Here is a 57,671-nt window from a genome sequence, read left to right as displayed (position 1 = left end):
TCGCGGCGATCACCTCGGACGAGTCGAACGTCGACAAGGGCGCGATGTACATCCACGTCACGACCGCCGCGCAGTACCTGCCGGCCGACCGGGTGCCGCCGAACCTGATCATGTTCGCGAAGGCGGTGGACGGCAAGGAGAAGGCGGCGTACGCCGGGCTCAAGAAGGCGCTGGACGCCTACCCGCAGTTCACGGTGCAGGACCAGACCGACTTCAAGCAGGGCCTCAAGGACGAGATCGGGCAGCTGCTCAACATCGTCTACGGCCTGCTGGCCCTCGCGATCATCGTCGCGGTGCTGGGTGTGGTGAAGACGCTCGCCCTGTCGGTCGTCGAGCGGACCAGGGAGATCGGCCTGATGCGGGCCATCGGCCTCTCGCGCCGCCAGCTGCGGCGCATGATCCGCCTGGAGTCGGTGGTGATCGCCCTCTTCGGCGCGCTGCTGGGACTCGGCCTGGACATGGGCTGTTCGCGGCCCTGGTCCCGGCCTTCCGGGCGGGGCGGATGAACGTACTGAACGCGATCGCCACGGAGTAGGGGCGGGGCGGTGGCGGTGCGGTGAGGGGCCCGGCCCCGGTGAGCATCCTCCATGCTCACCGGGGCCGGGCTGTTGCCTTGGTCAGGCGGCGAGGACCTGCACGTCGTACTTCGGGATCCACTTGTCGCGGGTGAGCAGCGTCAGTCCCTCGGCCTGGGCCTGAGCGATGAGCATGCGGTCGAAAGGGTCCCGGTGGAGCAGTGGGAGCTGCCCGGCGCGAACGCCGTGCCCGGCCGTGACGGGTAGTGGCTTGAGCTGGCAGTCCCGGGCCCGCTCCGGCAGATCCACGGGGCCTTCCAGCTTTCCGAGTGCTTGCTTGACAGCCAGTTCCCAAGGGGTGACGGCACTGACGTACGCCAGTGGTTCTGTGTTGAGCAAGTGCTTGATCTCCTCGGACAGCTGCGGGGAGTCGAGCAGCCACCACACGACGACGTGGGTGTCGGCCAATAGCTTCATGCGGATCCCTCACCGCGCAGTCCGAACGCCTCGGCGAATCCCTCGTCGTCGGAGATGTCGTCGAAGTCATCGTGGAAGATGACGGTCTGCCCCCGTAGGGAGCCGCAGTCGGTCCGGTTGACCTTGGGGCGCAGCGGCACGACCTTGGCGATGGGCTCACCGGCCCTGCTGATCACGACCTCCTCGCCGGTCTCGACCTGTTGCAGTATCCGGGAGAAGTGGGTCTTCGCCTCGTGGATGTTGTACTGCCGGGCTGATTCCATCACTGCCTCACAGGGATGCCGGGGCGAAGGTGTGGACTAGCTGACTAGTCCAGTCCCCAGCGTAGCCCGGTGCCGCTGTACGGGCCACAGCGTTCACCCGCGCGAGTGTCGGTCCGGCGTCGTAGGCTGGGAGCACCCCCGGCCCGTGAGACGTGTCGGGCCCTTCGCGTTGTCCACCTCGTCACCTCGTTACCCGGACGGAAACCCTTCATGAGCCTGCACGGTCTGCTCGATGCCGTAGTACGAGACCCGGCGCTCGCCGAAGCGGTGAAGGCCGCCACCGACGGCAACCGCATGCACATCGACCTGGTCGGCCCGCCCGCCGCGCGCCCCTTCGCGGTGGCCGCGCTGGCCCGCGAGACCGGGCGTACCGTGCTCGCCGTCACCGCGACCGGCCGCGAGGCCGAGGACCTGGCCGCCGCGCTGCGCACGCTGCTGCCGGAGGAGGGGATCGTCGACTACCCGTCGTGGGAGACGCTGCCGCACGAGCGCCTGTCGCCGCGCAGCGACACGATGGGCCGGCGCCTCGCCGTCCTGCGCCGCCTCGCGCACCCCCGCGCCGACGACCCGTCCGCGGGCCCGGTGAGCGTGATCGTGGCTCCCGTACGGTCGGTGCTCCAGCCGCAGGTCAAGGGCCTGGGCGACCTGGAGCCGGTGGCCCTGCGGACCGGGCAGAGCGCGGACCTGGGCGAGGTCACGGCGGCGCTGGCGGCAGCGGCGTACTCGCGCGTCGAACTGGTCGAGAAGCGCGGCGAGTTCGCGGTGCGCGGAGGCATCCTCGACGTCTTCCCGCCGACCGAGGAGCACCCGCTGCGCGTGGAGTTCTGGGGCGACGACGTCGAGGAGATCCGGTACTTCAAGGTCGCCGACCAGCGGTCCCTGGAGGTCGCCGAGCACGGCCTGTGGGCGCCGCCCTGCCGCGAGCTGCTGCTGACCGACAGCGTCCGGGAACGCGCCGCGGCCCTCGCCGAGGCCCACCCGGAGCTGGGCGAGCTGCTCGGCAAGCTCGCCGAGGGCATCGCCGTGGAGGGCATGGAGTCCCTCGCCCCGGTCCTTGTGGACGACATGGAGCTGCTGCTCGACGTACTGCCCAAGGGCTCCATGGCGCTGGTGTGCGACCCGGAGCGGGTGCGGACCAGGGCGGCGGACCTGGTGGCGACCTCGCAGGAGTTCCTCCAGGCGTCCTGGGCGGCCACGGCGGGCGGCGGCGACGCCCCGATCGACGTGGGCGCGGCCTCACTGCGGGGGATCGCGGACGTACGGGAACATGCCCGTGAGCTGGACATGCTGTGGTGGTCGGTGGCGCCGTTCGCGGCTGACGAGGAGCTGTCGGACGACACGCTCAAGCTGGGCATGCACGCCCCGGAGGCGTACCGCGGCGACACGCAGAGAGCGCTCGCCGACACCAAGGGCTGGCTGGCCGACGGCTGGCGCACGGTCTATGTCACGGAGGGCCACGGCCCGGCCGCCCGTACGGTCGAAGTCCTCGGCAGCGAGGGCATCCCGGCCCGCCTGGAGGCGGACCTGACCGAGATCACGCCCTCCGTCGTCCACGTCGCGTGCGGCCTGATCGACTACGGCTTCGTCGACCCGGGGCTCAAGCTCGCCGTACTGACCGAGACGGACCTGACCGGCCAGCGCACCGCCAGCAAGGAACTGGGCCGCATGCCGGCCCGCCGCCGCAAGACCATCGACCCGCTGACGCTCCAGGCCGGCGACTTCATCGTCCACGAACAGCACGGCGTCGGCCGCTACATCGAGATGGTTCAGCGCACGGTCCAGGGCGCGACCCGCGAGTACCTGCTCGTCGAGTACGCCCCCGCCAAGCGCGGCCAGCCCGGCGACCGCCTCTACATCCCCACCGACCAGCTGGAGCAGGTCACCAAGTACGTCGGCGGCGAGGCCCCGACCCTTCACCGGCTCGGCGGCGCGGACTGGACGAAGACCAAGGCGCGCGCGAAGAAGGCCGTCAAGGAGATCGCCGCCGACCTGATCAAGCTCTACTCGGCGCGCATGGCCGCCCCCGGCCACACCTTCGGCCCCGACACCCCGTGGCAGCGCGAGCTGGAGGACGCCTTCCCGTACGTCGAGACGCCCGACCAGCTGTCCACCATCGCCGAGGTGAAGGAGGACATGGAGAAGTCCGTCCCCATGGATCGCCTGGTCTGCGGCGATGTCGGCTACGGCAAGACGGAGATCGCGGTCCGCGCGGCCTTCAAGGCGGTCCAGGACGGCAAGCAGGTCGCGGTCCTCGTCCCCACCACGCTGCTGGTGCAGCAGCACTTCGGGACGTTCTCCGAGCGGTACGCCCAGTTCCCGGTCGTCGTGAAGGCGCTCAGCCGCTTCCAGTCCGACACCGAGGCGAAGGCGACCCTGGAGGGCCTCAGGGAGGGCTCGGTCGACATCGTCATCGGCACGCACCGGCTCTTCTCGTCCGAGACGAAGTTCAAGGACCTGGGCCTGGTCATCGTCGACGAGGAGCAGCGCTTCGGCGTCGAGCACAAGGAGCAGCTGAAGAAGCTCCGCGCCAACGTCGACGTACTGACGATGTCCGCCACCCCCATCCCCCGTACGCTCGAAATGGCGGTCACCGGCATCCGCGAGATGTCGACGATCACGACGCCGCCCGAGGAGCGCCACCCGGTGCTGACCTTCGTCGGCCCGTACGAGCAGAAGCAGATCGGCGCCGCGATCCGTCGCGAACTCCTGCGCGAGGGCCAGGTCTTCTACATCCACAACCGGGTCGAGTCGATCGACCGGGCGGCCGCGAAGCTCCGCGAGATCGTGCCCGAGGCGCGCATCGCCACAGCCCACGGCCAGATGGGCGAAAGCGCCCTGGAGCAGGTCGTCGTCGACTTCTGGGAAAAGAAATTCGACGTACTCGTCTCGACGACGATCGTCGAGTCGGGCATCGACATCTCCAACGCCAACACCCTGATCGTCGAACGCGGCGACAACTTCGGGTTGTCGCAGCTCCACCAGCTGCGCGGCCGGGTGGGCCGTGGCCGCGACCGTGGTTACGCCTACTTCCTCTACCCGCCGGAGAAGCCGCTGACCGAGACCGCGCACGAGCGGCTCGCGACGATCGCCCAGCACACCGAGATGGGCGCGGGCATGTACGTGGCGATGAAGGACCTGGAAATCCGCGGCGCGGGCAACCTGCTGGGCGGCGAGCAGTCCGGGCACATCGCGGGCGTCGGCTTCGACCTGTACATCCGCATGGTCGGCGAGGCGGTCGCGGACTACCGGGCGGCGGTGGACGGCCAGGTCGAGGAGGAGCCGCCGCTGGAGGTCAAGATCGAGCTCCCGGTGGACGCGCACGTTCCGCACGACTACGCGCCGGGCGAGCGGCTGCGTCTCCAGGCGTACCGGGCGATCGCCTCGGCGAACTCCGAGGACGACATCAGGGCCGTACGCGAAGAGCTCACCGACCGCTACGGCAAGCTCCCCGAGCCGGTGGAGAACCTGCTCCTGGTCGCCGGCCTGCGCATGCTGGCGCGCGCCTGCGGCGTCGCGGACATCACGCTGGCGGGCCCCAACATCCGCTTCGGACCGGTGGAACTGCGCGAGTCGCAGGAGCTGCGCCTCAAGCGCCTCTACCCCCGTACGGTGCTGAAGCCGGCCACCCACCAGATCCTGGTGCCGCGCCCGACGACGGGTCAGATCGGCGGGAAGCCGGTGGTGGGACGCGAACTCCTGGCGTGGACCGGCGAGTTCCTGACCACGATCCTGGGGTCGTAGCGGGCCCGTGACAGCCCCCGAAGCCGGTCGTGCCGCGAGTCGCGGGCACGGCCGGCTTCGTGGTCCGTCAGAGCGTGTCGAGGTCGAGCGCCTCGGCCATCACCCGGAACCCGGCGTCGTTCGGGTGCAGGGCGTCGCCCGAGTCGTAGGCGGGGAGCATGCGGTCCCGGTCGGCGGGGTCGGCGAGGGCGCGGTCGAGGTCGACCACTTCGTCGTACTCACCGGACGTACGGATCCACTGGTTGACCGCGTCCCGCTTGGCCTCGTTGACCTCGGTGTAGTACGCGGAGCCCTTGACGGGTGTCAGGGTGGCGCCGACCGCCTTGATGCCCTTGGCGTGTGCCTGGCGGATCAACGTGCGGTGGCCTTCGATCAGCTGCTTCGCCGACACCTCGGGCGTCGGCCCGCCCGGGATCCCCTGCCAGCCGCTGCCACCGATGTCGTTGATGCCTTCCAGCACGATGACCGTGCCGATGCCCGGCTCGCTGAGGACGTCCTTCTTGAAGCGGGCCACGGCCTTCTCGCCGGCCCAGACCGTGTCGTTGGTGACCTGGTTGCCGCCGATCCCGTGGTTGAGGACGCTGCGCGGCTTCCCGGTGGCGGCGAAGCGCTCGGCGAGCTCGTCGGGGTAGCGGTTGTCCGTGTTCGGGTTGGAGCCGACACCATCGGTGATGGAGTCACCGAAGGCCACCACACCGTCGCGGCGCCCGGACCTCTCCCCGCCGCTGACCTCGACACCCGAGAGGTAGTACCAGGAGTCGCTGGTCTCCTTGAACGCCGTACCTTCGCGGTCCGAACGGTGGTCGCCGTCGGCCCGGTAGCTGGTCGCGGACGAGAAATGGTGGAAGGTGGCAGGTCCGGTCGGCCCGGCCAGATACAGCGTGACGGTCACCGACTCCAGCGCCTTGACCTTGAACGGCACCCCGTCGCTGAGCACCTTGCCGCCCACCGGGATGGTCACCGACCGGCCCTTCCCGAAAGACAGCTGCCGGACGGAACCGGCTTGCACCGAAGCGCCCTTGTCCGTACGGGCGACCGTCGCGCCGGTGATCCGCAGCGGGGTGGAGCCATAGCGGTTGGACAGTTCGATACGGGCCTTGGTGCCGCCGGTGCTGACCCGGACCACCTGCCGCACCGTGTGGTTCGCGAAGCCCTGCTCGGACCAGTTCGGCCCGAACGGCGCTGTCGGAGCCTGCGGCGAAGCGGCCCAGCCGCCCTGCCACGCCGTCCCGCCGCGCTGTTCGGCCGCGACGGCGACGGCGGATCCGGTAAACCCCTGCGCGCCGACGACCGGCAGAGCCGCCAGCGCGGCCGCAGAAAGCAGAGCAACACTCGTACGCCGTACAGAACTTGAGGAACTCATCTTGTCCCGCCCCCTGGTTGTCTTCCGAGTTGTCTTCCGATGTCCATGTCGTTGATCACGTGCACGCGACACGGTCAAGCGCGGATCGGCTTCGGCTATTCCCGGGCATCGCTTTCGAACAGCGCGGCAGTCAGGGCCCGGAACACCTCGTCCGGGGTGCGGTCGCCCAGGGCGCGGTCCAGGTTGTGGGTCAGGAGCAGGGTGGCGAAGCCGTGGGCGGCCGACCAGGCGGCGATGCCGGTCAGCTCCGGGTCGGTGGTGCGGTCGCCGGGGAGGCCGGCCACTGCGGCGCGCAGTTGTTCGTACGAGCGTGCCTTCGCGGCCAGGAGGGCCGGGTCGTCAGCGCGGAGCAGGTCCGGCTGGAACATGACCTGGAAGTGCGCCGGGTGGTCGACCGCGAAGCGGACGTAGCGAACGCCCGCCTCGCTCAGGTCTGCCGCGTCGGAGAGCGCTGCCGTCAGCAGGTCGTGGCCCTCGGTGGCGATCGCGGTCAGCAGGCCCGTCCGGTCCTTGAAGTGGTGGGCGGGGGCCGCGTGGGAGACGCCGGCGCGGCGGGCGAGGTCGCGGAGCGACAGGGCTGCCGGACCCTGGGTGCGGATGACGTCGAGGGCCACGGCGAGGACCGCCCGCCGCAGGTCGCCGTGGTGATACGTGTCGCGGCTGCTCATGGCCAGCAGATTACGCCCAATCTAGGCGTTGACAAGTTTGGTGCGGACGAGGAATCTAGTCGGCGTCTAGATCGGTGGGTTGCGGTCGGAGGGGGAGTCATGGCTGAGGAAGTTGTGGAGCTGAGACGTGTGCGGCAGATGTGGCACCTGCTGGAGCCGCTGCACGCCGTCGTCTACTACGCGCCCGAGGTCTTCGGGGAAGCCGGGAAGCTGGGGTACGCGACGGACGTCCGCTGGCCGGGTTACTTCGCCTGGCGCCCCGCGCCGCTGGGGGCCGTGAGCGCCGACGTCGTCGCGGCGGCCTTCTACAGCTTCAGTCCCGCGATGGTCGCGGATTACGTCCCGGCGGGATGGGGCATTGCGGACCCGGCCGAGGTCCTGGCCGCGCGGACGCGCGGCATGGACGGGGCGTACCGCGCTCTCTTCGGCGAGCGCGTCGACGGGCCCGAGATCGCCGAGGCCGCCGCCCTCGCCCGCCGGGCCGCCGAGGCCGCGAACACCGCGGGCCGGCCGCTCGCTGCCGCCAACGCGTCGCTGCCCTGGCCCGACGCCCCGCACCTCGTCCTGTGGCAGGCGGCGACCATCCTGCGCGAGCACCGCGGCGACGGACATGTCGCGGCGCTGCTCACCGCCGGGCTCGACCCGGTCGAGGCTCTCGTCAGCTTCGCGGGCATCGGGGCGGCTTCCGCCGAGACGTTCCGCAGCCGGGGATGGAGCGACGGGGAGTGGGCCGCCGCGCGCGAACGGCTCGTCGAGCGCCGGTTGTTGGACGTGGAGGGTGTGGCCACTGAGGCGGGTCGCGCGCTGCGCGCCGAGGTGGAGCGGGTCACCGACGAACTGGCCGCCGCGCCCTGGCGGGTCCTCGGCTCGGAAGGAACCGCGCGGCTGGCCGAGTTGACCGGTCCCTTGTGGGTGGACGTGCTGGGCTCGGGACTCCTGCCGTCCGAGAACACGTTGGGCATCGGCAAGGTGTAGTGCGCGCCGTGGGACTCTGGGGGGCATGCACACCGACCCGCCAGGACGGACCGCCTTGACAGGTATACGTACGCTCAGGACCGCTCTCCCCGCAGCCGCCCTGGCCGCGGCCCTCGCCGTCACCGGCTGCACGCCGGAGGGGGCGGGCGGCGGAAGCGGCGGCAGTAGCGGAGGGCAGGCCTCGGGGCCGGCCGGGTCCGCGCTCGCCGCCGTCGAGGCACTCACCGTCAAGGGGCGTGCCCCGAGGACCGGTTACGAGCGGGAGGCTTTCGGGAGCGCCTGGGCCGACACCGACGAGAACGGGTGCGGCACCCGCGACGACATACTGAAGCGGGATCTGGCCGACATACGGCTCAGGGGCGGCGGTGGTGGGGGCGGCGGCGGTGCGGGCTGCAAGGTCGCCGCCGGGACGCTCACCGAGGACCCGTACACCGGGCGGCGCGTGGAGTTCGTGCGCGGGCGCAGCAAGGTCGACATCGACCATGTCGTCGCCCTCTCCGACGCCTGGCAGAAGGGCGCCCAAAAGTGGCAGCGCCGCAAGCGGGTGGCCTTCGCCAACGACCCGCTGAACCTGCTGGCCGTCGACTCCTCCGCCAACCGCCGCAAGAGCGACGGCGATACGGCGACCTGGCTGCCCGGGAACAAGGCGTACCGCTGTGTGTACGTGGCCCGTCAGGTGTCCGTGAAGAAGAAGTACGAGCTGTGGGTGACCGGCGCCGAGCGGGACGCGATGAGGCGTGTGCTGTCGCGGTGCCCGGACGAGCGGCTGCCGTCCGGCGGCGGTCCGACCGAGGCGCCGGCCCGTTTCGGGCGGTGAGCGCGAGAAAGGCCTGAACAAAGGCCGGAACACATGAATGTGTCCAGCCCACTCGCGGGGGGTGCGCGAGTGGGCCGGACGGTCTTCGGTGTGGCCGTGATCAGAGCTTCAGGTCCCACTGCGACGCGTCGTGGGAGAAGTCGGGGGAGATCTCGACGACCAGGTTCTCGGCGTCGGCGGGGGTGTCGAAGGCGTACACCACGGTGGCCTTCTTGCCCGGCATGACCGTGCCGGTGAAGACCTCGCCGACCTCTTCGTCGAAGATCTGCTCCGCCTTCACGCCGTCCTTGCCCGCGCGGGCCTCGGCGGTGACGAGGGCGGCGTCGAACTTCTCCTTGCCGGCGTTGTCGATGACGACCGTGACCTTGTAGGCCTTGTTGCCCTTGGTGTGGCCGATCGCGTACTCGCCGGGGGAGTAGGCCTCGGGGGCGGACATGGTGACGGTCAGCTTGTCGTCGTAGACGGCCGAGTCGCCGGCTTCCAGCGTCTCGGCGTCCTTGCTCGTGTCGCTGCCCGCGCTGCCGCCCTTGCCCTGGTTCTTGCCCTTGTCCTTGCCGCTGCCCTTTGCCGAGCCGTCGCCCGGCTCCTTGCTCGCCGACGAGCCGCTGGTCGCCTTGTCGATGTCCTTCACCGCGTCGTCCACGGCCTTGAAGAGGATCACCGCGCCGACCACCGACATGATCAGCGAGATCAGGCCGAGGATGGCGCCCGCCAGGGCGACCCCCTTGTTGGTGGCCCCGCCGCGCTTGGCACGGCCCCGGCCGGCCAGGCCCATGATCAGGGCGATGACGCCGAGGATGCCGGCGAGCCAGAAGAAGAACGGGATCAGACCCGACAGCGCGCCGATGATGCCGAGGATCAGGGCGGCAGTGCCCAGGCCGTTGCGGGCCTGTGCGGCCGGCGTCGGAGCCTGCGGGAACTGAGGCTGCTGCGTGTACTGAGACATGGATGTCCTCCGGACAAGGGTGTGCGGGACTGCCTTGCCGCCCCGTTCTGCTGCGATGGGTCAATCACAGCAGAGCCTGTGAACCGAGTCAACACGATTCACGCGGTGGCTTGGATTCACGCCGTGAAGCGAACCGTCTTGCGTGCATGGGTATGCTCGGTGCACAAGCAGGCGCAGGTGTACGAGGGGAGCCGGCCGGTGCCGGACAACGCAGCAGAAGTGACCGCCGCCGGAATCGCCCGGCTCGCCGGCGTCGGCCGCGCCGCCGTGAGCAACTGGCGCCGTCGCCACCCCGACTTCCCCAAACCCGTGGGCGGCACCGAGACGAGCCCCTCGTTCGCCCTCGCCGAGGTGGAGCAGTGGCTGCGTGACCAGGGGAAAATCGCCGAGGTGCCCCTGCGTGAGCGTGTCTGGCAGCAGCTCGCCGGCCACCCGGCGGGCGCCGTCCCGGCCCTGATCCACGCGGGCTGCGTGCTCCTGCTCGTACGCGACAGGCCGACCGCCTGGCTCCAGCTCTCCGCCGTCTCCGACGAGAAGCTCGCGTTCCTGCTGCCGGCCGCCCTGGAGGAGATCCTCGCCCCCCGCTTCGGCCCGCACCGCGCAGTTCACACCCCGGGCCAGCCCGAGCTGACCCCGTCCGTCCCCCTGCTGCGCGCGACCGCCGAGCTCGCCGGCGAGCTCGGCGCCCGCCAGACGTACGAGTTCCTGCTAGGCCGCCACCTCGACGCCAACCCGCGCCAGTACACACTCACCCCGCCGGGCCCGGCCGCCCTGATGGCCGCCCTCACGGGCAGCCCCCGCACCGTCCTCGACCCGGCCTGCGGCACCGGGACCCTGCTGCGCGCCGTCGCCAGTGCCGCCGGGACCACATCCGCCGATGACCGGTCCGCCGGCACCCAGGAAGCGCGGGCCGTCCACGGCCAGGAAACCGACCCGGACCTGGCTGCCCTCGCCGCCCTGCGCCTCGCCCTCCAGACCGAGACCGGCACCACCGAAGTGCGCGTCGCCGCCGCCGACGCCCTGCGCGCCGACGCCTTCCCGCACCTGGCCGCCGACGCCGTGCTCTGCCACCCGCCGTTCAACGAACGCAACTGGGGCCACGACGAGCTGGCGTACGACGCCCGCTGGGAGTACGGCTTCCCGGCCCGTACGGAGTCCGAACTCGCCTGGGTCCAGCACGCACTCGCCCGGCTGCGCGACGGCGGCACCGCCGTCCTCCTGATGCCCCCTGCCGCCGCATCCCGCCGCTCCGGCCGCCGCATCCGCGCCGACCTGCTGCGCCGTGGCGCCCTGCGCGCCGTCGTCTCGCTCCCCGCCGGCGCCGCACCTCCGTACGGCATCCCTCTCCACCTGTGGGTGCTGCGCAAGCCCGCGTCCGGCGGGCGGCCCTCCCACGAACTGCTGCTCGTCGACACCGCCGACCTCTCCGCCGCGGGCCGCGACAAGCTCGACTGGCAGGCCCTGCACTCCACCGTCCTCGACACCTGGCAGGCCTTCGACCGCCACGGCACCGTCGAGGAACGCCCGGGGGTCAGCCGCTCGGTGTCCGTCATCGAACTGCTCGACGACGACGTGGACCTCGCTCCCGCCCGCCACCTGCCGCCCCCGGCCGCGGGCGGAGGCGCCGCCGAACTCGCGCGCGTACGGGAGCGGCTGGCCGAGACACTGCGGCAGACCACCGAACTCACGCCCCCCGCCGGGGAGCCCGCGCAGCCCCCACGCTGGCCCACCACGACCGTCGGCGAACTCGCCAGGGCGGGCGCCCTCGTGCTGCGCGCGGGCGGTGCCGGAGCCGGCTCCGGCGAACGGGTCCTCACCGAGCAGGACGTGCTCGCCGGAACCGCGCCCTCAGGCACCCTTCCCGAAGGCCCGGCGGAAGACCCCGTTCTCGTAGAGGCGGGCGACGTGGTCGTGCCCGTGCTCGGCGGCGGCACGGTGGCCCGCGTCGTCGACGAGGCCACCGCGGGCGCCGCCCTCGGCCGCAGCCTCCAACTGCTGCGCCCCGACCCGGCGGCCCTCGACCCCTGGTTCCTCGCCGGATTCCTGCGCGGCACCGCGAACAACCGCCAGGCCAGCAGCTACGCCTCCACCTCGACCCGGCTCGATGTACGCCGCCTCCAACTGCCCCGGCTGCCGCTCGCCGACCAGCGGCAGTACGGCGAACGCTTCCGCGCGCTGGCGGAGTTCGAGGAAGCGCTGCGGCGGGCGGGACGGCTCGGCGAACAACTCGTGCAGGGCCTGTACGACGGCCTGACGGACGGAACCGTACGACCGGAGTGAGCCCGCAGTGAGCCGCGCCACATCGGATCCGTACAACCCGTGGGCTGTTGTCGGTGTCGGTGTATACGCTCAAAGCGCTTACCGCACCGAGTGTCTGTCCCCGCGTACGTCTCACCAGGTCTTCAGGAGCAGCCATGCACGGCTCCGGCACCACGCCGCCAGTCCGCAGTGACGGCGTCGTCATCACCATGCGTGTGCTGTTCCCCATCTGTGCCGTCTTCAGCTGCGGCATCCTGTCCTGCGTTCCGCTGTTCCGTATCGCGATCCTGCGCGGGCGCTGGTTCGACTGGGTGGCCGCCTGGGCGAGCATCCCGGTGGCGATCGCGGCCTTCGCGGTCGTCGGTTCGCTGCCCGAAGGCGACGTGCGGACCGACATAGCCCTGTCGTGCATCCTGCTCCTCGGGGCCGTGACCGCCGGTTACTTCCTGACCTTCGACATCCGGCACTACGCGCGGCTCGCGGCCACCGGCGGCCCGCACACCGCCACCACCCCACGCGTGCCCTACGGCCCGTACGTCCCGCAGCCGCAGCAGGCGCCGCGGCCCCCGTACGTTCAGCCGGCCCCCCAGCCGCAGTACGGCTACCCGAACCCGTACGCGAGCACTCCGGCGGCCAACCCGGCCCCGTTCCCACAGCAACAACAGCAACAGCAACAGCCGCAGCAGCAACCACAACAACCGCCCCAGCAGCAGCCGCACCCCCACGAGCACCCGCACCAACAACACCCCCACCGCATGGACCAGGTCCGTGCCGAGCTCGACGAGCTCAGCGATCTCCTGCGCAAGGACCAGCGGGATCAGCGGGACCAGCGGGGTGACCGGGACCGGTGAACGGACGGATCATCGCGGGCCGTTACGAGCTGTCCACCGTCATCGGCCAGGGCGGCATGGGCCAGGTCTGGACGGCGTACGACCAGCGCCTCGACCGCCGCGTCGCCGTGAAGCTGCTGCGCCCCGACCGGATGGCCGCCGCCACCGCCGCCGACGAGATGCGCCGCCGCTTCGTACGCGAGTGCCGCGTCACCGCCCAGGTCGACCACCCGGGTCTCGTCACCGTCCACGACGCGGGCAGCGAGGACGACGACCTCTACCTCGTCATGCAGTACGTCAAGGGCGCCGACCTCGCCGACCACCTCGCCGAGCACGACCCGTACCCCTGGCCGTGGGCCGTCGCGGTCGCCGCCCAGCTCTGCGCCGTGCTGTCCGCCGTGCACGCCGTGCCGATCGTCCACCGCGACCTCAAGCCGCGCAACGTCATGATCAAGCCCGAAGGCACGGTCACCGTCCTCGACCTCGGCGTCGCCTCCGTACTCGACACCGACACCACCCGCCTCACCCACACCGGCTCACCCATCGGCAGCCCCGCCTACATGGCGCCCGAGCAGGCGATGGGCGGCGCGGTCGGCCCGTACACCGACCTCTACGCACTCGGTGTCCTCCTGCACGAACTGCTCAGCGGCAACGTCCCGTTCGTCGGATCGACCGTCCTCGGCGTCCTCCACCGTCACCTGTACGAGCCGCCGCTCCCCGTCCGCCAGCTCCGCCAGGACATCCCCGAGCCGCTCGAAGCGCTGGTCCTGCGGCTGCTCGCCAAGGACCCGCAGCACCGCCCGTCGTCCGCCCAGGAGGTCTACGAGGCCCTGGTCCCGCTGCTGCCGGCGCACGGCGGCGTACCGTCGGGCCCGCTCGATCCGACCCGCCCGTTCCTGCGCCCGCACGCCCCCTGGCCGGACCGCGCCACCACCCCGCCCGTCGCGCAGCCCACACCCGCGCAGGCGCAGCCGGATGTCGCGGGCGCCGTCGACGAGGTCAAGCAACTCCTCGGCGAGGGGCGCATCACCCAGGCCGTCGACATCCTCGGCGGCATCCTCCCGGCGGCCGCCGCCCAGCACGGCGAGCGCTCCCCGGTCGTCCGCATTCTGCGCAAGCAGTACGCCGCGACGCTGCTGGACGACGGGCAGTACCGCCGCGCCCTCCCCGAGCTCCGCCGCCTCGCCGACGACCGCGCCGCCGAGTCCGGCCTGGCCGACCCACAGGCGCTCCAGTTCCGGTACGACGCGGCGCAGTGCCTGGAGCAGCTCGGCGAACCGGCCGCCGCACTCGCCGAGTACCGCGGCCTGCTCCCGTACTACGAGAACCAGTACGGCACCGGCGTGGCCACCGCGACCGACGCCACCGCCCGCGCCTTCGACATCCGCCACCGCATAGCGAACCTGCTGCTCGCGATGGGCGACCACGCCGCCGCGCACGCCCAGTTGCAGGGCCTGCTGTACGACGCCGAGCGCACGTACGGCCCGTACCACCCGCTGCCGGCCGAGCTGCGCCGCGCCCTCGACCGGCATCAGCGGATGCGGGACGTCTGAGACCCCCCGAGCCGGGCGGGACGCCGCGGTCGCGTCAGCGTGCTCGCAGGAAGGCGGACGTGGCGACCCGGCCCGCCATCGTGAGCCGGCTGTCGCCGCCCGCCAGGTGTTTGTCCAGGGCTTCCTTGACGCCGGGCCAGCGCGCGTCGCCGTAGTCGTCGAGGACGACGACCGCGTCCGGCGCGGCGATCTGTTCCACCCACTCCAGATCGGCGAGGACGCCCTCGAAGGAGTGGTCGCCGTCGACGACGATCACGCCGTACTTCCGGTCGGACACCTCCGCCCGCACCCGCGGGTCCCCCGAGAAGCCCTGGCGGATGCGCGCGCCGGTGCCCGGACGACCGCCGCCGAGTGCCAGGTTGGCCCGTACGACGTCCTCCCGCACGGGCGTCCCCGTCGGCTCCTCGTAGTCGGTGGTGCCCGGCTGGAGCTGCGAGCCCGCCAGCGGGTCGACGACCGTCAGCGTCGCCTCGATGCCCGTCCGGTGCAGCATCCGCATCAGGGCCGCCGCGAACAGGCCGTGCAGGGTGCCGATTTCGAGCACTTCCAGTACGTGGCGGTCCTTGCCCTCCGGCCGCGCGAGCAGCGGGATGGTCGCGAGCTTGCCGCACACATTGGACGTACCGCCCGCCATCCGGCCGACGCCCAGCGCTTCCAGTGCCACCACGTTGCGGTAGGCGACTGTCACATTGCGGCGGGCCCGCTCGCCCGCGTCCGTCGCGGCGTCGACCTCACGTACGAGGGTGTCGATCTGGTCGGGCGTCGGCATGCGGTGCTGGCCGCGACCGGTGCGGTCGAGCAGCATGCTGACGCCGTGCTGTTTGCGCCGGAGTTCGGTGACTTCGCGGCGGAGCCCCGCGGTGTGACGTGAGATGCGCTGGTCGACGAGCGCGGCGACGGGGCGCAGGGCCCACTTCGTCAGCCGGTTGCTCAGCAGAGATGGCATGCGGATTCGCCTCTGGCCTCGGTCCTGTGGGTGGGGGGCAGGCGGCCGACCGTACGCCGCGGCTCATGCCGTGCGGGCCACGAGCCGATGGTCCTCGGGTGAAGTCTTCGTGTGGCTCCTGCGACGCCGGGCCCGGGCGCGGGGCAGCACGCCCACCGCGATGAGCACGAGCAGCGACAGTCCGCCCGCGAGCCCGCCGATGCGCAGCCCGGGCGGGGTGAAGTCGCAGGTCACAGCTGATGTGCGGCCGTCCAGGGGGACGGCGACCAGCCCCAGGTAGGAGTCGGCGGGGCGGGCCTTCGCGCCGTCCTTGCGGCAGCTCCAGCCGGTGATGCGCGGCATGGCGAAGACGGCCGTTCCCCTCGCGCCGGGCGGCAGCGCGGCCTGTACGCCGTTGTCGGTGACGCGTACCGAGGTCGCGCCGCCCGAGCGGAGGCCGTCCACCGCGTCGGCCAGCCGGTCCCGGTCCAGGCACCCGGCGCTCCCGGGCGGAAGCTTGCCGGCCCCCGCGCCCTTCAGCGTGATCACGACGCGGCCGTCGTCCCCGGCGGTCCCGAGCGGCTGCATCGCGGCCCGCCGCGCGGGGACGCTGCCGCGCAGCTCGGCCGGCGTACCGCCGCGTCCGAGTCGCGCCGTACCGGAGAAGCCGGGAGCCCACAGGAAGACCTCGCTGCGGGCGGGGCAGGCGGCGGTCAGAGTGCCGCCGCGCAGTGCGGTGCGCGGGAGTGTGTAGACGCGGGAGCCGAGGAGCTTCTCCTGGTTGCGGAACGGGGAGGCGGCGAAGCGCGGCTCAGGGCCGGGCGGGCGCACGGTGACCAGTTGCGGCGCCGCGGCGCGGGTGACCGTCACCTTGCGGTCGTCGGGCCTTGACCAGCGCTGATGCGGGTCGTGCGGCATGTGCACGCGCGCGCCGACGGAGAAGAGGGCGTCGGTCACCGGGTTGTCGAGGCTCTGGACGGCACGGCCGTTGGACGTCCAGCCGGCGCCGAGGGCGGCGAGTGTGCGGGTGAGGACGTCGGGGGTGTGGCTGCTGTAGTACGCCGCGCCCTGGCCGCCCACGGTCAAGGGGTCGTTGGCGGTGGTCTGTTCACGGCCCGGCTCGGTGCGGTAGGCGGGCCATCCGTCCGCGTCCGCGACCGCGTCCGCCTGGGCCTGCTGCCGGTCGCCCCACGGCGCGTAGTCGTCGAGCTTCGCGAGACGCCGGCGGTCGGCGTACGCGGTGGTGAGGGCGGCCTGCGCGACCTGCGCACCGACCAGCAGCAACGCGGCGGCTACGGCGAGTGTCTTGCGGCGGCGGCGGCGTGCGGTGGCGGGGCTGTGCCCGGCGGGGCGTTCCCCCACCCGCCCCTTCCCGAAACAGGGGCTCGGCCCCGGCCCCCGGCCCCCAAACGCCGGACGGGCTGCGGGCGTGTCCCCAAACGCCGGACCGGCTGGGGGCGTGTTATCAAACGCCGGACTTGCTGGATGTGCCCGCCGCGCCAGCACCACCGCCCCCACCGTCGCCGCCACCCCCGCCACGACCAGCGGGTACGTCCACGACGTGATCCGGGAGCTCGTCGCCGAGCCCACGGCCAGGAGCGCCACCACGCCCGTCCCGCCGAGCAGCGCGCGCCGCCCCGGCCAGCCGTACGAGAGCGACACCCAGGCCGCTATCACCAGCACCCCGGCCAGCACGAACGTCTGCCGGTACGGGCTGCCGTTCGGCGTGGCGAAGACGTGCCACAACAGGTGCGTCGGCCCCCACTGCATCGACACGGCCGCCGCGACCACGAGCAGCGTCCACGCCCGTCTCTCGCGCCGGGGCACCGCCCGGTTGAAGAGCAGCGTGCCGGCGAGCACCAGCCCGCCGGTGCCGAGGAAACCGGCGGGCGTGTAGAAGCTGTACGTCGCGGGCAGCGCCCGCGCGAACACATCCGTCCAGTCCGACGGCGTGAACTCCCGCGCCCAGCCCGGGTACGCCTGCTTCGACCCGAGGAAGACGACCGCCAGCACCGGCGCCGCCAGGCCGATTCCGAGCAACGTGGTGCAGGCGGCACGCAGTAGTACGCCCAGCTGCTCCCGTACCGGCGCGGAGCCGTCGGCGGTCAGCACCCGCATCAGCAGGACGAGCCCGGCCCCCAGCGTCGCCATGTACGCCGTGTAGAAGTTCGCGGTCCACGCCAGAGCCACGATCACCGGACCCAGGAGGCGATGACGGCCCGTACGCGCCCACTCGCCCACCAGGCACAGCAGCGGGAACGCGATCAGGCCGTCCATCCACATCGGGTTGTACACGGCCTCGGTGACCGCCCACCCGCACAGCGCGTACGACGACCCGAGCACCCCCGCGGCCCACCACGGGCCCGCGCCCCCGCGCAGAGCGAGCAGCAGCACGGTCATGGCAGCCGCCGCGGCGGCCATCTTCAGCACGGTGATCACGTACACGGCGAGGTCGATCTCGTCACGCGGGAAGAGACCGACGAGCAGCGCGAAGGGACTGCTGACGTACGTACCGATGTCGGGCAGGAAGCTCGTGCCGTACCCGGACTGCCAGTTGACCAGCGCACCGCCGTCCGCGCGCCCGTGCAGCAGGTCCCACAGACGGGCGTGGTACGGCACGAACTGGTTGCCCAGGTCGTTGACGGCGCGCGTGTCCGGCCCGAAGGGGAAGGAGCGGGCGATCGCGTCACCGGCGCACACCGAGATCACCGTGATCAACGCGGACAGCGCCGCCGCACGGCCTCTGGCCGCTTCCGTAATCGACATGTTGATCCTTCTACTGGGCCCGATACCGAATAAGCCAGCATGTGACGGAAAAAGAGACGTCAATGACACTGCGGCTGCCTAAAAACGCACAAAGCGCGGCGAGTTCACTTGCTGGTCGCCGACACGTCATGTGGAGAGCCGGACTCCGCCATATCCGGCGGCTGTTCTTCGCTGAGCTGACTGCCTGGAGGAGAGAGCCGTGCTCATCTCGATCGTCGTCCCGTGCTTCAACGAAGAGGAGATCATCCGTCGTTTCCACGAGCACGTGACGGAAGAACTCGGCAGCCTCGGCCACCCCGTCGAGCTCGTATATGTCGACGACGGAAGCAAGGACCGTACGCTGGCCATCCTCCAGGAGATCGCGGAATCCGATCCCCGCACGCGCTATGTCTCCTTCAGTCGTAACTTCGGCAAGGAAGCGGCGATGCTGGCCGGTCTGCGCAACGCCTCGGGGGAAGCCGTCGTCATCATGGACGCCGACCTCCAGCACCCGCCGGAGCTGGTCCGCCGCATGGTGGTGCTGCACGAGCAGGGCTTCGACCAGGTCGTCGCCCGGCGCACCCGGAAGGGCGACAGGGTCACGCGTACGCTTACCGCTCGTGCGTACTACCGGCTCATCAACCGCCTGGTCGACGTCGAACTCGTCGACGGTGTCGGCGACTTCCGCATGCTGTCGCGCCGCAGCGTCGACGCCGTACTCGAACTCACCGAGTACAACCGTTTCTCCAAAGGCCTTTTCGCCTGGGTCGGATTCAGCACCGTCACCTTCGAGTACGAGAACGCGGTACGCGAAGAAGGCCGCTCGAAATGGACCTTCTCGAAGCTGCTCAACTACGGACTCGACGGTCTCATCTCCTTCAATGACAAGCCACTGCGGGCCGCGCTCTATCTCGGCCTGCTGCTGGTCACCGTCGCCATGGCGTATTCGACGTGGATTGTCGGTGTCGCCCTCGTGAACGGGGTGGAAACCCCCGGCTTCGTGACGCTGCTCGTCGCCGTCACCGCGCTCGCCGGAGTGCAGATGCTGATGATCGGTGTCGTCGGCGAATACGTCGGCCGTATCTATTACGAGGTGAAACGCCGCCCGCACTTCCTGGTGAAGGCGACGAATGTGGAAACAGCGACGGCTGTCACGCCCGCTCGCCGGGAAGGCCGGGGAAGCCAGGAGAGCGGAGAGAGTCGGGAGAACCGGGAGAGCCGGGAGAGCCGGGAGCTCGTACGCCGATGATCCGTCGCCAGCTGGTCAGGTTCGCCGTGGTGGGCGTGGTGAACACCGGGACGTACTACGCCTGCTACCTGCTGCTTCTGCCCTGGCTGCCGTACGTCGCCGCGCACGTCCTGGCCTTCGCCGTCAGCATGACCGGCTCCTTCTTCCTCAACTGCCGCTTCACCTACAACACGCGTCCCACCTGGCGTAAGTTCCTGCTCTTCCCGCTCACCAACGCCGCCAACTTCGTGATCACGACAAGCGGCGTCTATCTCCTCGTGGACATCCTGCGCCTCAACAGCACGTACGCCCCGCTGATCGCCGCGGCCGCCGCGATTCCGGTCACTTTCGTGGTCTCCCGCATGATCATGCTCGGCGGCCCCTCCGGCGGCCCCTCCCCGGACAGCGCATCCTCGAACACGAACGAATCGTTGGGCGAATCAGTGGCCCGGACCACTCCGACTGCCTAACATCGATCACCGCAAGGTCGTTCGTCGCACTTTCGTTGCTATGCCGCACGATCACCGCCGGGAGGCACCCTTTGCACCGCCGCCGTCGCACCGCGCTCTCCGTATCCGCCGCGCTCCTGGTCGCGGCGCCGTTCCTCTCCGCGTGCGGCAACGAGGCGCATCCGGGAGCCGCGGCCGTCGTGGGTGGCGGCCGTATCGAGGTCGCCGCACTCCAGACGCAGGTCAAGGACGTACGCCAGGCCCAGCAGGCATCGCCGCAGTCCGCCCAGCTCATCGGCTCGACCGGGCAGCTCGGGCGGGCCAAGCTCTACGACCTCATCGTGGACAAGATCGTGCAGCGGGCGGCGGACGACGCCGGTGCGACCGTGAGCCGCAAGGAGGTCCAGCGGGCGCGAGGGGAAGCGGTCGAGCAGGCCGGCGGCGAGGAGCAGCTCGCCGCGATGTACCTCCAGCAGCGCGGCGTCGCCCCGGACCAGATCGACGAGGCCCTGCGCAGGGACGTGCTGGTCGGCAAGCTGGCGGCGAAGATCGGCGCGACGAACACGCCGGAGGGCCAGCAGAAGGTGAACGAGGCGTTTGTCGCCGCGTCGAAGGCGCTCGACATCGACGTCAACCCGCGCTACGGCACGTGGGACGACGAGAAGATGCAGCTGGGCGACTACAAGGCCCCGTGGATCACCCAGGTGACGAAGGAAGCGGCGGCACCGGAAGCGGGCGCGTAGCGGCGGGGCGTGGGGGCCAGGGACTGGACCTTCCGGCCCCGCTCGGAATTCCAGCCCGTCCGGGCCAGGGGGCCGGCCCCCGGTGCCTGCCGCCTCCGAGGTACGTTCGACAGCGTGACCAGCGAAGCATCCGCATCCGCGCCCGCACCGGCAGCCCCCGGCCGCATCGTCCTCCTCACCGCCAGCCACCGCGTCGCGCCAGGGCTCCTGTCCTGGCCCGCCTGGCAGACGCTGCGCGCCGCCGACCGGGTGGTGTGCGCCGACGCGGAGCACCCGCAGCTGCCGTACCTCCGCGAGGCGGGCGTCACCGTCGAGCACGCGGCCCCGACCGCCCAGGAGCTGGTCGACGCGTGCGAGGGCGACCGCACGGTGGTGGTCATCCCGTCCGGCCCGTCGGGGGAGGGTGACCAGGCCCTGACCGACGGCCTCGCCAGGCTGGCCGGCTCGGGCCGGGTCCAGATGCCCGACCTGGAGCTGCTGCCCGGCTCGTACGACCTGCCGGGCGCCCGCCTCCTCGACCTGGTGCAGGTCATGGACCGCATCCGCCTCGAATGCCCGTGGTCCTCGCAGCAGACCCACAAGGGCCTCGCGAAGTACGGCATCGAGGAGGCGTACGAACTCGTCGAGGCCATCGAGGACGGCGACCGGGAGGAACTCCGCGAGGAGCTCGGCGACGTACTCCTCCAGGTGGTCTTCCACTCACGCATCGCCCAGGAGGACCCGGACGAGCCCTTCTCGATCGACGACGTCGCCGGAACGATCGTCGAGAAGCTCATCCACCGCCACCCCCACGTCTTCGGCGACGACACCGCTGAGACCCCGGAGGACGTCAAGGAGCACTGGCTCCGTACGAAGGCGATCGAGAAGCAGCGCGACTCGGCAACCGACGGCGTCCCCCTCGGCCAGCCCGGCCTGGCCCTCGCCGCGAAGCTCTCCTCCCGCGCCCGCCACGCGAACCTCGACGTCCCCCTCCCGGCGGGCGAAGGCATCGGCTACGAACTACTGGCTATGGCGGTACGCGCGGAGCAGTCCGGCGTCGACCCGGAAGCGGCCCTGCGAGCCGCCGCCCGCACGTACCGAGACGCGATCCGCACGGCGGAGGGCCACACCGCCTAGCTCCACCGGACCGGTGACTCATCCCAGGTACGGCGTTGATCGTTTCTCGAGGAAGTGCTGGAGCCGGAGGCGCTGTGTGTGGTGCATAGGGAGCGAGTCGAGTTCCGCCGGCGGTACGAAGCGGAGCTCCGTGGACTCGTCCGAGATGGCGAGCGTTCCTCCGGTCACCCGAGCCGTGAAGCAGACATTGAACTGGCGGCGCACTTCGCCGTCGCTGTAGGCGATGACGTGGCGGGGATCGGTGTAGGTGCCGACGAGACCTGTGATCTCCACGTCCAAGCCGGTTTCTTCCCTCACCTCGCGCACGGCCGTCCCGGGCAGCGAGTCCCCCATGTCCATGCCGCCTCCGGGCAAGGCCCACAGGTCGTTGTCGCGCCGGCGCTGAAGCAGGATCCGCCCGGCGTCGTCCGTGACGACGGCGGAGGCGGCGACGACGAGGCTGTTGGGCTTCGGGGCGTGCGGATCGTCGTAGTACTCGGTCCGGGACATTGGCTCAGCCTTCCACGGGGCGGGCGGTGGCCCAGACGGCGTCAAAGCTCTCGGCGTACGTGTCGAACATGGAGCCGTTGCCGCTGCGACGCAGGTGCCAGACAGGCGATGCGTAGGCGTTCACGCCCCAGACATGACCGTTCACCAACATCTGGTCATCGGCGCGGTACACGCTGTTGTAGAGGGTGGTCCCGTGAGTCCGCAGTTCGATACCGGACACTTCGACCAGCGGCCGGTAGTGCATCAAGGCAAGACGGCAGCGCGACTCGATGCCATGCCCGAAGCGCTCTTCCGCTCCTCGTTGCTGAACGTTGGGGCTGTCGGCGTCGCCAAGGGCGATGCGGATGGTGCACCCGTCGTGAGCCCGCTCCCGCAGCAGTTCGTTCAGCCGTGGGTACGCCTCATGTAGAAACACAGCGGCGTACACCAGAACGTCGATGCGTTTCCGGGCCTGTGTGATCAGGTCTGCGAACGCCGACACGGGGAGGTCCGCCCGCTGGTCGTAAAGCGCGACCAGTTCGGAGCTGACAGCCCGTGCCGCGCGGGGCTGCCGAAGCCTCGGCCAGAGTGCGTGCACGTCTTCCCCTAACGTTTCAGCGGCCTGCAGGGCCGTCGTACGCCGTGGTGTCCGGCCAAGGTTGACCCACCGTTCTACGGACTTGGGGTCGACGTCCACCGCCGCTGCCAGGGCGGCGTGTGTCCATCCTCCAGTCGCCATGACGGCTCGCAGTCTCTCGTTCTGCATGGCGAGTGTCCCTCCACATCTGCGGACGTTGAGAGGGACGTTTTACTCCCAGCGGGACGTCCTGAAGTGGGATTTGTGGGAGGTTCCCACGTCCTGGCGACAGCCTGAACATCGATCCCTGGGCACCAAGCGGAAGACAGCAGCGGACGACGCGCTCACGACGGGCAGGCTTGCGGCGCAACACCTGGCTGCCGCACTCAAAGCGGCAGGGTTCACGTTCCCGAGCCTCACCGGCGATTTCCCTGTGATGGAGAGGGTCGTGGTCCAGCTCGGCGGACTCTGTGCCGAGGAAGCTCTCCGGCTTGCCGAGTGGGTCAGGGAGCGGGCTCGGTGACCGCCGAAGCCGACGACGCCGAGCCTCCCTCTCTCATGACAATGCGCGTCAGTCGCGATAGCGGGCGCACTTACGGACCGACACGCGAAGTGCGTGCGGGCGACCATCTGGTGATCGTGGACAACCCCTTCCGGTTTCCGCCCTGTGAATGTGCCCGCTGTGTACCGGACGGGCAGGGTGCGGCTGGGTCTGCTCAGTCGTCCGGGGGTGAGGGGGAAGGGATACGGTCGAGCGCGTGCCGCACGATCTGAACCCCCGTGACCCCATGCCCGAGCTCTTCACCTGGGAGTTCGCCACCGATCCCTATCCGGCGTACGCCTGGCTGCGGGAGCACTCGCCCGTGCACCGGACGGTGCTGCCCAGTGGGGTCGAGGCGTGGCTGGTGACGCGGTACGCCGATGCGCGGCGGGCGCTCGCCGATCAGCGGCTCTCCAAGGACCCGGCCCACCACGCCGGCTCCGCGCACGCCAAGGGCAAGACCGGCATTCCGGGCGAGCGCAAGGCCGAGCTGATGACGCACCTGCTGAACATCGACCCGCCGGACCACACGCGCCTGCGGCGTCTGGTGTCGAAGGCGTTCACACCGCGCACGGTGGCGGAGTTCGCGCCGCGTGTGCAGGAGCTGACCGATCAGCTCATCGACAGGTTCGCGGCGGAGGGCAGCGCGGATCTCATCCACGACTTCGCCTTTCCGCTTCCCATCTACGCGATCTGCGACCTGCTCGGCGTACCGCGCGAGGACCAGGACGACTTCCGCGACTGGGCCGGGATGATGATCCGGCACGGTGGCGGGCCGCGTGGGGGAGTCGCGCGGTCGGTCAAGAAGATGCGTAACTACCTCGCCGAACTCATTCACCGCAAAAGGGAAGAACCGGGCGACGATCTTATTTCCGGGCTGATTCGCGCCAGCGATCACGGTGAGCATCTCACCGAGAACGAGGCGGCCGCGATGGCCTTTATCCTCCTGTTTGCCGGATTTGAGACGACGGTCAATCTGATCGGAAACGGCGTGTACGCGCTCCTGCGCAACCCGGAGCAGCGCGAGCGCCTCCAGCGCGCGCTGGGTGAGGGGGATACGGCACTGCTTGCCACCGGAGTTGAGGAACTTCTGCGTTACGACGGGCCCGTGGAGCTGGCCACCTGGCGGTACGCCACCGAGCCGCTGGCCCTCGGCGGCCAGGACATCGCCGCCGGCGACCCCGTACTCGTCGTACTCGCCGCCGCCGACCGGGACCCCGAACGCTTCACCGAGCCGGACACCCTCGACCTCGCGCGCCGTGACAATCAGCACCTCGGCTACGGGCACGGCATCCACTACTGCCTCGGTGCCCCGCTGGCCCGCCTCGAAGGGCAGACCGCCATCGCGACGCTGCTGCGACGCCTTCCGGACTTGCGACTCGCGGTAGAACCTGACGATTTGCGGTGGCGTGGCGGTCTCATCATGCGCGGACTGCGCACCCTGCCGGTCGAGTTCGGCACCGAAAAGAAGTGACGCTGTGTCACATCGAGACCTTCACGTGATCTGCGCTGCATCGACTTGTAACAAACGATCGAGTACCGCTACGTTCACCGTCAACCTCAGCCGTCACTCGAAAGGCCCACCGCATGCGCTCCGGGAACGGTAGACACCGCCGCCCCCGTCAGGCTCCAGCGTTCGTCGTCGCGGCAGGAGTAACCGGATCGGCCATCGCCATCCCGCTGCTCGGCGCGACCGGCGCGAACGCCGCCGAAGCCACGACCTGGGACCGCGTCGCCGATTGCGAGAGCGGCGGCACGTGGAGCGCCGACCTCGGCAACGGTTACTACGGCGGACTTCAGTTCTCCCCGGAGGTCTGGCAGAAGTTCGGCGGTACGGCGTACGCGCCGCGCGCCGACCTGGCCAGCCGCTCCCAGCAGATCCAGGTGGCCGAAAAGGTACTTGCGGAGGAAGGGCCGCAGGCGTGGCCGAGCTGCGCGCTCATCTCCGGCCTGACGGAGGGTGACGCGGAGGGCGACGACGCCGCGTCGGGCGACGGTGGCGCGACCGCCGAGCCGGCGCCGGGCCAGACGCCGGCCGAGACGCCCGGGAGCTCCGAGACCCCGCAGTCGGCCGAGACGCCCGCCGGGGCCGACGGTGGAAGCGCGGAGACCGGTGCGGCCGACGGGACGGCGAAGTCCGCCGATCCGACGGCTCCCCCTGAGTCCGGGACGCCGTCCGAGGGCGCCAAGACCCCTGGCGCGCCTGCCGGTGAGACCGCTGCACCCGCCACCGGGGAGGGCGCCCCCAAGGGCAAGCACCGCGGCGAAGAGGCTCGGGAAGGCGCCGGCGCCGTATCCGGTGAAACGGGCATCGACCGTGAATCGGGCCGCCATGCCTCCCGAGGTGACGGACCGACACGTGAGGCAGCCAAGGCCGAGGACGCCGAGGGTGCCGAGGGCGCTGAAGGTGTCGACGGCGGCGCGTACACCGTCCGTACCGGCGACAGCCTCTCGGCCATCGCCGACGCCCACGGCGTACGCGGCGGCTGGACGGCGCTCTATGCCGCCAACGAGGAGACCGTCGGGTCCGACCCGGACCTCATCCTCCCTGGCCAGAGCCTCGATCTGGGGTGATTTCGGAGGGTAGTTCGGGCCGCTATGTCCTGGTTGAAGTAAGTGAGACAAGGGTCTCTTTGCCTCAACTGGCCTGCGTGGCCCGGACGATCCCGCCGAGCCGCCTCTGACCTGCGCAGATGCGGACCGCGCAAGGGTCGGGAAGGGCGATATCTCCCTGATGAGCCTTTTTGAACATCAAGGGTTCATGTGTTTACGGTCGAACCGCTCGCCACCGCGGGCCCCGTCGACCGTCACGCCGAATCCTGCCGGCGGCCGGGGGGAACTGACGCGTAAAGCGCCGTAGGCAGGAGCGGGGGACCCAGGTAGGCGCCGGGCCCGGACGTCGAAAGACGGACGGAACCGGCTTGGGGTTAAGCCGCGCGACGCAGGTCGCGCGCCGGGCACTCACTTGGCCCGAACCCGACAGCTCACCTCGTAGGCGTCGGTGAGGAGATGTCGCATGCTGTTTTCCAGCAACGCCAAGCACCGCCGCCCGTCCAAGGCCACTCGGCTCGCCGCGCTCGCCGGTGTCGCCGGCGCCGCTGTCGCCCTCCCGCTGATGGGCGCGACCTCGGCCTCCGCCGCCTCCGTCGAGACCTGGGACGCTGTCGCCCAGTGCGAGTCCGGCGGCAACTGGTCCATCAACACGGGCAACGGTTACTACGGCGGCCTGCAGTTCTCCGCCTCCAGCTGGGCCGCGGCCGGCGGCACGCAGTACGCCCCGACCGCCGACAAGGCATCCAAGGCACAGCAGATCGCCACCGCCGAGAAGCTGCTCGACATGCAGGGCCCGGGCGCCTGGGCCTGCGCCGGCGCCGGCGGTCTGACCAACGACGGTGTCGACCCGGGTGTCGACACCTCGTCCGGTTCCTCCACGCAGCAGGCCGCCCCGCGCGCCGCCGAGCAGCCCGCCTCGCGCAGCGAGGTCCGTGCCGAGCCCAAGGCCGAGACCAAGGCCGAGGCCGCGAAGCCCGCCGCCCCTGCCCCCGCCCCCGCCAAGATCGAGAAGGGCGACGGCGAATACAAGGTCAAGGCCGGCGACACCCTCGGCAAGATCGCCGAGGCGAAGAAGGTCAAGGGCGGCTGGGAGAAGCTCTTTGAGCTGAACAAGGACATCGTCAGCGACGCCGATGTCATCCACCCGGGTCAGCAGCTGCACCTCAGCTGATCCGGCCCGCGGCGCCCCGGCCGGATTCCGGCCGGCGCCGCGGCACCCCCCAGCACCCCGGTCCGGCGCGCTTCCCCCGTGCGCGCCGGGCCGGGGTTTCCGCGTTCGGCTACTGCCCAGTAGTCCCAGTACGTGGCAGCTTCCCCCCAAGAGTTACGTCCGCTATTGCGGGTATTCGGACCTCTTCTTGTCCCAGGGGGCGGGCGAACGGCCGACCGATGCCCCCGAGCCGGTTAGGCTCTTGTCGCAAGGCCAAAGTGACCCTGCACCCCTAGCGTCACATCCCAGAAGGAGATGCTCGTGCCGTCCATCGACGTCGTCGTAGCCCGGGAAATCCTGGACTCCCGAGGCAACCCCACGGTCGAGGTCGAGGTCGGCCTCGACGACGGCAGCACCGGTCGTGCTGCTGTTCCGTCCGGTGCCTCCACCGGAGCGTTCGAGGCCATCGAGCTTCGCGACGGTGACCCGAACCGCTACCAGGGCAAGGGTGTCGAGAAGGCCGTCCTCGCCGTCATCGAGCAGATCGGCCCGGAGCTCGTCGGTTACGACGCCACCGAGCAGCGCCTGATCGACCAGGCCATGTTCGACCTGGACGCCACCGAGAACAAGGCCTCCCTCGGCGCCAACGCCATCCTCGGCGTCTCCCTCGCCGTCGCGCACGCCGCCTCCGAGGCGTCGGACCTGCCGCTCTTCCGTTACCTCGGCGGCCCGAACGCGCACCTGCTGCCCGTTCCGATGATGAACATCCTCAACGGTGGGTCGCACGCCGACTCCAACGTCGACATCCAGGAGTTCATGATCGCGCCGATCGGCGCCGAGTCGTTCTCCGAGGCCCTGCGCTGGGGCACGGAGGTCTACCACACCCTCAAGGCCGTGCTGAAGTCCAAGGGCCTGTCCACCGGCCTCGGCGACGAGGGCGGCTTCGCCCCGAACCTGGACTCCAACCGCGCCGCGCTCGACCTCATCCTTGAGGCCATCAAGCAGGCCGGTTACGTCCCCGGTGAGCAGATCGCGCTCGCGCTCGACGTCGCCGCGTCCGAGTTCTACAAGGACGGCTCGTACGAGTTCGAGGGCAAGTCCCGCTCGGCCGCCGAGATGACGGAGTACTACGAGGAGCTCGTGGCGGCGTACCCGCTCGTCTCCATCGAGGACCCGCTGTTCGAGGACGACTGGGCAGGCTGGAAGGTCCTCACCGACAAGCTGGGCACCAAGGTCCAGATCGTCGGCGACGACCTCTTCGTCACCAACCCGGAGCGCCTGGCGCGCGGCATCGAGGAAGGCGCCGCCAACTCGCTGCTCGTGAAGGTCAACCAGATCGGTTCGCTGACCGAGACCCTGGACGCCGTCGAGCTGGCGCAGCGCAACGGCTTCAAGTGCATGATGTCGCACCGTTCCGGTGAGACCGAGGACGTCACCATCGCCGACCTCGCCGTCGCCACCAACTGCGGCCAGATCAAGACCGGCGCCCCGGCCCGCTCCGAGCGCGTCGCCAAGTACAACCAGCTGCTGCGCATCGAGGAGATCCTCGACGACGCGGCGGTGTACGCGGGCCGCAGCGCCTTCCCCCGTTTCAAGGGATAAGGCACAGCAAGGGCTGAGTGCCCGGTAAGGGCTGAAGCCCCCAGCCTCCCTACGTCCCCGCACCCGGTCCCGTACCGTGTGCGGGGACGTACGCGCGTACAGGGGAGACGGGAGAGACATGGCCGGGAAGGACCGGGACCGGTTCTCCACTGCGACCAGGCTGCGGCTGCTCGGCGAGCAGACCGCCGCCCGTGTCTACCGCTCGCAGACCCGCCGTCAGGCCCGCCGGTCCCGGCTCACCGGACGGGCCGCGCTGCTCGTCCTGGTCCTGTGCTCGCTGATCGTGGCCCTCGCCTACCCGATGCGGCAGTACGTGTCGCAGCGCGGCGAGATCGCCGACCAGGAGCGGAAGATGCGGGAGGCCGGCCGGCGCGTCGAGGAGCTGCGCGACGAGAAGGCCCGGCTCAAGGACGACGCGTACATCGAGCGCCTCGCCCGCGAGCACCTGCACCTCGTGCGGCCGGGGGAGACGGGCTTCACCGTGTACGACCCGGACGCCCGCGACAAGCGCCGCGTCGACCAGGGCGGCGCCGACCGCCCCTGGTACACGAACCTCTGGGACGGCGTCGACCAGGCCGACCGCCCGGACAAGTAACGAGCAATCAGCAAGTCATTGACCCGTAGTCACCACACACACGAAGGCACGAACGCACGCATGGACGCCGCACCCCCGACCACCCCGCGCACCGAGCCCACCGAGGCGGACATCGACGCGTTCAAGCTGCAGCTGGGCCGCCCGCCGCGCGGACTGCGCGCCATCGCGCACCGCTGCCCCTGCGGACAGCCGGACGTGGTGGAGACGGCTCCGCGTCTGGAGGACGGCACGCCGTTCCCGACGCTGTACTACCTCACCTGCCCGCGCGCCGCCGGCGCCATCGGCACCCTTGAGGGCTCGGGCCTGATGAAGGAGATGCAGGACCGCCTCGCCGACGACCCGGAGCTGGCCGCCGCCTACCGCGCCGCCCACGAGGACTACATCCGGCGCCGCGACGCGATCGAGGTGCTCCAGGGCTTCCCGAGCGCGGGCGGCATGCCGGACCGCGTGAAGTGCCTGCACGTCCTGGTCGGCCACTCGCTGGCGGCCGGCCCCGGCGTCAACCCGTTCGGTGACGAGGCGCTCGCGCTGCTGCCCGAGTGGTGGGCGAAGGGCCCGTGCGTGACGCCGTGCGGCGAGGACAAGACCGCCAAGAGCGGCCAGGAGGACGGCAAGTGAGCAGCACCAGGGTCGCCGCCATCGACTGCGGTACGAACTCCATCCGCCTGCTCGTCGCCGAGCACGCCCCCGAGTACGGCGAGCTGTACGAAATCGACCGTCGCATGCGGATCGTGCGGCTCGGCCAGGACGTCGACCGCACCGGCCGTCTCGCCCCCGAGGCGCTGGAACGTACCTTCGCCGCCTGCCGCGAGTACGCCGAGGCCATCAAGGCGCACGGCGCCGAGAAGATCAGGTTTGTCGCCACCTCGGCCACCCGCGACGCCGAGAACCGCGACGAGTTCGTCCGCGGTGTCCTCGACATCCTGGGCGTGGAGCCCGAGGTGATCACCGGCGACCAGGAGGCCGAGTTCTCGTTCACCGGCGCCACCAGGGGGCTGGCCGACCGCGACGACCTGCTCAAGCCCTACCTCGTGGTGGACATCGGCGGCGGCTCCACGGAGTTCGTCGTGGGCGACGACCACGTGCGGGCCGCCCGCTCCGTCGACATCGGCTGCGTACGGATGACCGAGCGCCACCTGGTGCAGGAGGGCGTCGTCTCCGACCCGGCCACCCCCGGCCAGATCGCCGCCATACGGGCCGACATCCGCGCCGCGCTCGACCTCGCGGAGGAGACCGTACCGCTGCGCGAGGCGCACACGCTGGTCGGGCTCGCGGGGTCGGTCACGACCGTGGCCGCGATCGCGCTGCGCCTGGCGGCGTACGACTCCGCGGTGATCCACCATTCCCGGATCCCGTACGAGCGGGTCAAGGAGATCACCGGCGACCTGCTCGCCGCGACCCACGACGAGCGGGCCGCGATCCCCGTCATGCACCCGGGCCGGGTCGATGTGATCGGGGCCGGAGCGCTCGTACTGCTGGAGATCATGGAGCGGACCGGGGCCCGGGAAGTCCTGGTCAGCGAGCACGACATCCTCGACGGAATCGGTTGGTCCATCGTCTGACAGAGGAACTTCGTGAAGTTCTTCACAAGGAATTGGGGCCTCTCGGCCTGCGAATGTGGGTCCAGAGCCCCTCTGGAGGCTCAACTAGAGGGTGCCGCTCGGATTTCCGGCGGTTCCGGGCGCGTTGCGCCGAGGGGAAACGGGCCCGCAGCGGGCCGGTGGTCCACCCCCCGAAACCCCCCGTGCGTCCAGCTCACGGGGGGTTTTCAACGTCCGGCTGTATACCGTGGTTCCCCTGCCGCGCCATGACCTGGATCACGTGGGCGGCGGAGTGTAGCAGAGGTGTCCAGAGAGCTTGTGAAGGGGCTCACGAGCCACCCCCCTCCGAGGGGTGGATACTCGATGGCATGAGCACCACGGAGCGTCCCAGGATCCTCGTAGTAGGCGGTGGGTACGTAGGCCTGTACGCAGCACGACGCATCCTCAAGAAGATGCGTTATGCGGAAGCGACCGTCACGGTCGTCGACCCGCGCTCGTACATGACGTACCAGCCCTTCCTCCCCGAAGCTGCCGCCGGCAGCATCTCGCCGAGGCACGTCGTCGTACCGCTGCGACGCGTCCTGCCCAAGGCCGAGGTGCTCACTGGTCGGGTCACGACCATCGATCAGGACCGCAAGGTCGCCACGGTCGCGCCGCTCGTCGGCGAGGCCTATGAGCTGCCCTTCGACTACCTCGTCGTCGCCCTCGGCGCGGTTTCCCGCACCTTCCCGATCCCCGGCCTGGCCGAGCAGGGCATCGGCATGAAGGGCGTGGAGGAGGCCATCGGCCTTCGCAACCACGTCCTGGAACAGCTCGACAAGGCCGACTCCACGACCGACGAGAACGTCCGCCGCAAGGCGCTGACCTTCGTCTTCGTGGGTGGCGGCTTCGCCGGCGCCGAGACCATCGGCGAGGTGGAGGACATGGCCCGCGACGCGGCCAAGTACTACACCAGCGTCAAGCGCGAGGACATGCGCTTCCTGCTCGTCGACGTGGCCGACAAGATTCTCCCCGAGGTCGGGCCCGAGCTCGGCAAGTGGGGCAAGGAGCACCTCGAGGGCCGCGGCATCGAGGTCTACCTGAAGACCGGCATGGACTCCTGCGTGGACGGTCACGTGGTGCTCAGCAACGGGCTTGAAGTCGACTCCAACACCATCGTGTGGACCGCCGGCGTGAAGCCGAACCCGGCGCTGGCCCGCTACGGCCTGCCGCTCGGCCCGCGCGGCCACGTGGACACCCAGACGACGCTCCAGGTGCAGGGCTCGGACTACATCTGGGCCGCGGGCGACAACGCCCAGGTCCCGGACGTCGCCGCCCGCAAGGCCGGCGTCGAGAACGCCTGGTGCCCGCCGAACGCCCAGCACGCGCTGCGTCAGGCCAAGGTCCTCGGCGACAACGTGGTCTCCGGCATGCGGGGCTTCCCGCAGAAGGAGTACAGCCACGCCAACAAGGGTGCGGTCGCGGGTCTGGGCCTGCACAAGGGCGTCGCGATGATCGTCATGGGCAAGATGAAGATCAAGCTCAAGGGCCGTCTCGCCTGGTACATGCACCGTGGCTACCACGGTCTGGCCGTGCCCACCTGGAACCGCAAGATCCGCGTCGTCGCCGACTGGACGCTGGCGATGTTCCTCAAGCGCGAGGTCGTCTCGCTCGGCGCCATGGAGACTCCGCGCGAGGAGTTCTACGAGGCGGCCAAGCCCGCGCCGGCCCCGGCCGCCAAGACCAGCGCGTCCGCCGGCAGCGAGAAGGCCAAGGCGTCCTGACGCTCCAGCGGTGAGCAGTACGCAGTAACGCAGCCCGAAGGGGCCGCCCGCCATCCGTGGTGCGGGCGGCCCCTTCGGCGTTTCCCGCGACGGGGCGGGTGCATGTAGACGCCACTCGCTTTGCTGATCCATTGCCCGCCATCGGGATGCTGCGAGACACCCGTCGGTGTTATCTCTGGTGAACGCTCAGTAATCCGGGCAATACTGTCACGGAGGTGTGCACCATGGCCGACGCCGCCCTGCGGCTGACCACGCTTGCCGAGGAGCTCCTCGGGACTCCACTGCCTGTCCGTATCCGCGCCTGGGACGGAAGCGAATCCGGCCCGGCCGACGCTCCGGTTCTCGTCGTCCGAAGCCGCCGTGCGCTGCGCCGCCTGCTGTGGAAGCCTGGCGAACTCGGCCTGGCCCGTGCGTGGGTGGCCGGTGAGATCGACATCGAGGGCGACCTGTACGAGGCCCTCGACCGCATCGCCGGACTGCTCTGGGACCGCGGCGCCGAGACCAAGTCCGCCATCCATCCGGTGCGCGACCCCCGTGTGCGCGCCGCCGCCCGCGGCCTGCTCGCCCTCGCGGGCCCCTGGCCGCCGCCGCCCCCGCCCCCCGAGGAGGTCAGACGCCGCAGCGGACCGCTGCACACCAAGCGCCGCGACAAGGAGGCGATCAGCCACCACTACGACGTCGGCAACGACTTCTACGCACTGGTGCTCGGCCCCTCGATGGTCTACTCATGCGCGTACTTCGACGATTCCGCTGAGGGGCTGACCCTCGAAGAGGCCCAGCACGCCAAGCTCGAACTGATCAGCCGCAAGCTGGCGCTCAAGGAAGGGACGCGGCTGCTGGACGTCGGGTGCGGCTGGGGCTCGATGGCGATGCACGCGGCGCGCGAGCACGGCGCCCGCGTCACCGGCGTCACCCTCTCCGCCGAGCAGGCGGCGTACGCCCGCAAGCGCATCGCCGACGAGGGCCTGACCGACCGCGTCGAGATCCGGGTGCAGGACTACCGGGACGTCAGGGACGGTCCGTACGACGCCATCTCGTCGATCGGGATGGCCGAGCATGTCGGCTCGGTCCAGTACCGGGAGTACGCCGACGACCTGTTCGCCCTGCTCAAGCCCGGCGGCCGGCTGCTCAACCACCAGATCGCGCGGCGTCCCGAGCCCAACGAAGAGGCCTACCACGTGGACGAGTTCATCGACGCGTACGTCTTCCCGGACGGGGAGCTCGCGCCGGTCGGCCGGACCGTGGGGACGCTGGAGGAAGCGGGCTTCGAGGTCCGCGACGTCGAGTCCATCCGTGAGCACTACGCCCTGACGCTGCGCCAGTGGGTCGCCAACCTGGAGGCCAACTGGCCGGAGGCGGTACGGGCGGCCTCGCGGGGGCGGGCCCGCGTCTGGCAGCTCTACATGGCGGCCTCCGCGCTCTCCTTCGAGCACAACAAGATCGGCGTCAACCAGGTCCTCGCCGTACGGCCCGGGGAGGGCGGTGCGTCAGGGATGCCACTGCGTGCCCGGACCTGGAATCCGACCTCCCGATAGCGCGCACGGCAAAGGGCCGGCCCCCGTGGGCCGGCCCTTCACTGTCCCCGCGTACCGCTGCCTACTCGGCCTTGATGGCGTCGAGCATGTTCAGCTTCGCCGCGCTGCGGGCCGGCCACATCGCGGCCAGTACGCCGACGACCGCGGCCAGCAGCAGGAAGATGCCGATCCGGTCCCACGGCAGGACCAGCGCGTAACCCGGCACCGAGTCCTTGACCGTCTGGCCGATGGCCCAGCCCAGGAACGTACCGAGGCCGACGCCGATGACCGCGCCGAAGAGCGAGATGACCACGGCCTCCAGCCGGATCATGGTCTTGACCTTGCGGCGGTCGAGGCCGATGGCCCGCAGCATGCCGATCTCCTGCTGACGCTCGAAGACGGACATCGCCAGGGTGTTGATGACGCCGAGCACCGCGATGAGAAGGGCCATGCCGAGCAGCCCGTACATGATGTTCAGCATCGTGTTGATCATGCCGCCGAACTGATTGCGGATGTCCTGCTGGTCCATCACGCTGATCGCCGGGTTCTGACCCAGCGCGTCGACGAGCGCCTTCTCGTTCGCCGCGCTCGCGCCGCCGTCCGTCTTCACCCAGATCTCCCGGATGTACGGCTTGGCCTCGTGCTCGGTGACGGTCTTCTGGTCGATGAGGACCGGCGAGAGGAACTCGTTGCCCTTGTACGTCGCGCCGACCGTCAGCTTCGACTTCTTGCCGTCCGCGAACTCCACGGGCACGCTGTCGCCGACCTTGAAGCCGCGGCTCTTCGCGGTGTCCTCGGCGACCGCGATCCGGCCCTCGCCGAGCGAGTCCAGCGAGCCGGAGACCGGCGTGACGTTGATGACGCGCTCGATGTCGCCGGGCGTGACACCGGACGCCGAGGTGTAGTCGCCCTTCAGCATGAGGTCGGCGGCCGTCTGCGGGGAGACCGCGGACACGCCGGGGACCTTCTCCAGCGCGCTGAGCGCCGACTTGTCCAGCGAATCACCGCCGGCCATCGTGAACATGTAGTCGGCCTTGATGTTGTCCGTGGTCATCTTGTCCACGGCCCGGCCCATGGTCACGCCGAGTACGGAGAGGCCGGTGACCAGGGTCAGGCCGATCGCCAGCGCGGACGCGGTGGCTCCGGTACGCCGCGGGTTGCGGACCGCGTTCTGGCCGGCCAGCGTGCCCGACACCCCGAAGAGCTTGCTGATCAGCGGCCGTACCAGCGCGATGACCGGACGCGACAGCAGCGGGATCAGCACGATGATGCCGATCAGCGCCAGGAAGGCACCGGCCCCGATGAGCATCCGGCCGTCCTTGCCGGCCGCCGCGCCGCCGAGGATCCCGGCAGCGCCCAGCAGCGCGATGAAGCCGCCGATGGAGTTCCGTACGACAAGGGACTTCGTGGTCGCCACCGCGTGCACGCTGTTCATCGCCGCCACCGGCGGGATCTTCGCGGCCCGGCGGGCGGGCAGCCAGGCGGCGAGCATCGTGACCAGCACGCCGACCGCGAAGGCGGCTGCGACCGAGGTGGGCGAGACGATCAGCGGACCGGCGGGGGTCTTCGCGCCGAAGGCTGACATTGCGGAGCGCAGCCCGGTCGCGAGCCCCAGACCGAGGGCGAAACCGACCACCGACGCGAGCGCGCCGACGACCATCGCTTCGAGCAGCACCGAGCGCTTGACCTGGCGGCGGGAGGCGCCGACGGCGCGCATCAGCGCCAGTTCCCTGGTGCGCTGGGCGACCAGCATGGTGAAGGTGTTGGAGATCAGGAAGACACCGACGAAGAGCGCGATCGCGGCGAAGCCGAGCAGCACCTGGTTGAGGGCGCTCAGGCTCTCCTCGATCATCTTGGCCTGGTCGTCGGCGAGCTCCTTGCCGGTCTGGGCCTCGGCGCCCTCGGGCAGCAGCGGCTTCACCTCGTCGAGCAGCCGCTGCTCGGACGTGCCCGAGGCGGCGGTGATGGTGACGTCCTTGAAGTAGCCGGGCGCCAGGTAGAGCTGCTGGGCGACGGGCGTGTCGAAGAGCACCAGCGAGCCGCCGGCGTTGACCTGGCCGTCCTCGGTGGTGAAGACACCGGAGAGGGTGTACTCCTTCACCGGACCGTTGGTCGCGACCCGCACGGTGTCACCGGTCTTGTACTCGCCCTTGTCGGCCGTGGCCTTGTCGAGGGCGATCTCGCCGGCCTTCGCGGGGCCGGAGCCGTCCGTGAAGTCGTAAGCGGCGTCCTTCCCATCCTTCCCCGGCTTGAAATTGGCGCCGGTGTTGGACCAGCCGTTGCCGATCAGCTTGCCGTCGGGGTCGGCGACACCGGCGAAGCCGGAGATCCGGCCGGTGGCGGAGGCGACACCGTCCAGGGCCTGGATCTTCTCCAGGGTCCGGGTGTCTATGCCCTGGTCCTTCTTGCTGTTCTCGCGGTCGGGGTACGTCGTGACCGCTACGGCGACGTTCTTGTAGCTCTTCGCCGACTGGTTGCCGTAGGCGTTGGAGAGGGTGTCGGTGAAGACCAGGGTGCCGGACACGAAGGCCACGCCGAGCATTACGGCGAGCACGGTCATCAGCAGCCTGGCCTTGTGCGCGAGCACATTGCGCAGGGCGGTACGGAACATGTTTCTGTCAGTCCTGGGGTGGGGGCGGCCGGAGGGGCAGGGAGCTCTCGTGGGTCAGCTGGTGCGGCCCTTGGAGTCGAACTCCTTCATCCGGTCGAGGACACCGTCCGCGGTCGGGCTCAGCATCTCGTCGACGATCCGGCCGTCGGCCAGGAAGATCACGCGGTCCGCGTACGACGCGGCCGACGGGTCGTGCGTCACCATGACGACGGTCTGGCCCAGCTCACGCACCGAGTTCCGCAGGAAGCCGAGAACCTCGGCGCCCGAACGCGAGTCCAGGTTTCCGGTCGGCTCGTCACCGAACATGATCTCGGGCCGGCTCGCCAGGGCGCGGGCCACGGCGACGCGCTGCTGCTGGCCGCCGGAGAGCTGGGAGGGGCGGTGGCTGAGCCGGTCGGACAGGCCGACCATGCCGATGACCGTCTCCAGCCACTCCTTGTCGGGCTTGCGGCCCGCGATGTCCATCGGCAGCGTGATGTTCTCGGCGGCGGTGAGCGTCGGCAGCAGGTTGAACGCCTGGAAGATGAAGCCGATCTTGTCCCGGCGCAGCTGCGTGAGCTGCTTGTCCTTGAGGGTGCCCAGCTCGGTCTCGCCGATCCGTACGGAGCCGGAGCTGAAGGAGTCGAGACCCGCGACGCAGTGCATCAGCGTCGACTTCCCGGAGCCGGACGGGCCCATGATCGCGGTGAACTCACCCTGACGGAAGTCCACGGTGACCCGGTCCAGGGCGACCACCTGGGTCTCGCCCTGCCCGTAAACCTTCGAGAGCTCCGTGGCGCGTGCGGCCACCGCGGTGGTGCGGTGGGCGGTGGCGGTGGGGGTGGTGGTCACGAGAGGGCGCTCCTGTGTGGGACGTTTGAAGGGACCCCTTCATCGTCCCGTCCGTCCGGCGCCCGCGGATCAGCCCTCGTGCCCGTTCGGGTGGCCCTCTTGAGTCGCATCGCCGGGTACGCCCGTCCTCCTTTGGTATGACGTCGTCCCTGACGCCGCCCGGGGGGCTGTCCCTGAGGCCGGGCGAGGTGCGCGCAGTCGAGTTTCCGCCTTTCCCGCAGGCGGCCCTTTGTGCCCGTACACCGCCTCCGGCATGTGCCGACAGCGCATTACCCGCGCTGACACACCCTCAGGCGCCAATAAAATAAGACAACATCGGCCGGGTGTTCCGCTGTTCGGGGGAAGCGTCCGGATAGGCTCTGACCCGCGAATTGTGGAGCCGCGCACCTTGCCCGGATGGTGGAATGCAGACACGGCGAGCTTAAACCTCGCTGCCCTCACGGGCGTGCCGGTTCAAGTCCGGCTCCGGGCACCAGCCGTCGTAGGGCCCGACTCGGGCGCCGGAGCCGGATGCCGTCGGAAAGGGCCACGGCCCGTCCGGGCTTCGGACGGGCCGGCCAGTCACACACGATCCCGGATCCCTGATCGCCGCGACCGCTGATGATCCGTTCGAAACGACTCGTCTAGGACCAGCCGTTGTCGAGCATGACCGCCGGGCCGGGGGCGGACCAGCCGTTGTCGAGCTTGACCGCCGGGCCGGTGGTGGACCAGCCGTTGTCGGCAACAGCCCGGCCGGGGGTGGACTCCATGGCAGAGTGGCCGATAATGAGCGCCAGTGCCGCGGCGAAACCAGAGACAATCAGGGCGATTCGAGCAGTGAACGACTGCATGTGGAGTGTCCTTTAGTGAGAAACCTGAAGGTGCGGACAGAGCGTCGCTGTGCGTCGTTGAGCGGCAGATTCCGGTCTGGCCGAGGTCCGGCTGCTTTCGACGCCGTCAGCTTGCCGTCATTGCGGGCAGCTCGGCAGAGCATCTGACCCGCTGTATTCACGCCTGTCGCAAACACGAGGGGGGAACGCGATGGAGACGTTTGAGGAGGGGGCGCCGGCCGCGGAGCTGACCAGCGACGGCCTGAGGCTCTATGAGTACGCGGCCGGAGTCCTGTCGTTCACCCCGGAGGAGGCCCGCTGCGCGCTCGGCCTGGACGAGACGGAGCTGTCCTCGGCCGTCGAGCGGCTCGAGGCCCTGCGGCTGCTGCGGCGGGACGCCGACCACCCGGACCGGCTCACCGTGGTCTCGCCGCAGTTCGCGGCCGGCCAGCTGCTGTGGCCGATGGAGCGCCAGATCCGGCAGCAGTCCGAGAGCGTGGAGCGAATACGGACGGCCCTGGGCGCGTTGGGTCCCTGCTACCAGAACGGCCGGCAGCGTCAGCAGTCCAAGGAGGTGGAACTGCTGACCGATCTGGCCGACGTACGGCGGCTGATCGACCAGCTCACGGACAGCTGCCGGACCGAGGCGCTCCATGTGCAGCCCGGCGGCGCCAGGGACCCGGAGGCGCTGCTCAAAGCGCGGGGCAGCATGGGGAGGCTGCTGGACCGCGGAGTCAGCAGCCGTTCGATCTACCAGCACCCGGCCCGCTACAGCCAGCACACGGTGGAGTTCGCCGAGTGGATGATGGAGCGCGGGGCTGAGGTGCGGACCCTGGCGGACGGTCCCGACCGGATGCTGATCTACGACCGCAAAGCGGCCGTGGTCAGCGTGCAGGGCGACTCCGCGCACGCTGTCGTCGTGTACGAACCCAACCTGGTGGCGTTCATGGTGTCCTCCTTCGAGACCGCCTGGCGGGCAGCCGAACCCTTCCCGGTGGGCTTCGACCGCGAGTGGGCCAAGCAGGTCTCCGACGATCTGCGTCAGTCGATCGTCCGGCTGCTGACCGAGGGCCTCGACGACAAGGTCATCTCACGCCGGCTGGGCATGTCGGTGCGGACCGTGCAGCGTCACGTGGCCGAGATCATGCGCTCACTCGACGCGAAGAGCCGCTTCCAGACCGGCTATCTGATCGGTCTGGACAAGGGAGGCGCCCCGCTCGTGGAGCCGGGCGTGGTCACGACCGGCGGCTCACCACGGCGCGGCGGCGCTGCTCCTGGGACGGCCCACGTCTCTGCGGCTGTGTCCGAGGGTCATCGCACGAATCACACTCGGGGTGATCTTTCCTTCGAGTAGCGGCTCCAGGACCGTGCCGAGCGCCGTCCCGAGGTGCAGGTTCTCGTCGTCCTCGGCGTGTGCCCGGGCCCGGGCGACGGCCAGTTCCATCCAGGCCAGGCCGGCCGGCGGGGCGCCGGGCAGGGTCATCACGTACTCGTACTCGGTCTCGTAGGGGCCGCTGTGCGGCGCCCGGATCCACCACGGCGGCGGGAACACCGGCTCGGCCGCGCCCGGCTGCCCCAGCGGCGGCACCGGCGGGATGACCAGGCGGGGGGCCCGGCCGGTGAGCCGGGCCACGGCGCGCAGCGCCGCGTCGGCCGGGGCGGTGTCCCCGGCCAGGCGCTCACTGGGCAGTTCGAGGCCGCCGCCGGGCAGGACTCCGAGGAGCCAGGGCTGCCGGCCGTCCCGGCCGGGGCCGGGCGTACGGGCGTACACGAAGCAGCGCAGGCCAAGGGCGTCGGCGTGGACGGGGATCACCGGGCCGGCAGCCGGTCGGAGAGGCCGAGCACCAGAAGGGCCAGGTTGACGCCGGGCCTGCCGAGTTCCTCGCTGTAACGGTCGATGACCACGTTCTCCTCGGCGAGGGAGGTCCGGGAGCTGCCGGAGCTCACGCGGGCGCGGGTCTGCTGCCGGGCGGCCGCCGCGCGGCGGCCGACGAGGCGGATGATCTGCTCATCGAGGGTGGCGATGTCTTCGGACATTGAGGGCTCCTGTTCCGGTTCCTGGTCTTGGCGGTGAGGTCGGTGAGGTCGGTGGGGTCAGCCGGCGGGTACGAGGTCCGGGTCGGTGGGGGTGGAGCTGGTGCCGCGGGTCCCGCGGCGCAGGGTGGTGAGGGCGACGAGGCCGCAGAGCGCGGCGAGCGGCAGCCACACCCAGGCCGCGTGGTCCGTGGTGATCAGGGCGATGCCGATCGAGGGGCCGAAGAGCATGCCGACACCCATCATCGAGTTGCACAGGGCGCTTGCGCGAGTGAGCTCGCCGTCCGGCACCTTGGAGATCAGCCAGGGGTGGAAGGAGCAGGAGTAAGCGCACTCGCCGAGGGCGAAGAAGACCGCGTACAGCAGCAGTCCGGTGAGCTGGAGCGGGCCGGGGCCGAAGGCGGTGACACCGGCCAGGACGAGGCCGGTGGCCCACAGGGCGACGGCGATGCGCAGTCCGTGCTCCTCGGGGCGCTTCTCCAGCAGCTTGGTGATGGGGCGTTGACAGAGCACGATGACCACGACGTTGAGGGTGAGCATCACGGAGATCCAGCCGATGCCGGTGTCCATGAGCTGGTCGGCGACCAGCGGCGCGGTGGCCTCGAACTGGCTGTAGCCGATGAGGTAGGCGCCGAACTGGAAGAGCGCGGCGCCGAGGGCGGCCCGGACGAGCAGGGCGGTGCCGAGCGCGGGGGCGGCGGGGGCGGCGGGGGCCGCCGGGACCGCGGCGTCGCCGGCCTTGCCGCCCTCGGCGCTCTGTGCGCTTTCGGGGGCCTCGGCCACCTCCGGGACCCGGCGGGCCAGTCCCAGGGCGAAGGCCACCGGGAGGTAGCCGACCGCGTTGGCGATCAGCAGCCAGGTGATGGCCTCGCGGGAGAAGACGGTGAGGAAGAGCCCGGCCACCAGGGAGCCGGCGGCGAGCGTGGCGTTGAGGATCTGGTAGCGGCGGGCGAAGACCTGGCGCCGTTCCTCGGGCGGCACCAGGGAGTTGACGATCGGGATGATGGCGGCCATGAAGCAGCCCTGCCCGGCGCCGCCGAGGACGGCCGCGGCGCCTGCGGCGACGAGCGTGTCGCCCCGGGTCAGCAGGAGGAAGCAGCCGAGCCACAGGAGCAGGCCGGTGATGCCGAGGGCGTGCCGCGGGATCCGTACGGCGGCCGAGGCGAGCAGCAGCGAGACGGCGAGGTTGGCGATGCCGGAGACGCCGTAGTAGACGGCGACGCCGGTGGTGCCGATGCCGGGCTGGGCGGCCAGGTGGATGCCGATGAACGGGAAGACCATGCCGTAGCAGAACGACGACAGGCCGTGCAGGACCAGGATGCGGTTGACCGACCTGCGGCGCAGAGCGGGCAGGTCGCCGGACGTCTGGGGCATGCGGGTACGTACCTTCCGGGAGATCAGCGGGATCAGCGGGATACGAGCGCGAGCACCCGGGCCGGGCTGCCGGAACCGCCGACGATGGGCAGCGGCGCGGCGATCAGCACGGCGCCCTGCGGGGGGAGCCGGTGCAGGTTGCGGAGCTGGGTGACGCCGTACTTTCCGGCGCCGTGGAAGTACCAGTGGCAGGGGTACGGCTGGTCCCCGAACTCGCCGGCCTGGCCGGCATCCGTACCGACGGTCTCCACACCGATGCCGATGATCCCGGTCTCCTCGGCCAGCCACTGGGCGCAGGAGGGCGAGATGCCGGGCGTGTGCCGGTCGTTGAGGAAGGTCTCCTGGGAGCCCTGCCGGGACTCCCAGCCGGTGCGGTAGAGCAGCCAGCCGCCGGCGGCGAGCGGGCCGTGCTGCTCCTGCCATGCCTCGACGTGGTGGCGCTCCAGGAGGAAGTCGGGGTCGGCGGCGGCCTCGGCGGAGAAGTCCAGTACGGAGGCGGGGCCGACCAGGCGCTGCGGGGGGACCTGGGAGACGTCGTCGAGGTCCTTGCCGGTGAGCCAGTGGATGGGGGCGTCGAAATGGGTGCCGGTGTGCTCGGAGAGGCGGATGTTGTTCCAGTAGACGGTGGGGCCGGCCTCGTCGTAGTGGGAGATGACTTCGCGCTCGAAGGCCCAGGGCTGGCCGCGCTCCGGCGGCAGCTGGATGAGCGGGGTCTCCTCGGAGAGCGGCGAGGTGAGGTCGACGACTTCCACCGAGCCGTCGAGCAGGCCGGTCAGCAAGGGGGTGAGGGACTGGGTGTCCACGGAGGCGGGCATGTCACTTCTCCCCGGTCGTGCGGGCGATGGTGGACCAGTGCCGGTAGTCGGGGTGCTGGCCCCGGACCACCGAGTCGTACAGCTCCTGGAGCTTGCGGACCGTCACGCCCGGGCTCCCGTCGCCGACCGGTATGCGGTCGAGGCTGGTGACGGGCGCGATCTCGGCGAGCGTGCCGGCGACGAAGATCTCGTCGGCGGTGTAGAGCTCGGTGCGGTCGATCTCACGGCGCTCCATGGGGATGCCGAGTTCCCGCCGGGCGAGCTCGCCGATGGTGGCGACGGTGATGCCTTCCAGGACGCCGCTGGTGCCGGGCGGGGTGATGAGCTTGCCGTCGTGCAGCATCGCCACGCAGGAACCGGGGGCCTCGGAGATGCTGCCGCGCTGGTTGAGCAGGAGGGTGGTGTCGTAGCCGTTGCGGATCGCCTCGTGGTGGGCGAGGCGGCTGTTGTGGTAGTTGGCGCCCGCCTTGATGCGCGGCGGCATGGAGTCGTCGCTGATGCGGCGCCAGGAGGAGACGGTGGCGGACAGGCCGCTCTCGAAGCCCCGGCCGCGCGGGGCGCGGGTGGAGGTGATGTGGACGCCGGCGTCGTCGGTGTGGCTGAGCGGGTCCGCGTTCGGGCCCATGTTGAAGTACGAGACGACGCAGATGTGTACGTCCTCCTCGAAGCGGTTGGCCTCCAGGACGTCGAGCACGCCCTGCTTCAGCTCCTCGTCGGAGAAGGCGATCTCCATGCGCAGGCTCTTCATCGAGCGGCGCAGCCGGGCCAGGTGCTCGTCGACCCGGAAGACCGCGAGGCCCTCGCCGTCGGGGCGGCGGTAGGCGCGCAGCCCCTCGAAGACGTTGGCGCCCCAGAAGGCTCCCTGGGAGCGGGCGTGGACGGTGCACTGGTCCCAGTCGACGACGGTGCCGTTGAGCCAGGCGTGGGTGGGCAGTTCGGGTGTGGTCACTTCATGCTCCTGCGCAAGGGTGAGGGGCGGTCAGACGGTGGCGGGGACGCGCGGCGCGGCGGCCGGGGCGGCGGCGGGAGTGGCGGCCACGGCGCAGCGGGCGAGGGTGGCGCCGAAGGTCTCGGGCCGCTCGGCGTCGGCCAGCGCGCCGAGGTGGCCGTCGGGGCGGACGATCAGGCAGGTGCCCTCGTCGGCCCGGTACGCCTCGCGCAGCACGCTGTCGCGGTCGCGCAGCACGGTGACGCCCTCGGGCATGTCCGCCGCGGAGCCGGCGGCCGGTACGGCGAGTTCGCCCTCGCGCAGGACCACGATCAGGTGGGCGGTCAGGCCGCGGGTGTCGGCGAGCGCCCGCTCGGCGAAGGCGCGCGCGGCGTCCCGGTCCGGGGCGAAGTACAGGCCGGTGAAGCCGGCGCCGTACAGCTCGCGGACGCGGTGGGCACCGGGGGCGTCGATCCGCGCGTCGGGGGCGAAGGCGCCCATCAGCGGGTGGCGGTCGGCGGACTCCACGACGGGGGAGTCGATGTATGTGTGAGGCTCGGCCATCTTGCCGCTGTTGACCTTGTCGCGGGCGCCCTGGAAGGGCTGGGAGAGGAACAGCAGCGCCTTGCGCGCGAGCCGGCGCGCCAGATTCGGCGGCACCATGAACTTGATGGTGGCCTCGGTGACGGCGAGGTTCTCCTTGGCGGCGGCGTAGCGCTCGTCGTGGTAGGTGTCGAGGAGCGCGTCCCCGGCCTTGCCCTGCATGACCAGCGCCAGCTTCCAGGCGAGGTTGTCGGCGTCCTGAATGCCGCTGTTCATGCCCCGTGAGCCGTACGGCGGCAGGGAGTGGGCGGAGTCGCCGGCGAAGAAGATCCGGCCGATGCGGAACTTCTCGACCACGCGCTGGTGGAAGCGGTAGGTGGACAGCCAGTCGATCTCGTAGTCGACGTCCCCGATGACGGCGCGCACCCGCCGGTCGAAGCGGCCGTCCGCACGCTCGGCCTCGATGTCGGTCTCGGGGGCGAGCTGCCAGTCGATGCGCCAGATGTCGTTCGGCTGCGGGTGCATGACGAGCTGACGGCCCGGGTTGAAGGGCGGGTCGTAGTGGAAGTGGCGCTCCTTGGCGAGCGGCAGCTTCACCTTCAGGTCGGTGATCAGGAAGCGGTCCTGGTGGCTGTAGCCGGTCCACTCGACGCCGGTGAGCTTACGCATCGGGCTGCGGACGCCGTCGCAGGCGACGACGTACTGGCAGCGGTAGTCGCGCGGGCCGTCCGGGGTGTCGGCGAAGACGGTGACGGTGTCGCCGTCCTGCTCGACGCCGGTGATTTCGTGGGCCCAGCGGACCTCGGTGAGCGGGTCGGCCTCGACCTTCTCCAGCAGCAGCTGCTCGATGCGGTACTGGGAGATGTTCACGAACGGGCCGTAGCCGATCCGGCGGGTGTACTCGGCGGCGCGGATCTCCTTGCCGCGCACATAGGTGCGGGCCGTGGTCCAGGTGACGCCCTCGGCGCCGATGGTCTCGGCGCAGCCGAACTTGTCGAGTACCTCCAGCACGTCGCCCTGGATGAGGCACGCCTTGGAGCCCTGCTTGCGCAGCTCGGGGTCGCGCTCGAAGAGGACGCTCGGGATGCCGAAGGAGGCCAGGCGGGCGGCCAGGGCCATACCGACGGGGCCGGCGCCGACGATGCCTACGGGGATCAGGTCGCTGTTCATGCTGCCTCTTCGCTCTCTGTACGGGGTGCGGCGGCGGTGGGGGCGTCGGTGCCAGGGGCGTCGGCGTCGGGTGTTTCGGTGACGCTGCGGAAGACCGGGATCTTCCGTACCGAGCTGAGATACGGGGTGCCTTCGGTCGCGCCGGTGCCCGAGCGGGTGCCGAGCATCCGGACGGCGATCCGGTAGTGCGTCTGGCGCCAGCGGCGCAGGGCGCCGGCGAACCCGAGCATCGAGGCGGTCAGCAGCTCGCGGTCGGCGGCGCTGAAGCGGATGTCGGTGAGGGCGGCGCCGCAGGCTTCGTCGAGGGTGGGCTGGCCGGCCAGGATCCGCCCGCGTACCTCGGGGGTGGAGCGGTAGGCGGGGGAGTCCAGCCGGTCCTGGTCGGGGACCCGGCACAGGGACTCGACCAGTTTGTAGTTGCGGGACTGGATGGCGCTCGCGCCGTCGGTGAACTCGCGGAAGACGCGGAAGGATTCGACCTGCATGGTGGCCAGCAGCGAGAACAGCGGGGCCGATTCGGCGAGAACGGTCTCGGCGACCGCGAGGTGCCCGGTCGCGTCCCCGGTCCGGGCGTCGTTCAGGTCCCCGATGGCCGTACGGATGCTCAGGGCCAGCAGCGCGAAGGTGGTCTCGAAGGTCTGCAGCACCCGGATGAACATGTGCTCGTCGTGCGATATGTAGACCGGCAGCACGCTGAGCTTCAGCACCCGGCGCTCGTGCGGGTCCAGCAGTTCGCCGTCGACGAGCTCCCACAGCTGGGCGGCCTGGCCGGCCGGGTCGGCGGCGGTGAGCCGCTCGCCGTACCCGAGCCTGGCGAGTGCGGGCCTGGCCACCCGGACGGCGAGTCGGCAGCGCTTCTCCACCAGCCGGGCGTCGGGCCGCATCTCCGGGAGCCACGCGGTGCGCCCCTCGGCGGCGGCCAGCTCGAACCGCAGCAGGTCGGCCAGGAGTTGGACGGTCAGCCGGTCCCGGGTGACGCGGGCGGCCGGGGCGGCGGCCGGCCCGTCGTCGGCGGTCGGCAGGCCGAGCACGCTGAGCGAGGTGTACGTGGGGTAGTCGTACCGGCCGTCCCACTTGTCGAGCGCGGTGTCCAGGAACCGGTCGAGCAGCAGCCGGTGGGCCGCGTCGGCGGGTGTGGGCGCCAGCGGAGCGAGCCGCTCCCTGGCCAGGGCCAGGGACTTCAGGATCTCGTCACAGACGAAGTGCTTGCCGACGCGGTGGAACTCGTGGGTCACCGCGGGGTACGGAAACCGGCTGGGTACGGGATCGGCCAGCCAGTCGGTCAGCTCTTTCACGCTGCGGGTCTCACCTTCGGGAGTGGGACGGAAAGGGCGGGGCCGGTCAGTGCGCGGAACTCGCGCATGGCCTGGCAGAGGGCCTCCACGTCGTCCGTGGAGTTGTAGTAGTGGAAGGACAGGCGTACGACGGGCCCGCGTGGGCTGACGGCGATGCCCTGGCCGGCCAGCCAGCCGGCGAGGGCGCGCGGGTCGGCGTCGTACAGGCCGAGGTGGGCGCCCTGCAGTTCCGGCGTCTCGGCCTTGCGGACCCGTTCGCCCTGGGCGACGAGGGTGCGCGCGGTGCGGTCGGTCAGGGCGGAGATGTGGCGCCGTACGTCGGCCAGGTCGACGTCCCGGAACAGGTCGAGCGCGGCGTTGGCGGCGTACACGGCGGACACCGCGGGGGTGCCGGTCTCGAAGCGCCGGGCGATGGCCGGGAAGTCGAGCCGCAGCGGGTTGAACGCCATCGGCTCCACCCGCCCGAACCAGCCGGTCAGCTGCGGGTCCTGATCACCCATCAGACCGGAGCGGGCGTAGAGGAAGGCCAGGCCGGGGAGTCCGGCGAGGTACTTCATCGTCCCCGCGACGAGGTAGTCGCAGCCGATGTCGGCGACATCCACCGGCATCACGCCGACGGCCTGGTAGGCGTCGACGAAGGTCAGCGCCCCGGCGGCCCGGCCGGCCTCGACGATCTCCGCGACCGCCGGCCGCTCGGCGAACTGGTAGGTGGACATCGGGACCGACACCAGCGCGGTGCCGTCGCCCATGGCCGCCAGGTAGTCGGCGGGCCGGATGCGGCCGGTTCCCTGGTCGCCCGTGAAGATCACCCGGGCGCCGCGCGGCTGCTGAGCGAGCCAGACGTGCGCGACGGACGGGAACTCCTCGACGGTGGTGACGATGTCGACCCGGGTCTCCAGGGACAGCGTGGAGACCACTTGGTAGGCGCCGATGGAGGCGTTGGGCAGGATCGCGATCTGGTCCGGGCCGGCCCCGATCAGGGCCGCGAAGCGCTGCCGGGCCTCCTCGATCTCCTCCTCGAACCGGGCCCAGGGTGCGCCGTGGGCCGCGACCGCCTCCTGCATCCGCTCCAGCGCCTCGTCGACGGCGTCGGACCGGGCACCAAGACTGCAGCTCGCCAGATGGACCGTGCGCTCCAGCATCGGGAAACTGCGGCGGAAGGCCGCGGCCGTGACGGGCGCGACGGCGGGGGCCATGGGGGCCGGGGAGGGCGCGGTGGCCGCGCTGCCGCGGCTCATGCCGTACTCGTTCCGGCGGGCGGCACGCCCCCGCCTCCGGTCATCGGGCAGACCGGCGGCGCGACCTCTTCGGCGTACTCGGGAGCCGGTTCGGCGTCACCCATGGGGCCGGTCAGGGTCAACTCGGTCCGCAGTTCCCACAGTTGCGGGAAGAACTTGTGGCTGATCAGCTTGGCCAGGAAGTCGACCGGCGCGCCCTTGGTGCCGACCACGGAGTGGCCGATGACCCGGGTGGCCATCTTGTAGTGCTGGGCGCGCCACAGCGAGATCCGCTCGTCCCAGTCGATCATCGCCTCGGCCAGCCGGTACTCCGCGGTGTCGTGGCCGTTGGTGTAGACCTCCACGAGGTCGGTGCCACGGGCCTCGATCAGCCGGTGGAAGGACTTCTCGAGGTCCTGGCTGACCAGCCGGGCCGTCTTCCAGCCCGGGGACTCGAAGCCCGAGCCGTGGCCGAGGACGGTGCGGATGATCTGGAAGTCCGAGGGCGCGAGGTGCCGCATCATCTCCAGCTGGTCGGCGGTCATGCGTACGCCGAGTGAGGCGCGGCCGAGCAGCCGGGCCGCGGTGTCCAGCTGCCCCGCGTCGATCTGCCGGCCCGCCTCCGCGACCTCGTAGCAGGCGAGCTTGAGCCACAGTTCGGTCGACTGGTGGACGACCTGGAAGAGCATCTCGTCCCGGTGGATCATGTCCTCCGGGCGGCGCTGGAGCGACAGCAGTGTGTCGGTGCGCATGTAGCGCGTGTAGTCGTTGTCCCCTTCTCCGGTGAGTACGGGAACCGAGTAGTCCTTGGACACGATGCTCCTGTCAGGCGTTCGTCGTGGACAGGGCGAGCGGCTCGGCGCGTACCCGGAAGTCCGTGGCGGTGGCGGTGATGGCGGCCTCGGTGGCCGCTCCGTCGGCGGCCCGGAACCGGAAGCGGCCGCCGACGTGCTCGTAGTAGGCGTCCGCGTCGGGCAGTACCTCGCCCGGATGCAGGACGACCTCGGCGTACGGGCCCTGGGCGCGGCCGGTCATGGAGGTCGACTCGGTGATCCGGCACGGCCGTTCGGCCGGGGCGGGCACGAGCATCCAGCCGGCCACCTCGTCGGTGGCGTGCGGCGCGGCGGCTGCCCGCGGCACCGGCGGCAGCGGGCGGTCCACCTGGAGCTGCCAGGCGGCGTGCATCAGGTCGTAGCCGTGCACCTCGCGCCAGAGGAAGGGGATCTCGGCGCCGCCGACGCGGGCGCCGCACTCCAGGAAGCGGCATACGGTGCGCCCGTCCGGGCCCCGGTCGATGAACAGTTCGAGGTGGAAGACGGTGGCGCGGCCCGGGGAGAGCGCGCCGAGGTAGGCGGTGGCGGCCCGGTCGATGGCCGCGTTGACCTCCGGGTCGTCGATCTCGACGGAGCCGAGGAAGGTGCCGCCGCGGAAGCCCAGGCAGGTGTTGAGGTAGCGGGAGGCCCGCCAGGCCAGCAGCCGCTCCCCGTCGAAGACGCCGTCCACATGGGAGATCGGGGCGTCCACGAAGGCCTGCACCAGCATCGGTTCGCTGTCCAGGTCCAGGCCGGTGACCTGCTCGGGGCCGTCCACCCGGACCACGCCGGCGCTGGAACTGCCCGTGCGCGGCTTGACGATGACCGGCCAGCCGGCGGCCGCGCCGAAGGCGAGGACCGTGGCGGTGTCGGTGGCGGCGGCGAACGCCGGCACGTCCAGGCCGGCGTCCGCGACGGCCCGGCACATCACGTACTTGTCGCGGAAGACGATCTGCGACGGCTGGCGCGGGCCCGGAACGTCCCACTCCTCGCGAAGCGCCGCGCCGACCAGCAGGTCGTCCTCCTTGAGGGCGACGATCGCGGCGGGCGCGCCGTACCGGGCGGCGAGCGCGCGGACCTCGGCGCGGACCCGCTCCAGATCGTCGGTCGCGGGAACCAGCACGACCTCGTGGGCCTCGACCGGAACGGAACCGGTCCCGACCTCGGTGGTCACATAACTGACCCGGTTCTCGGTGTGGTCGATATAGCTGGTGAATTCCGCGTATCGCTCGCGCCAGCGGTTGATCACGACAATGTGTGGACGGTCGGTCATATCCGGGACTCCTCGAATTCGACTTCCGGGCAGGTGAATACGCAGGTGCCGCGGGTTCCGGGATTCGCGTACGTGATGACGGAGCCGTCCTTCGGCTGTAGGGCGCGGCAGAACGCGCCACCGAATCCCTGGGGGGTGACGAAAATCCCCCAGTTCGCGACCCATTCCCCGGTGCGCCCGGTCTCCGGGTCGACGACCGGTTCCAGGGCCGGTACGACCAGCTCCTGGGCGACGTAGTCGCGTACGGCGGTCGCCTCCAGGGCCGCCTCCCACTCGGCGTCGGTGACATCGCGGCCGATGACGACGCCGTCGGCGCTGTAGCCGATGCCGGGCTTGAGGACGAGCGAGGCGCGGTGCGTACGGGCGTGGGCGAGGGCCTCCTCGGAGCCCTCGGTGCCGAGCACCCAGGTGCGTGGCAGCACCCGGTCGACCAGCTCCCGCTCCGTCTCGCTCAGTGCGGCGCGGACGGCCGGCAGGTGCAGCAGGCCGAGCGCGGCCTTGCTGGTGAACAGGGCCCCTTCGAGCGGGGTGAACAGAGCGGTACGGCGGGCCGCGTGGGCGCGGTTGACCCGCGTCAGGGCGGCGCGGGCGACCGGGTCGCCCGCGATCTGGCCGGCGGCGAAGTAGCGCAGGACGACATCGACGGGGCGGCCGCGCAGGGCGAGCTTGCCGTCCGCGCCCTCGGTCAGCTCCTGGATCTCGCCGAGCAGCAGCTCGATGCCGTGACGGCTCATGTCCTCCTGGATGGAGAGGAACACGCTGTCGTGGTCGCCGAGCGCCCCGGGGCCCTCGATGAGTGCCACCACCGGGCTCACCGGGTCGGCGCCCACGCCCGCGGCCGCCGCGCGCAGCTCGGCCACCAGGTGGTCCATGGTGTCGGTGTGGCCCAGGGCGTTGGCCTCGGCGAAGGAGCGGAAGGCGGGCACCTCCAGGAAGGCGCGGTTGAGCTGGGCGCTGTCGACGCCGCCGAGCTCGCTGCCGACGTTCAGTTCCAGCAGCCGGAAGCCGGTGCCGTCGTGGAAGGCGTCGGCGCGGGCGTACAGCAGGGGGTCGCCGGTCGCGCCCTCGCTCATCACCTCGATCAGCTCCGGCGGCAGTCCGATGGCCGCGCCGTAGCGCGCCAGGTCGCCGTCGAAGCAGCGGCGCGGCAGCGAGACGAGGGTCCGGAAGACGGCGGCGAGGTCGTCGGCGAAGGCGCGGATCTCGCGCTCGGAGACGAAGATCGGGCGGGGCAGCAGGACGTGCCCGTACGCCTTGTCGTATTCGGCGGGGACGGTGGTCTGCGCGGTCAGGGTGCGCAGTCCGCTGTCCGGGTCCGCTGATTCACAGAGGTAGCGGACGGTGGCTGAATTCTCCATGGGCGGTCTCCATTTCTGCCGGATCAGGGCATGCCGGATCGCGGCGCGAAGGGGAAGCCGCCGAATGCGGCGGCGGCACCGGAAATACCGGGTGGGATCGGAAAGGCGAGGCGAAGGGAAAAGGGAAACGAGGCAACGGAGAATCGCGTGAACGTGAAGAACGCGAAGCAGATGCGAGCGTTGGGGCGATCCGCGGTGACGTGATTTCACTGTGGCACCGGGCGCGGCCGCCGGCGCCGCCTCCCGGGCCGCGCGTTTACGGCTGTCGTGAATACGCCAGGGAGGTCCCGGCGGACAGAACGGGGCAGAAGGGGGCGTACGGCGGGGATGGCGGGCCGCGCCGGTTGCGCACCGCCCGGCCTGCTGCTTACCTACTGCTCACTGCAGGGGCCCCGCGCCCCTTCGGACGATCCGCGGTGACACCGGACCGTCCACAAGGGAGAACAGCCCATGCCCCGCCTGCAGTTCGTCATCGCCAGCACCCGCCCCGGCCGCGTCGGCCCCTCCGTCGCCGCCTGGGCCGCCGAAGAAGCCCGCCGCCACGGCGGTTTCGACATCGAGACCCTCGACCTCGCCGAGATCGGCCTGCCCTTCCTCGACGAGCCCGAGCACCCCTCCGAAGCCGCGTACGTCCACCAGCACACCAAGGACTGGAGCGCCACGGTCTCCCGCGGCGACGCCTACGTCTTCGTGATGCCGATGTACAACGGCACCTTCACCGCACCGCTGAAGAACGCCGTCGACTTCCTCTACCACGAGTGGCAGGACAAGCCGGTCGCCCTCCTCAGCTACACCGCCGGCCCCTCCGGCGGCGTACCCGCCGTCGAGGCGCTCCGCCCGATCCTCGCCCGCATCGGCTTCCGCCCCGCCGAGCGCAGCATCTCCGTCCCCGGCATCGCGGACCTGACCGGCCCCGACGGGTTCCGGGCCCCGGCCGGTCTCGCCGGCGAACTGGGCGGCGTACTCGACGAGCTGGCCAAGCTGCTCGCCGACACCGACGCCGCGCCGGCCCAGGTCTGAGAGGAGCAGCCATGACCGCACCGTCCCTGCCGTCACCGTCCCCGCAGTCCCCGCAGTCCGTGCCTGTTTCCGCCGATGTCTCCGCCGAGCGCCTGGTCGTTGTCGGCAGCGGCGGCCGCCCGTACCGCGAGTACTCCTTCCAGTCCCTGCACGCGCACTACACGCTCTCCGCGGTGCTTTCCGCCGAGCCGACCTGGCAGCGTGACTACCTCGACTCGTACGTCGTCACCGACCTGTCCGATCCGGTCGCGATCGCCGATGCCGTGCTCCGTCTCGCGGGTCCTGAGAACGCCTCCGTGGCCCTGCTGACCTGGGACGAGACCGCGGTCGAAGCCACCGCCGAGGCCGCCGCCAAGCTCGGACTGCCGCAGCTGTCCGCCGAGGCCGCCCGCCACTGCCGCGACAAGTACGCCACCCGCTCGCTGATGTCCGAGGCCGGCCTCGCGGCCGTCCGCCACCGGCTCGTCACCACCGCGGACCAAGCCGTCGCCGCCGCCGACGAGTTCGGCTATCCCGTCGTCCTCAAGCCCCGCGCCCTCGCCGGCAGCATCGGCGTGACCCGCGCCGACGACGAGAGTCAGGTACGGGAAGCCTTCGCGCTCGCCGACGGTGCCGCCTTCGCCACGCTCCCCACCGGCCACGGCATCCTCGTCGAGGAGTACCTCGACGGCCCCGAGATCAGCATCGACAGCGCCGTCCACGACGGCGGCGTCCACATCGTCCACATCGCCCGCAAGCGGCTCGGTTTCACGCCGTACTTCGAGGAAGTCGGCCACCTCGTCGCCGCCTCGTACGACGACGAACCATGGGCGGACGAGGTGCGCGCGCTGGTGACCGGCGCCCACCAGGTGCTCGGCGTCACCACGGGCGTCACCCACGCCGAGGTCCGCCTCACCTCACGCGGCCCGCGCCTCATCGAGCTCAACGCCCGGCTCGGCGGCGACCTCATCCCCTTCATCAGCACCTTCGCCACCGGCATCGACCTGGTGAGGGCCGCCGCCGAACTGTCCTTCGGCCGCCTTCCCGACCTCACCCCGACCCACGACCGCACCGCCGAAGTCCGGTTCGTCTACGCCGACACCGACGGCCACGCCCGCGCGCTCGACCTCACCGACGCCGCGGCCGTACCCGGCATCACGCACACCGCCGTCCTCGCCGAGCCCGGCACCATGCTGCTGCTGCCGCCCCGTCAGGCCATCCCGCGGCTGGCCGCGCTGGTCGCCACCGGACCGGACGAGGACGCCTGCGGGCAGGCCCTCGACCGTGCCGAAGCCGTCGTGGACCGTGCGGTGGACCCGCTACCGAGATCGGAGGCCGGCGCGTGACCGCTCCCGTTGCCGTTTTTGCCCCGGTCGTCGCGGGCGTCGTTCCCGGACCCGAGGCGGCACGTGTCCTGGCCACCGCGCACGCCTACGTTCCGCTCTACATCGAGCTGCTCGCCGACACCCTCTCCCCGGTCACCGCCTTCGCCCGGCTGTGCGGCCCCGGTCTGGAGGAGCCCGGTCTGCTGCTGGAGAGCGTCATCGGGACCGACAACAGCGTCGCGGTCGCCCGCTACTCGTACATCGCGCACCGGACCCGCCCCGTCCCGCTCGGCGACGGCGACCCGCTCGTCGCACTGCGGCCACTGGCCGACCGCGACGTCGCGCGCGTCCCCGGACTGCCGCCCTTCCACGGCGGCGCCGTCGGCTACCTCGGCTACGAGAGCGCCCGCCACTTCGAGCGCCTCCCCACTGCCGCCGGACCCGGCCCGGGCATGCCCGAGTCGGTGTTCCTGCAGGCCGACGACCTGGTGGTGTTCGACCACGCCACCCGACGGCTGCTGATCACCACGCTCCACGACACCGCCGCCGAGACGTACGAGGACGCCGTCGGCCGGCTCGCCGCCACCCGCGACCGGCTGTTCGCCGACCAGCCGCACCAGCCGTACGGCCCGGGCGCCGGCGGGGCGAGACCGCTCGCCCCCGCCCGCACCGCCGAACAGCAGGACCGTTCCGCCTGGCGCGCGCACACCAGCGAGGAACGCTTCCTCGACATGGTCACAACCGCCCGCGAGTACATCCGGGCCGGCGACATCTTCCAGGTCGTGCTCTCCCAGCGGTTCAGCAAGCCGCTCGCCGCCGAACCCCTCGACGTCTACCGCCACCTGCGCGCCGTCAACCCGTCGCCGTACATGTTCCACCTCGCCCTCGGCGGCGGCAGACACGTCATCGGCGCCTCACCGGAACTGCTGGTGAAGGTCGAGGACGGCAGGGCGCAGACCCGCCCGCTCGCCGGTACCCGGTGGCGCGGCACCGACGCCGCGACCGACGCCGCCCTGGAGGCCGAACTGCTCGCGGACGAGAAGGAACGGGCCGAGCACGTCATGCTCGTGGACCTCGGCCGCAACGACATCGGCCGGATCGCCGCGCCCGGCACCGTACGGGTGGACCGGCTGATGGAGGTCGAGCGCTACTCGCACGTCATGCACCTGTCCTCGACCGTCAGTGGAGACCTCGCCGACGGCCGCACCCCGCTGGACGCGCTGCGCTCCACCTTCCCGGCGGGCACCGTCTCCGGCGCCCCCAAGATCCGGGCCATGGAGATCATCGCCGAGCTGGAGGACGAGCGGCGCGGTGTCTACGGCGGCGCCCTCGGCTTCATCGGCACCGGCGGCAGCCTGGACACGGCGATCGCCCTGCGCACCCTGGTCATCGCCGACGGGAAGGCCTGGGTCCAGGCCGGTGCCGGGGTGGTCGCCGATTCCGACCCGGCCGCCGAGTACCGCGAGACCCTCAACAAGGCGCAGGCCCTGTTCGCCGCCGTGGAACGGGCGGAGGCCTCCGCATGAGCCACCTCCGCACGAACCACCTCCGCACGAGCCGGCAGGCCCGTGTCCCGGTCCGCGTCGCCGTCGTCGACAACTACGACTCCTTTACGTACAACCTGGTCCAGTACCTCGCGCAGGCCGGGGCCGAACCCGTCGTCCACCGCAACGACAGCGTCACCACCGGGGAACTCGCCGCCCACGACGCCGTCCTGATCTCGCCCGGCCCCGGCACCCCGGGCCAGGCCGGCGTCAGTCTCGCCGCCGCCCGCGACCTCAGCGGCCGCCTCCCCCTGCTCGGCGTCTGCCTGGGCCACCAGTCCATCGCGGAGGCATTCGGCGCCGACGTGGCGCGGGTGGGCCCGGTGCACGGCAAGACGGAACGGGTACGGCACGACGGCACCGGCGTACTCGCCGGCCTGCCCGACCCGTTCACCGCCACCCGCTACCACTCGCTCGCCGTCGACAGCACGACCCTGCCCGACGAGCTCATCGCCAACGCCTGGGCCCAGGACGGCACGGTCATGGGTCTGCGCCATCGCACCCATCCGACGTACGGGGTGCAGTTCCACCCCGAGTCCGTCCTCACCGAGCAGGGCATGCGCATCGTCGTCAACTTCGTCGAGTCCGTAGAACAGCTCCACTCACACCCACTTGAGGGGGTCCGGTGAAAACCGCGTTGCGCACCCTGGCCGAGGGCGGCCGGCTCACCCGCGAACAGGCCGGCCGGGCCATGGCCGCCGTACTCGGCGGGGAAGCCACCCCCGGCCAGATAGCCGGCTTCGCCATGGCGCTGTCCGCCCGGCGCGCCGACATCGAGGAGATCGTCGGACTGGTCGCCACCGCCCGCGCCTTCGGCGCCCGCCTGACCGGCGACGGCCGGGTCCTGGACACCTGCGGCACCGGCGGCGACGGCCACGACACGTTCAACATCTCCACCACCGCGGCTGTCGTCGCCGCGGCCTGCGGCGTCCCGGTCGCGAAACACGGCAACCGCAGTGCTTCCTCCGCCTGCGGCAGCGCCGACGTCCTCGAAGCGCTGGGCGTACGCATCGACCTGGGACCGGCCGAGGCCGCGGCCTGCCTGGCCGAGGTCGGCATCACCTTCCTGTTCGCGCCGGTCTTCCAGCCCGCCTTCCGGTACGCGGCCGGGCCCCGCCGGGAACTGGGCGTACGGACCGTCTTCAACGTGCTCGGGCCGCTCTGCAACCCGGCCGGCGCCCGCTACCAGACCCTCGGGGTGTCCGACCCGGCCCTGCTCGAAGTGATGGCCGAGGTCCTGCACCGGCTCGGCACCGAGCGCGCCCTGGTGTTCTGTGCCGACGACGGCCTGGACGAGCTGAGCACCTGCTCGCCGTCGCGCGTCGTGGAACTGACCGACGGCAGCACGACCTCCTACCGGCTCGACCCCGCCGACCTGGGCCTCGCCCGTGCCACCCTGGCGGACCTGCGGGGCGGCGATGCGGCCGCCAACGCGGAGACCGTACGCCGGATCCTCGCGGGCGAGCCCGGCCCGCGCCGGGACATCGTGCTGCTCAACACGGCCGCCGCACTGCGCGCGGCCGGGCAGTGCGAGGACTGGCGGGCGGGCATCGCCCGGGCCGCCGAGGCCATCGACAGCGGCCACGCGGCCGCTGTCCTGGACAGGTGGGTGGCGGCGGGCGCCCGGCCTGCCGCACAGGCCGCCGCATGACACCGCGACGCGAACAAGGAGCACCACGTTGACCAGCCAATCCGTCATGCCCGACCTGCTCGGGGAGCTGATCCGGGCCGCGCACCGCCAGACGGCGGCCCGCAGGGCCGAAGTCCCGCTGGCCGAGGTGGAGAGCAGAGCACAGGCCGCCCCCGCCGTACGGGACTTCGGCGCGGCTCTGCGGGCCCCGGGGCTGGGCGTCGTCGCCGAGCTCAAGCCCCGCAGCCCGCTGAAGGGCCCGCTCACCGACGACTACCGGCCCGCCGAGCTGGCCCGGAGTTACGAGGCCGGCGGCGCCTGCGCGCTCTCCGTCCTCGCGCACACCGAGGGCTTCGGCGGCCACCCGGCGGACCTGGCGACCGTACGGGAGGCCGTGGGCCTGCCCGTCATGCGCAAGGACTTCATCGTCGACGAGTACCAGATCGCCGAGGCCCGAGCGTACGGCGCGGACGCGGTCCTGCTCGTGGTCGCCGCCCTCACCAAGGACCGGCTGGCCGAGCTGTACGCCTACGCCGAAGGACAGGGCCTGCACGTCCTGGTGGAGGTCCACGACGAGGCCGAGGCGCGCACCGCGGTCGGCCTCGGCGCCCGCAACATCGGGGTCAACCACCGCGATCTGCGGGACTTCCGGATCGACCTGGGCCTCACCGGCCGGCTCCGGGCGCAGGTCCCGGCGGACCGCGTGCTGGTCGCGGAGAGCGGCGTACGAAGCCCGGCGGACGCCCGGCGGCTGCGCGCCGACGGGGCGGACGCGGTGCTGGTGGGGGAGACCTTGATGCGCTCGGCCGACCCGGCGGCGGCGGTGGCGGAACTGAAGAACTCGCAAGCGCACGGAACCACTCAGGAGAGGTCATGACGACGACCACCGACACGCCGGACACCTCGTTCGTTCCCGGACCGGAGGGGCACGTCCCCAACGCCGAGGGATACTTCGGTGACTTCGGCGGCAAGTTCATCCCGGAGGCGCTCGTCGCCGCGGTCGACGAGGTCGCCGCCGTGTACGACAAGGCCAAGTCCGACCCGGCGTTCGCGGCCGAGCTGAACGATCTGCTGGTCAACTACACGGGCCGGCCCAGCTCGCTGACCGAGGTACGGCGGTTCGCCGAACACGCGGGCGGCGCGCGGATCTTCCTCAAGCGCGAGGACCTCAACCACACCGGCTCGC

Annotated in this window: 49 protein-coding genes, 1 tRNA gene, 2 pseudogenes and 1 riboswitch (1 of these 53 running past the window's edge); of the genes and pseudogenes, 29 read left to right on the top strand and 23 right to left on the bottom strand. The window is 71.0% G+C overall.

Annotation, left to right across the window (positions count from 1 at the left end; translation table 11 throughout):
• Positions 1-535, top strand: a pseudogene (locus J7E91_RS10705) (ABC transporter permease); its annotated part reaches 1,680 nt to the left of the window's first position; the annotation flags it as partial.
• 82 nt (positions 536-617) lie between these two features.
• On the opposite strand, the gene J7E91_RS10700 reads toward J7E91_RS10705, so the two are convergent.
• The gene (locus tag J7E91_RS10700; protein ID WP_214901253.1) at positions 618-992 is read right to left on the bottom strand and encodes a type II toxin-antitoxin system VapC family toxin; all 375 of its coding nucleotides are present in this window, start codon (positions 990-992) and stop codon (positions 618-620) included.
• Positions 989-1,255, bottom strand: a complete 267-nt coding sequence (locus J7E91_RS10695; protein ID WP_214901251.1) for a type II toxin-antitoxin system Phd/YefM family antitoxin — start codon at positions 1,253-1,255, stop codon at positions 989-991. The genes J7E91_RS10700 and J7E91_RS10695 overlap by 4 nt, the downstream gene beginning before the upstream one ends.
• Positions 1,256-1,465: 210 nt before the next feature.
• On the opposite strand from J7E91_RS10695, the gene mfd reads away from it, so the two are divergent.
• Entirely contained in the window at positions 1,466-4,996 is a 3,531-nt protein-coding gene (mfd, locus tag J7E91_RS10690) for a transcription-repair coupling factor (protein WP_214901248.1), read from the top strand.
• A gap of 67 nt (positions 4,997-5,063) precedes the next feature.
• On the opposite strand, the gene J7E91_RS10685 is transcribed toward mfd, so the two are convergent.
• On the bottom strand, positions 5,064-6,359 hold the full coding sequence (locus J7E91_RS10685) for an SGNH/GDSL hydrolase family protein (RefSeq protein WP_214901247.1): 1,296 nt from the start codon (positions 6,357-6,359) through the stop codon (positions 5,064-5,066).
• 95 nt (positions 6,360-6,454) lie between these two features.
• Entirely contained in the window at positions 6,455-7,027 is a 573-nt protein-coding gene (locus J7E91_RS10680; protein ID WP_214901245.1) for a TetR/AcrR family transcriptional regulator, read from the bottom strand.
• Positions 7,028-7,126: 99 nt separating this feature from the next.
• Between J7E91_RS10680 and J7E91_RS10675 the strand changes: the two genes are divergently transcribed.
• Both J7E91_RS10675 and J7E91_RS10670 read left to right on the top strand, forming a co-directional pair.
• A complete protein-coding gene (locus tag J7E91_RS10675) occupies positions 7,127-8,002 on the top strand; it encodes a hypothetical protein (RefSeq protein WP_214901238.1) in 876 nt (291 codons plus the stop codon).
• A gap of 64 nt (positions 8,003-8,066) precedes the next feature.
• A complete protein-coding gene (locus tag J7E91_RS10670; RefSeq protein ID WP_308376349.1) occupies positions 8,067-8,819 on the top strand; it encodes an HNH endonuclease family protein in 753 nt (250 codons plus the stop codon).
• 100 nt (positions 8,820-8,919) lie between these two features.
• Here J7E91_RS10670 and J7E91_RS10665 read toward each other — a convergent pair whose 3' ends face one another.
• On the bottom strand, positions 8,920-9,765 hold the full coding sequence (locus tag J7E91_RS10665; RefSeq protein ID WP_214901234.1) for a DUF4190 domain-containing protein: 846 nt from the start codon (positions 9,763-9,765) through the stop codon (positions 8,920-8,922).
• 198 nt (positions 9,766-9,963) lie between these two features.
• Between J7E91_RS10665 and J7E91_RS10660 the strand changes: the two genes are divergently transcribed.
• The 3 genes from J7E91_RS10660 (at position 9,964) to J7E91_RS10650 (ending at position 14,407) form a co-directional block, all read left to right on the top strand.
• On the top strand, positions 9,964-12,045 hold the full coding sequence (locus J7E91_RS10660; RefSeq protein ID WP_214901431.1) for an N-6 DNA methylase: 2,082 nt from the start codon (positions 9,964-9,966) through the stop codon (positions 12,043-12,045).
• A gap of 134 nt (positions 12,046-12,179) precedes the next feature.
• A complete protein-coding gene (locus J7E91_RS10655; RefSeq protein ID WP_214901232.1) occupies positions 12,180-12,875 on the top strand; it encodes a hypothetical protein in 696 nt (231 codons plus the stop codon).
• On the top strand, positions 12,872-14,407 hold the full coding sequence (locus J7E91_RS10650) for a serine/threonine-protein kinase (RefSeq protein ID WP_214901230.1): 1,536 nt from the start codon (positions 12,872-12,874) through the stop codon (positions 14,405-14,407). Before J7E91_RS10655 ends, J7E91_RS10650 begins: the two co-directional genes overlap by 4 nt.
• A gap of 34 nt (positions 14,408-14,441) precedes the next feature.
• Here J7E91_RS10650 and J7E91_RS10645 read toward each other — a convergent pair whose 3' ends face one another.
• Entirely contained in the window at positions 14,442-15,353 is a 912-nt protein-coding gene (locus J7E91_RS10645; protein WP_214901228.1) for a class I SAM-dependent methyltransferase, read from the bottom strand.
• Between the two features lie 63 nt (positions 15,354-15,416).
• Positions 15,417-18,098, bottom strand: coding sequence for a YfhO family protein (locus J7E91_RS10640; RefSeq protein WP_214901226.1), 2,682 nt, complete (start codon positions 18,096-18,098; stop codon positions 15,417-15,419).
• Positions 18,099-18,297: 199 nt separating this feature from the next.
• Between J7E91_RS10640 and J7E91_RS10635 the strand changes: the two genes are divergently transcribed.
• From J7E91_RS10635 to J7E91_RS10620, 4 genes are all read left to right on the top strand, one after another.
• Positions 18,298-19,326 carry a glycosyltransferase family 2 protein gene (locus tag J7E91_RS10635; RefSeq protein WP_214901224.1) on the top strand — a complete coding sequence of 343 codons (1,029 nt, stop codon included), beginning with the start codon at positions 18,298-18,300 and terminating at the stop codon, positions 19,324-19,326.
• A complete protein-coding gene (locus J7E91_RS10630; protein WP_214901222.1) occupies positions 19,323-19,775 on the top strand; it encodes a GtrA family protein in 453 nt (150 codons plus the stop codon). The genes J7E91_RS10635 and J7E91_RS10630 overlap by 4 nt, the downstream gene beginning before the upstream one ends.
• Positions 19,776-19,846: 71 nt before the next feature.
• Entirely contained in the window at positions 19,847-20,497 is a 651-nt protein-coding gene (locus J7E91_RS10625; protein WP_214901220.1) for a SurA N-terminal domain-containing protein, read from the top strand.
• A gap of 114 nt (positions 20,498-20,611) precedes the next feature.
• Positions 20,612-21,613 carry a nucleoside triphosphate pyrophosphohydrolase gene (locus J7E91_RS10620; RefSeq protein ID WP_214901218.1) on the top strand — a complete coding sequence of 334 codons (1,002 nt, stop codon included), beginning with the start codon at positions 20,612-20,614 and terminating at the stop codon, positions 21,611-21,613.
• An 18-nt stretch (positions 21,614-21,631) separates the two neighbouring features.
• Here J7E91_RS10620 and J7E91_RS10615 read toward each other — a convergent pair whose 3' ends face one another.
• Both J7E91_RS10615 and J7E91_RS10610 read right to left on the bottom strand, forming a co-directional pair.
• Positions 21,632-22,102 (bottom strand): NUDIX hydrolase, encoded by a 471-nt coding sequence (locus J7E91_RS10615; protein ID WP_214901216.1) that lies wholly within the window; start codon positions 22,100-22,102, stop codon positions 21,632-21,634.
• A gap of 4 nt (positions 22,103-22,106) precedes the next feature.
• Entirely contained in the window at positions 22,107-22,847 is a 741-nt protein-coding gene (locus tag J7E91_RS10610) for an XRE family transcriptional regulator (protein WP_214901214.1), read from the bottom strand.
• 599 nt (positions 22,848-23,446) lie between these two features.
• Between J7E91_RS10610 and J7E91_RS10605 the strand changes: the two genes are divergently transcribed.
• From J7E91_RS10605 to J7E91_RS10565, 9 genes are all read left to right on the top strand, one after another.
• Entirely contained in the window at positions 23,447-24,673 is a 1,227-nt protein-coding gene (locus J7E91_RS10605; protein WP_214901422.1) for a cytochrome P450, read from the top strand.
• Between the two features lie 113 nt (positions 24,674-24,786).
• Entirely contained in the window at positions 24,787-25,773 is a 987-nt protein-coding gene (locus J7E91_RS10600; protein WP_214901212.1) for a transglycosylase family protein, read from the top strand.
• Between the two features lie 268 nt (positions 25,774-26,041).
• A riboswitch (cyclic di-AMP (ydaO/yuaA leader) is annotated at positions 26,042-26,212 on the top strand.
• A gap of 3 nt (positions 26,213-26,215) precedes the next feature.
• Positions 26,216-26,923, top strand: a complete 708-nt coding sequence (locus J7E91_RS10595) for a transglycosylase family protein (protein ID WP_214901210.1) — start codon at positions 26,216-26,218, stop codon at positions 26,921-26,923.
• A gap of 294 nt (positions 26,924-27,217) precedes the next feature.
• Complete coding sequence (gene eno, locus J7E91_RS10590; RefSeq protein WP_214901207.1) at positions 27,218-28,504, top strand: phosphopyruvate hydratase; 1,287 nt, start codon at positions 27,218-27,220, stop codon at positions 28,502-28,504.
• Between the two features lie 118 nt (positions 28,505-28,622).
• Entirely contained in the window at positions 28,623-29,099 is a 477-nt protein-coding gene (locus tag J7E91_RS10585) for a septum formation initiator family protein (protein ID WP_214901205.1), read from the top strand.
• Positions 29,100-29,159: 60 nt separating this feature from the next.
• Positions 29,160-29,717 (top strand): DUF501 domain-containing protein, encoded by a 558-nt coding sequence (locus J7E91_RS10580; protein ID WP_214901203.1) that lies wholly within the window; start codon positions 29,160-29,162, stop codon positions 29,715-29,717.
• On the top strand, positions 29,714-30,661 hold the full coding sequence (locus J7E91_RS10575) for a Ppx/GppA phosphatase family protein (RefSeq protein ID WP_214901201.1): 948 nt from the start codon (positions 29,714-29,716) through the stop codon (positions 30,659-30,661). The genes J7E91_RS10580 and J7E91_RS10575 overlap by 4 nt, the downstream gene beginning before the upstream one ends.
• Before the next feature lie 347 nt (positions 30,662-31,008).
• Complete coding sequence (locus J7E91_RS10570) at positions 31,009-32,403, top strand: NAD(P)/FAD-dependent oxidoreductase (RefSeq protein WP_214901199.1); 1,395 nt, start codon at positions 31,009-31,011, stop codon at positions 32,401-32,403.
• Positions 32,404-32,627: 224 nt separating this feature from the next.
• Entirely contained in the window at positions 32,628-33,938 is a 1,311-nt protein-coding gene (locus tag J7E91_RS10565) for a cyclopropane-fatty-acyl-phospholipid synthase family protein (protein ID WP_214901198.1), read from the top strand.
• A gap of 61 nt (positions 33,939-33,999) precedes the next feature.
• Here J7E91_RS10565 and J7E91_RS10560 read toward each other — a convergent pair whose 3' ends face one another.
• Together J7E91_RS10560 and J7E91_RS10555 are read right to left on the bottom strand one after the other, a co-directional pair.
• On the bottom strand, positions 34,000-36,528 hold the full coding sequence (locus tag J7E91_RS10560; protein WP_214901195.1) for an ABC transporter permease: 2,529 nt from the start codon (positions 36,526-36,528) through the stop codon (positions 34,000-34,002).
• Positions 36,529-36,582: 54 nt separating this feature from the next.
• Positions 36,583-37,359, bottom strand: coding sequence for an ABC transporter ATP-binding protein (locus J7E91_RS10555; RefSeq protein WP_214901193.1), 777 nt, complete (start codon positions 37,357-37,359; stop codon positions 36,583-36,585).
• Positions 37,360-37,749: 390 nt separating this feature from the next.
• Here J7E91_RS10555 and J7E91_RS10550 point away from each other — a divergent pair.
• Positions 37,750-37,834, top strand: a tRNA-Leu gene (locus tag J7E91_RS10550).
• Between the two features lie 148 nt (positions 37,835-37,982).
• Here J7E91_RS10550 and J7E91_RS10545 read toward each other — a convergent pair.
• A complete protein-coding gene (locus J7E91_RS10545) occupies positions 37,983-38,189 on the bottom strand; it encodes a hypothetical protein (protein WP_214901192.1) in 207 nt (68 codons plus the stop codon).
• Between the two features lie 190 nt (positions 38,190-38,379).
• On the opposite strand from J7E91_RS10545, the gene J7E91_RS10540 reads away from it, so the two are divergent.
• A complete protein-coding gene (locus tag J7E91_RS10540) occupies positions 38,380-39,522 on the top strand; it encodes a helix-turn-helix transcriptional regulator (protein WP_214901190.1) in 1,143 nt (380 codons plus the stop codon).
• Here J7E91_RS10540 and J7E91_RS10535 read toward each other — a convergent pair.
• Genes J7E91_RS10535 through J7E91_RS10485 form a run of 11 tightly spaced genes read right to left on the bottom strand, consistent with a single transcriptional unit; the run spans position 39,418 to position 50,987 of the window.
• Positions 39,418-39,981, bottom strand: coding sequence for a hypothetical protein (locus J7E91_RS10535; protein ID WP_214901188.1), 564 nt, complete (start codon positions 39,979-39,981; stop codon positions 39,418-39,420). The two genes, J7E91_RS10540 and J7E91_RS10535, sit on opposite strands and share 105 nt — an antisense overlap.
• Positions 39,978-40,205, bottom strand: a complete 228-nt coding sequence (locus tag J7E91_RS10530) for a hypothetical protein (RefSeq protein ID WP_051338093.1) — start codon at positions 40,203-40,205, stop codon at positions 39,978-39,980. Before J7E91_RS10530 ends, J7E91_RS10535 begins: the two co-directional genes overlap by 4 nt.
• A gap of 57 nt (positions 40,206-40,262) precedes the next feature.
• Entirely contained in the window at positions 40,263-41,576 is a 1,314-nt protein-coding gene (locus tag J7E91_RS10525; protein ID WP_214901186.1) for an MFS transporter, read from the bottom strand.
• 32 nt (positions 41,577-41,608) lie between these two features.
• Positions 41,609-42,391 carry a cyclase family protein gene (locus J7E91_RS10520; RefSeq protein WP_214901184.1) on the bottom strand — a complete coding sequence of 261 codons (783 nt, stop codon included), beginning with the start codon at positions 42,389-42,391 and terminating at the stop codon, positions 41,609-41,611.
• Position 42,392: 1 nt separating this feature from the next.
• Positions 42,393-43,340, bottom strand: coding sequence for a branched-chain-amino-acid transaminase (gene ilvE / locus J7E91_RS10515; protein ID WP_214901182.1), 948 nt, complete (start codon positions 43,338-43,340; stop codon positions 42,393-42,395).
• A 30-nt stretch (positions 43,341-43,370) separates the two neighbouring features.
• Positions 43,371-45,032, bottom strand: coding sequence for an FAD-dependent monooxygenase (locus J7E91_RS10510; protein WP_214901180.1), 1,662 nt, complete (start codon positions 45,030-45,032; stop codon positions 43,371-43,373).
• Positions 45,029-46,327 (bottom strand): tryptophan 2,3-dioxygenase, encoded by a 1,299-nt coding sequence (locus J7E91_RS10505; protein ID WP_308376314.1) that lies wholly within the window; start codon positions 46,325-46,327, stop codon positions 45,029-45,031. Before J7E91_RS10505 ends, J7E91_RS10510 begins: the two co-directional genes overlap by 4 nt.
• On the bottom strand, positions 46,324-47,565 hold the full coding sequence (locus J7E91_RS10500) for an aminotransferase class V-fold PLP-dependent enzyme (RefSeq protein ID WP_251015486.1): 1,242 nt from the start codon (positions 47,563-47,565) through the stop codon (positions 46,324-46,326). Before J7E91_RS10500 ends, J7E91_RS10505 begins: the two co-directional genes overlap by 4 nt.
• The gene (locus J7E91_RS10495) at positions 47,562-48,359 is read right to left on the bottom strand and encodes a tryptophan 2,3-dioxygenase family protein (protein ID WP_308376313.1); all 798 of its coding nucleotides are present in this window, start codon (positions 48,357-48,359) and stop codon (positions 47,562-47,564) included. Before J7E91_RS10495 ends, J7E91_RS10500 begins: the two co-directional genes overlap by 4 nt.
• A 10-nt stretch (positions 48,360-48,369) precedes the next feature.
• Positions 48,370-49,629, bottom strand: a complete 1,260-nt coding sequence (locus J7E91_RS10490) for an acetyl-CoA carboxylase biotin carboxylase subunit family protein (protein WP_214901178.1) — start codon at positions 49,627-49,629, stop codon at positions 48,370-48,372.
• Entirely contained in the window at positions 49,626-50,987 is a 1,362-nt protein-coding gene (locus tag J7E91_RS10485) for a hypothetical protein (RefSeq protein ID WP_214901176.1), read from the bottom strand. The genes J7E91_RS10490 and J7E91_RS10485 overlap by 4 nt, the downstream gene beginning before the upstream one ends.
• A 450-nt stretch (positions 50,988-51,437) precedes the next feature.
• On the opposite strand from J7E91_RS10485, the gene J7E91_RS10480 reads away from it, so the two are divergent.
• The 7 genes and pseudogenes from J7E91_RS10480 to J7E91_RS10450 all read left to right on the top strand — a co-directional run.
• A complete protein-coding gene (locus tag J7E91_RS10480; protein WP_214901174.1) occupies positions 51,438-52,007 on the top strand; it encodes an NADPH-dependent FMN reductase in 570 nt (189 codons plus the stop codon).
• 11 nt (positions 52,008-52,018) lie between these two features.
• Entirely contained in the window at positions 52,019-53,332 is a 1,314-nt protein-coding gene (locus tag J7E91_RS10475; RefSeq protein ID WP_214901172.1) for an ATP-grasp domain-containing protein, read from the top strand.
• On the top strand, positions 53,329-54,837 hold the full coding sequence (locus tag J7E91_RS10470) for an anthranilate synthase component I family protein (RefSeq protein ID WP_374224664.1): 1,509 nt from the start codon (positions 53,329-53,331) through the stop codon (positions 54,835-54,837). Before J7E91_RS10475 ends, J7E91_RS10470 begins: the two co-directional genes overlap by 4 nt.
• Positions 54,834-55,484, top strand: a complete 651-nt coding sequence (locus tag J7E91_RS10465) for an aminodeoxychorismate/anthranilate synthase component II (protein ID WP_214901170.1) — start codon at positions 54,834-54,836, stop codon at positions 55,482-55,484. The genes J7E91_RS10470 and J7E91_RS10465 overlap by 4 nt, the downstream gene beginning before the upstream one ends.
• Positions 55,481-56,506: an anthranilate phosphoribosyltransferase gene (trpD, locus tag J7E91_RS10460; RefSeq protein WP_214901168.1), complete on the top strand. Its 1,026-nt coding sequence runs from the start codon at positions 55,481-55,483 to the stop codon at positions 56,504-56,506. The genes J7E91_RS10465 and trpD overlap by 4 nt, the downstream gene beginning before the upstream one ends.
• A 28-nt stretch (positions 56,507-56,534) precedes the next feature.
• On the top strand, positions 56,535-57,362 hold the full coding sequence (trpC, locus tag J7E91_RS10455) for an indole-3-glycerol phosphate synthase TrpC (RefSeq protein ID WP_374224663.1): 828 nt from the start codon (positions 56,535-56,537) through the stop codon (positions 57,360-57,362).
• A pseudogene (locus J7E91_RS10450) lies at positions 57,359-57,671 on the top strand (tryptophan synthase subunit beta); the annotation flags it as partial. The gene trpC and the pseudogene J7E91_RS10450, both read left to right, overlap by 4 nt.

Origin of the sequence: Streptomyces sp. ISL-99 (genome assembly GCF_018614005.1) — a bacterium.
Classification (GTDB): domain Bacteria; phylum Actinomycetota; class Actinomycetes; order Streptomycetales; family Streptomycetaceae; genus Streptomyces; species Streptomyces flavidovirens.
The sequence above is the reverse complement of the archived record's forward strand: the minus strand, read 5'-3'. Positions and strand labels throughout refer to the sequence as shown.

Coding starts and splice junctions, on each gene's coding strand:
- J7E91_RS10700 (WP_214901253.1), bottom strand. CDS start 992: ATGAAGCTATTGGCCGACACCCACGTCGTCGTGTGGTGGCTGCTCGAC.
- J7E91_RS10695 (WP_214901251.1), bottom strand. CDS start 1,255: ATGGAATCAGCCCGGCAGTACAACATCCACGAGGCGAAGACCCACTTC.
- mfd (WP_214901248.1), top strand. CDS start 1,466: ATGAGCCTGCACGGTCTGCTCGATGCCGTAGTACGAGACCCGGCGCTC.
- J7E91_RS10685 (WP_214901247.1), bottom strand. CDS start 6,359: ATGAGTTCCTCAAGTTCTGTACGGCGTACGAGTGTTGCTCTGCTTTCT.
- J7E91_RS10680 (WP_214901245.1), bottom strand. CDS start 7,027: ATGAGCAGCCGCGACACGTATCACCACGGCGACCTGCGGCGGGCGGTC.
- J7E91_RS10675 (WP_214901238.1), top strand. CDS start 7,127: ATGGCTGAGGAAGTTGTGGAGCTGAGACGTGTGCGGCAGATGTGGCAC.
- J7E91_RS10665 (WP_214901234.1), bottom strand. CDS start 9,765: ATGTCTCAGTACACGCAGCAGCCTCAGTTCCCGCAGGCTCCGACGCCG.
- J7E91_RS10655 (WP_214901232.1), top strand. CDS start 12,180: ATGCACGGCTCCGGCACCACGCCGCCAGTCCGCAGTGACGGCGTCGTC.
- J7E91_RS10645 (WP_214901228.1), bottom strand. CDS start 15,353: ATGCCATCTCTGCTGAGCAACCGGCTGACGAAGTGGGCCCTGCGCCCC.
- J7E91_RS10640 (WP_214901226.1), bottom strand. CDS start 18,098: ATGTCGATTACGGAAGCGGCCAGAGGCCGTGCGGCGGCGCTGTCCGCG.
- J7E91_RS10630 (WP_214901222.1), top strand. CDS start 19,323: ATGATCCGTCGCCAGCTGGTCAGGTTCGCCGTGGTGGGCGTGGTGAAC.
- J7E91_RS10615 (WP_214901216.1), bottom strand. CDS start 22,102: ATGTCCCGGACCGAGTACTACGACGATCCGCACGCCCCGAAGCCCAAC.
- J7E91_RS10610 (WP_214901214.1), bottom strand. CDS start 22,847: ATGCAGAACGAGAGACTGCGAGCCGTCATGGCGACTGGAGGATGGACA.
- J7E91_RS10605 (WP_214901422.1), top strand. CDS start 23,447: ATGCCCGAGCTCTTCACCTGGGAGTTCGCCACCGATCCCTATCCGGCG.
- J7E91_RS10600 (WP_214901212.1), top strand. CDS start 24,787: ATGCGCTCCGGGAACGGTAGACACCGCCGCCCCCGTCAGGCTCCAGCG.
- J7E91_RS10595 (WP_214901210.1), top strand. CDS start 26,216: ATGCTGTTTTCCAGCAACGCCAAGCACCGCCGCCCGTCCAAGGCCACT.
- eno (WP_214901207.1), top strand. CDS start 27,218: ATGCTCGTGCCGTCCATCGACGTCGTCGTAGCCCGGGAAATCCTGGAC.
- J7E91_RS10585 (WP_214901205.1), top strand. CDS start 28,623: ATGGCCGGGAAGGACCGGGACCGGTTCTCCACTGCGACCAGGCTGCGG.
- J7E91_RS10580 (WP_214901203.1), top strand. CDS start 29,160: ATGGACGCCGCACCCCCGACCACCCCGCGCACCGAGCCCACCGAGGCG.
- J7E91_RS10570 (WP_214901199.1), top strand. CDS start 31,009: ATGAGCACCACGGAGCGTCCCAGGATCCTCGTAGTAGGCGGTGGGTAC.
- J7E91_RS10565 (WP_214901198.1), top strand. CDS start 32,628: ATGGCCGACGCCGCCCTGCGGCTGACCACGCTTGCCGAGGAGCTCCTC.
- J7E91_RS10560 (WP_214901195.1), bottom strand. CDS start 36,528: ATGTTCCGTACCGCCCTGCGCAATGTGCTCGCGCACAAGGCCAGGCTG.
- J7E91_RS10545 (WP_214901192.1), bottom strand. CDS start 38,189: ATGCAGTCGTTCACTGCTCGAATCGCCCTGATTGTCTCTGGTTTCGCC.
- J7E91_RS10540 (WP_214901190.1), top strand. CDS start 38,380: ATGGAGACGTTTGAGGAGGGGGCGCCGGCCGCGGAGCTGACCAGCGAC.
- J7E91_RS10530 (WP_051338093.1), bottom strand. CDS start 40,205: ATGTCCGAAGACATCGCCACCCTCGATGAGCAGATCATCCGCCTCGTC.
- J7E91_RS10525 (WP_214901186.1), bottom strand. CDS start 41,576: ATGCCCCAGACGTCCGGCGACCTGCCCGCTCTGCGCCGCAGGTCGGTC.
- J7E91_RS10520 (WP_214901184.1), bottom strand. CDS start 42,391: ATGCCCGCCTCCGTGGACACCCAGTCCCTCACCCCCTTGCTGACCGGC.
- J7E91_RS10510 (WP_214901180.1), bottom strand. CDS start 45,032: ATGAACAGCGACCTGATCCCCGTAGGCATCGTCGGCGCCGGCCCCGTC.
- J7E91_RS10500 (WP_251015486.1), bottom strand. CDS start 47,565: ATGAGCCGCGGCAGCGCGGCCACCGCGCCCTCCCCGGCCCCCATGGCC.
- J7E91_RS10490 (WP_214901178.1), bottom strand. CDS start 49,629: ATGACCGACCGTCCACACATTGTCGTGATCAACCGCTGGCGCGAGCGA.
- J7E91_RS10485 (WP_214901176.1), bottom strand. CDS start 50,987: ATGGAGAATTCAGCCACCGTCCGCTACCTCTGTGAATCAGCGGACCCG.
- J7E91_RS10480 (WP_214901174.1), top strand. CDS start 51,438: ATGCCCCGCCTGCAGTTCGTCATCGCCAGCACCCGCCCCGGCCGCGTC.
- J7E91_RS10475 (WP_214901172.1), top strand. CDS start 52,019: ATGACCGCACCGTCCCTGCCGTCACCGTCCCCGCAGTCCCCGCAGTCC.
- J7E91_RS10465 (WP_214901170.1), top strand. CDS start 54,834: ATGAGCCACCTCCGCACGAACCACCTCCGCACGAGCCGGCAGGCCCGT.